43 protein-coding genes and 1 tRNA gene are annotated in these 41510 nt (G+C 63.0%); 28 read left to right on the top strand and 16 right to left on the bottom strand.

The window, feature by feature from the left end:
• The 9 genes from H8711_RS10920 to H8711_RS10880 form a co-directional block, all read right to left on the bottom strand.
• Positions 1-4079: LamG-like jellyroll fold domain-containing protein (locus H8711_RS10920; RefSeq protein ID WP_249283480.1), on the bottom strand; the 4079-nt coding region annotated here is incomplete at its 3' end.
• A 183-nt stretch (positions 4080-4262) separates the two neighbouring features.
• Positions 4263-4409 (bottom strand): hypothetical protein, encoded by a 147-nt coding sequence (locus H8711_RS10915; RefSeq protein WP_249283479.1) that lies wholly within the window; start codon positions 4407-4409, stop codon positions 4263-4265.
• Between the two features lie 24 nt (positions 4410-4433).
• A complete protein-coding gene (locus H8711_RS10910) occupies positions 4434-4622 on the bottom strand; it encodes a hypothetical protein (protein ID WP_249283478.1) in 189 nt (62 codons plus the stop codon).
• Between the two features lie 14 nt (positions 4623-4636).
• Positions 4637-4801 carry a hypothetical protein gene (locus tag H8711_RS10905; protein WP_249283477.1) on the bottom strand — a complete coding sequence of 55 codons (165 nt, stop codon included), beginning with the start codon at positions 4799-4801 and terminating at the stop codon, positions 4637-4639.
• 67 nt (positions 4802-4868) lie between these two features.
• Positions 4869-5096, bottom strand: coding sequence for a helix-turn-helix transcriptional regulator (locus H8711_RS10900; protein ID WP_249283476.1), 228 nt, complete (start codon positions 5094-5096; stop codon positions 4869-4871).
• A 197-nt stretch (positions 5097-5293) separates the two neighbouring features.
• Complete coding sequence (locus tag H8711_RS10895; RefSeq protein ID WP_249283475.1) at positions 5294-5641, bottom strand: DUF3888 domain-containing protein; 348 nt, start codon at positions 5639-5641, stop codon at positions 5294-5296.
• Between the two features lie 40 nt (positions 5642-5681).
• Entirely contained in the window at positions 5682-7178 is a 1497-nt protein-coding gene (locus tag H8711_RS10890; RefSeq protein ID WP_249283474.1) for a M56 family metallopeptidase, read from the bottom strand.
• Positions 7172-7543 carry a BlaI/MecI/CopY family transcriptional regulator gene (locus H8711_RS10885; protein ID WP_249283473.1) on the bottom strand — a complete coding sequence of 124 codons (372 nt, stop codon included), beginning with the start codon at positions 7541-7543 and terminating at the stop codon, positions 7172-7174. The genes H8711_RS10890 and H8711_RS10885 overlap by 7 nt, the downstream gene beginning before the upstream one ends.
• A 189-nt stretch (positions 7544-7732) precedes the next feature.
• The gene (locus H8711_RS10880) at positions 7733-8449 is read right to left on the bottom strand and encodes a hypothetical protein (protein WP_249283472.1); all 717 of its coding nucleotides are present in this window, start codon (positions 8447-8449) and stop codon (positions 7733-7735) included.
• 177 nt (positions 8450-8626) lie between these two features.
• Between H8711_RS10880 and recA the strand changes: the two genes are divergently transcribed.
• The 5 genes from recA to cysS are packed head-to-tail and all read left to right on the top strand — an operon-like array spanning position 8627 to position 13737.
• A complete protein-coding gene (gene recA, locus H8711_RS10875; RefSeq protein WP_249283471.1) occupies positions 8627-9733 on the top strand; it encodes a recombinase RecA in 1107 nt (368 codons plus the stop codon).
• A complete protein-coding gene (locus H8711_RS10870; RefSeq protein WP_249283470.1) occupies positions 9730-10359 on the top strand; it encodes a regulatory protein RecX in 630 nt (209 codons plus the stop codon). The genes recA and H8711_RS10870 overlap by 4 nt, the downstream gene beginning before the upstream one ends.
• 24 nt (positions 10360-10383) lie before the next feature.
• On the top strand, positions 10384-11721 hold the full coding sequence (gene rimO / locus H8711_RS10865) for a 30S ribosomal protein S12 methylthiotransferase RimO (RefSeq protein ID WP_249283469.1): 1338 nt from the start codon (positions 10384-10386) through the stop codon (positions 11719-11721).
• The gene (gene pgsA / locus H8711_RS10860; protein WP_249283468.1) at positions 11718-12293 is read left to right on the top strand and encodes a CDP-diacylglycerol--glycerol-3-phosphate 3-phosphatidyltransferase; all 576 of its coding nucleotides are present in this window, start codon (positions 11718-11720) and stop codon (positions 12291-12293) included. Before rimO ends, pgsA begins: the two co-directional genes overlap by 4 nt.
• A 46-nt stretch (positions 12294-12339) precedes the next feature.
• Positions 12340-13737, top strand: coding sequence for a cysteine--tRNA ligase (gene cysS / locus H8711_RS10855; RefSeq protein WP_249283467.1), 1398 nt, complete (start codon positions 12340-12342; stop codon positions 13735-13737).
• A gap of 53 nt (positions 13738-13790) precedes the next feature.
• Here cysS and H8711_RS10850 read toward each other — a convergent pair whose 3' ends face one another.
• Positions 13791-13979 carry a hypothetical protein gene (locus H8711_RS10850; protein ID WP_249283466.1) on the bottom strand — a complete coding sequence of 63 codons (189 nt, stop codon included), beginning with the start codon at positions 13977-13979 and terminating at the stop codon, positions 13791-13793.
• Positions 13980-14069: 90 nt separating this feature from the next.
• Between H8711_RS10850 and H8711_RS10845 the strand changes: the two genes are divergently transcribed.
• The 5 genes from H8711_RS10845 to H8711_RS10825 all read left to right on the top strand — a co-directional run bounded on the left by H8711_RS10845 (position 14070) and on the right by H8711_RS10825 (position 17964).
• Positions 14070-14312 carry a helix-turn-helix domain-containing protein gene (locus H8711_RS10845; RefSeq protein WP_249283465.1) on the top strand — a complete coding sequence of 81 codons (243 nt, stop codon included), beginning with the start codon at positions 14070-14072 and terminating at the stop codon, positions 14310-14312.
• A 185-nt stretch (positions 14313-14497) separates the two neighbouring features.
• Positions 14498-15733 (top strand): Zn-dependent hydrolase, encoded by a 1236-nt coding sequence (locus H8711_RS10840; protein ID WP_249283464.1) that lies wholly within the window; start codon positions 14498-14500, stop codon positions 15731-15733.
• Positions 15730-16533 (top strand): MBL fold metallo-hydrolase, encoded by an 804-nt coding sequence (locus H8711_RS10835; protein WP_249283463.1) that lies wholly within the window; start codon positions 15730-15732, stop codon positions 16531-16533. The genes H8711_RS10840 and H8711_RS10835 overlap by 4 nt, the downstream gene beginning before the upstream one ends.
• A 37-nt stretch (positions 16534-16570) precedes the next feature.
• The gene (locus tag H8711_RS10830; RefSeq protein WP_249283462.1) at positions 16571-17473 is read left to right on the top strand and encodes a DUF3100 domain-containing protein; all 903 of its coding nucleotides are present in this window, start codon (positions 16571-16573) and stop codon (positions 17471-17473) included.
• 2 nt (positions 17474-17475) lie between these two features.
• Positions 17476-17964, top strand: a complete 489-nt coding sequence (locus H8711_RS10825) for a hypothetical protein (RefSeq protein ID WP_249283461.1) — start codon at positions 17476-17478, stop codon at positions 17962-17964.
• A 69-nt stretch (positions 17965-18033) separates the two neighbouring features.
• On the opposite strand, the gene H8711_RS10820 is transcribed toward H8711_RS10825, so the two are convergent.
• From H8711_RS10820 to asnA, 3 genes are read right to left on the bottom strand one after another with little or no spacing between them, the layout of a single operon-like run.
• Complete coding sequence (locus tag H8711_RS10820) at positions 18034-19680, bottom strand: ABC transporter substrate-binding protein (protein WP_249283460.1); 1647 nt, start codon at positions 19678-19680, stop codon at positions 18034-18036.
• 38 nt (positions 19681-19718) lie between these two features.
• On the bottom strand, positions 19719-21821 hold the full coding sequence (locus tag H8711_RS10815; RefSeq protein WP_249283459.1) for a glutamine synthetase III family protein: 2103 nt from the start codon (positions 21819-21821) through the stop codon (positions 19719-19721).
• Between the two features lie 32 nt (positions 21822-21853).
• Positions 21854-22813, bottom strand: coding sequence for an aspartate--ammonia ligase (asnA, locus tag H8711_RS10810; protein ID WP_249283481.1), 960 nt, complete (start codon positions 22811-22813; stop codon positions 21854-21856).
• A 339-nt stretch (positions 22814-23152) separates the two neighbouring features.
• Between asnA and H8711_RS10805 the strand changes: the two genes are divergently transcribed.
• The gene (locus tag H8711_RS10805; protein ID WP_249283458.1) at positions 23153-23698 is read left to right on the top strand and encodes a Chromate resistance protein ChrB; all 546 of its coding nucleotides are present in this window, start codon (positions 23153-23155) and stop codon (positions 23696-23698) included.
• Positions 23699-23750: 52 nt separating this feature from the next.
• On the opposite strand, the gene H8711_RS10800 is transcribed toward H8711_RS10805, so the two are convergent.
• Complete coding sequence (locus H8711_RS10800) at positions 23751-24206, bottom strand: ribonuclease H family protein (RefSeq protein ID WP_249283457.1); 456 nt, start codon at positions 24204-24206, stop codon at positions 23751-23753.
• Between the two features lie 211 nt (positions 24207-24417).
• Between H8711_RS10800 and murD the strand changes: the two genes are divergently transcribed.
• The 12 genes from murD (at position 24418) to H8711_RS10735 (ending at position 36305) form a co-directional block, all read left to right on the top strand.
• Positions 24418-25809 carry a UDP-N-acetylmuramoyl-L-alanine--D-glutamate ligase gene (gene murD, locus H8711_RS10795; RefSeq protein WP_249283456.1) on the top strand — a complete coding sequence of 464 codons (1392 nt, stop codon included), beginning with the start codon at positions 24418-24420 and terminating at the stop codon, positions 25807-25809.
• Positions 25810-25827: 18 nt separating this feature from the next.
• Positions 25828-26322: a prolyl-tRNA synthetase associated domain-containing protein gene (locus H8711_RS10790; protein WP_249283455.1), complete on the top strand. Its 495-nt coding sequence runs from the start codon at positions 25828-25830 to the stop codon at positions 26320-26322.
• A 25-nt stretch (positions 26323-26347) separates the two neighbouring features.
• Positions 26348-27379 (top strand): M42 family metallopeptidase, encoded by a 1032-nt coding sequence (locus tag H8711_RS10785; protein WP_249283454.1) that lies wholly within the window; start codon positions 26348-26350, stop codon positions 27377-27379.
• Positions 27376-28398 (top strand): M42 family metallopeptidase, encoded by a 1023-nt coding sequence (locus H8711_RS10780; protein ID WP_249283453.1) that lies wholly within the window; start codon positions 27376-27378, stop codon positions 28396-28398. Before H8711_RS10785 ends, H8711_RS10780 begins: the two co-directional genes overlap by 4 nt.
• Entirely contained in the window at positions 28395-29240 is an 846-nt protein-coding gene (locus tag H8711_RS10775) for a GNAT family N-acetyltransferase (RefSeq protein ID WP_249283452.1), read from the top strand. The genes H8711_RS10780 and H8711_RS10775 overlap by 4 nt, the downstream gene beginning before the upstream one ends.
• 16 nt (positions 29241-29256) lie before the next feature.
• On the top strand, positions 29257-30528 hold the full coding sequence (locus H8711_RS10770; protein WP_249283451.1) for a methionine gamma-lyase family protein: 1272 nt from the start codon (positions 29257-29259) through the stop codon (positions 30526-30528).
• A 72-nt stretch (positions 30529-30600) separates the two neighbouring features.
• Positions 30601-30684 (top strand) — tRNA-Leu (locus tag H8711_RS10765).
• Positions 30685-30938: 254 nt separating this feature from the next.
• Entirely contained in the window at positions 30939-32219 is a 1281-nt protein-coding gene (locus H8711_RS10760) for an MATE family efflux transporter (protein ID WP_343274457.1), read from the top strand.
• Positions 32220-33146: 927 nt separating this feature from the next.
• Positions 33147-33617: a hypothetical protein gene (locus H8711_RS10755; protein WP_249283449.1), complete on the top strand. Its 471-nt coding sequence runs from the start codon at positions 33147-33149 to the stop codon at positions 33615-33617.
• A gap of 110 nt (positions 33618-33727) precedes the next feature.
• Complete coding sequence (locus H8711_RS10750) at positions 33728-34801, top strand: tetratricopeptide repeat-containing glycosyltransferase family 2 protein (RefSeq protein WP_249283448.1); 1074 nt, start codon at positions 33728-33730, stop codon at positions 34799-34801.
• 289 nt (positions 34802-35090) lie between these two features.
• Positions 35091-35546, top strand: a complete 456-nt coding sequence (locus H8711_RS10740) for a hypothetical protein (RefSeq protein ID WP_249283446.1) — start codon at positions 35091-35093, stop codon at positions 35544-35546.
• Between the two features lie 60 nt (positions 35547-35606).
• Positions 35607-36305: a putative ABC transporter permease gene (locus tag H8711_RS10735; protein WP_249283445.1), complete on the top strand. Its 699-nt coding sequence runs from the start codon at positions 35607-35609 to the stop codon at positions 36303-36305.
• Between the two features lie 57 nt (positions 36306-36362).
• Here H8711_RS10735 and H8711_RS10730 read toward each other — a convergent pair whose 3' ends face one another.
• A complete protein-coding gene (locus tag H8711_RS10730) occupies positions 36363-36893 on the bottom strand; it encodes a GNAT family N-acetyltransferase (RefSeq protein ID WP_249283444.1) in 531 nt (176 codons plus the stop codon).
• 185 nt (positions 36894-37078) lie between these two features.
• Positions 37079-38656 (bottom strand): ASKHA domain-containing protein, encoded by a 1578-nt coding sequence (locus tag H8711_RS10725; RefSeq protein WP_249283443.1) that lies wholly within the window; start codon positions 38654-38656, stop codon positions 37079-37081.
• 205 nt (positions 38657-38861) lie between these two features.
• Here H8711_RS10725 and H8711_RS10720 point away from each other — a divergent pair, with 205 nt between their 5' ends.
• The 5 genes from H8711_RS10720 (at position 38862) to H8711_RS10700 (ending at position 41400) form a co-directional block, all read left to right on the top strand.
• Positions 38862-39608, top strand: a complete 747-nt coding sequence (locus tag H8711_RS10720) for a DUF1638 domain-containing protein (protein WP_249283442.1) — start codon at positions 38862-38864, stop codon at positions 39606-39608.
• Positions 39609-39781: 173 nt separating this feature from the next.
• Entirely contained in the window at positions 39782-40129 is a 348-nt protein-coding gene (locus H8711_RS10715) for a TIGR04076 family protein (protein ID WP_249283441.1), read from the top strand.
• A gap of 194 nt (positions 40130-40323) precedes the next feature.
• Positions 40324-40521: a helix-turn-helix transcriptional regulator gene (locus H8711_RS10710; protein ID WP_249283440.1), complete on the top strand. Its 198-nt coding sequence runs from the start codon at positions 40324-40326 to the stop codon at positions 40519-40521.
• 3 nt (positions 40522-40524) lie between these two features.
• Positions 40525-40992, top strand: a complete 468-nt coding sequence (locus tag H8711_RS10705) for a hypothetical protein (protein WP_249283439.1) — start codon at positions 40525-40527, stop codon at positions 40990-40992.
• A gap of 168 nt (positions 40993-41160) precedes the next feature.
• Positions 41161-41400: an HPr family phosphocarrier protein gene (locus H8711_RS10700; RefSeq protein ID WP_249283438.1), complete on the top strand. Its 240-nt coding sequence runs from the start codon at positions 41161-41163 to the stop codon at positions 41398-41400.
• Positions 41401-41510: the final 110 nt, after the last annotated feature.

Raw genomic sequence — 41510 nt, 5'->3', positions numbered from 1 at the left:
TCGGTGTTCAGCTCATACCGCAGCCCGTCTATCGCCGCTTGCAGCTCGTCGCTCGCCGTCTGCACTTCCTCTGCGGTCGCGTCTTTGTCCTCCATCACGCGGTTCGCTTCCTCCAGCGCCGCCTCCAGCGCTGCCCAGCTCGCCGCGGTGTACGCGCCTTCCTCGTACTGGCCCGCCGCTTCGATTAGATCTTTCAACGCCGTTTTGTCAACTGCGGGTTCGGTGATCTGCGCGTCGTCCAGCGCCTTGCCTGCGGCTTTGAGGGAATCCAGCGCAGCTTGCATGGCGGGCTCGCTCCCCGCGTCCAGTGCATCCTGCGCCGCTTCAATCGCCTCGCGGTAGGCGGCGACCGCCTCGGCCGGGTATTCGCCCACCTGGTCGCCCACCGGAACCGAATCGGCCTTTTGCACAGCGGCTTCGATCCACGTGGGCAGCGAGAGGTAGCTGCTCAGCCGGTCGGCCTCGACCTGCTGGGCGTCGAGCGCGCGGGCGAACACCTTGAAGTCGTCCACGCTGCCGTTGGTGTAGGGGTCGGGCCAGACGCCCGCGCCGCCCAGGCGGATGAACGAACCGTCCTTCATAATCTCCTGCAGGCGGTAGGTTGCGCGGCTCACCACGGCTGCGCCGTCCTGATAGAGGGTGACGGTGTCCCCGGTTTGAACCAGCGCCAGATGGGTCCAGCGGTGGATGGGTACAGCCTGGCTGGAATCGGCCTTGGCCTCGCCCCTGCCGTCGGCGTTGATGCCGTAGCGCAGCACGTTGGTGACCCACACCGCGAAGTCGTTTTTGTCGCGGCCCACGGTGAGGATGGTCTGGTTGTTCTCATTGGAGCTGAGGTTGACCCACATTGAGAGGGAAACCTCCTCCCCCGTCAGGTCGGCGATCGCGCCGGTGGGCACGTCCAGATACTGGGTGCCGCCGCCGAGGCGGAGCGCGCCGTCCGCGACCGATGCGCCGTTTTTGAGCGAACCGCGGTAGGCGTCGCTCACCTGGTTTTCCACCGCGGAATCGGTGGCCTGGTTGAAATCGTAGTGCAGCACCGCGCCCAACTCATCCTGTGCCACCTCGCGCACATTGACGGCAAAGGTGGCGCGCTGTCCGCCGTAGATCACGGTGACGAGCTGCCCGTCGCCCGCTTGCGTCGGGAAGCCCTCGATACGCACGCCGCTTTCGGTGAGGGGGATGGTCTTGTCTCGGGAGGAATCCTCATAGTGCACGGTGATCGAACCGCCCGCGAGGTCGAGCTTCTGCCCCAGGACATAGTCCAGCTTGGCGGGCGGCGTCAGGGTGATCGAGGCCGGGGCGACCACCGACACGGTGAACGGGGCGGTGAAGCCGCTGTAGCCCGCGGTGACAGTCAGTTCAGAGACAGCGGCCGAGTTGTCGAACCCGGAGATGGATACCGCTTCGTCCGCCAGCGGCAACCTCCCGGAGCGGCCATCGGCGTAATGCACCACCAGATAGCCGCCGTCGAGCGAAAGAGGCTCGCCCAGGTCGTAAACCAGCTTGGCGGGCGGCGCGACCTCCACCGAGGTCACCGACGCCGCGGGGGAGCTGTCCACAACCACAGTCGCGGTCAAATTTTGCGGCGCGCTCGCAGGGTTTACCGTGTCGGGCAGGGAGAGCGCGCCCGCAAAGGTGTAGCTGCCCTGTGCAGCGGGGTCATAATCGCTGCTGCTCCAGGTCACGGGGAAGTCGTACCAGCCGCCGTCGTCCAGTTGGACCGGCAGAGTGGCGGGCAGCAGGGGCATCAGCAGGCCGAGCGGTGTGCCGCTGCCGACAGAGACCACCCCCTCAGGCTCACGCACATCCAACACCTGATATTGCAGGCCGGTCACGCCGTGCGCCGCGACCAGCGCGTCCAACTCGCTTTGGGTCACGGGGAGGACGGTGACATGGTTGATGCGGCTGTTGACCTTGTAGTTGGGGGTGCCGTAGGCCCAGTGGGTCACCCAGTTGGCCTCCGGGCCGGTGAGCGCCGGGGAGACCGCATAGGCGAGGTCGGGCGAGCCCGACAGCGGGTCGAAATACATATACCACAGGTTGTTGTCGTTGAAGTTGCGGAAGGTGGTCGCGCCCTCGATGTCGTTGCCCTGCATGTCGGTGATGAGCGCGCCCGGCTGATAGGTGAAGGAGTTCTCGCCCAACTCGGTGGCGACCGCGCCCTCAAACATCTTTTTAACGCTGCCTTCGCCGGGTGTTGCGCGGTAATCGTTCTTGAAGGTCATAAAATAGGTGCCGTTTTCCTTGACGATATTCGCGTCGATCATCTGGTTGTGTGGGTCGTCCAGCAGGATAAACGGGTCGGACAGGGTCTCGTTGGTGAAATCCTCCGTCCAGTTGGCCATCATCGGGGCGTGCACGCCGCCGTTGGAGTGGGTGTCCGACCAATAGATCAGGTATTTGCCCACCACGGGGTCGTAGATCGCCTCGGGCGCCCAGGCCGAACCGCCCCCCGGAGGGCTGCCGGCCTCGTCGTTGCAGACGCTGAAATTGTATTTTTCGCGGTTGATTGCCCACTGCTCATCGGTGACGCCCTGGATGCGGAGCAGGCGCTCGTTGGTAAAGGTGATGAGGTCGTTGGTATCCCACGCATAGATTTCGGGGTTATCCCACCCTTGTGTGGCCACAATGCCGAAGGTGCCGTCCTTGCGGCGGAAGATGTTGGGGTCGCGCAGGCGGCGGGTGCCGATCTCGGCCTTCACCACCGGTTCGCCGCCCTTGAGGGGAATCCAGTTGACGCCGTCGTAGCTGTAGCCCAGGCGGATGCCGCCGGTATCGTTGCTGGAATCGAAATAGCTCATCAAAAAGCCGGTGAACCTATCCTTGAGGATGAGGTTTTCATACAGGAAGGATTCGCTTTGCCCGTCCAGTTCCACAGTGGCGCGCAGCACGACCGGTTCGTTTTCGGCGGCTCCGTCCGCCTTATGTACCAGGTTGTCCGCGTCGATCTCCGCGCGGCCCGAGGCGACCTCCCACCGGATAACCGCGCCGTTGGGGCCGCTTTGCGGCAGCGTGGTCTGGCCGTTGTTCAGGATGAAGTCAAGCGAGCGGCGGGCGTAACTGAGGTCGGTCCCGAACGGGTCGAGCTCGAGCGCCTTGACTGTGACGATGAACAGCTTGATCTTGCTGTAAGCCCCCTTGGTGAGGGTCGCAGTCAGGGTGACAGTGCGGTCGGACGCCTTGCGGGAAACAACGCCGCCGTCGGTAATCACGTCGGGCGAGTTCGATTTCCAGGAGATGGCGACCCCGTTTTCCCAGGAAAGGGGCAGGGCGAGGTCGGCGGTGACATTCGCCAGGTCGCCCTCGATGGTGAGAGCCGCGGCCGCGGCCTCCACGTCGCGCAGGTCGGGCGGGTTTTTATCGGCGCCGGCCTGCGCTGCGATCTCTTCGGCGCTCAGCGCCCCGGCCCAGATCTGAAAGTCGTCGATCCGGCCGTTGACCGGGGTGTCGTCCCAGACGTCCGCGGTGCCCAGGTGGATGTACGCGCCGCCCTGCGCCAGCAGGCTGGACAGGCGCACCCCCAGGCTGGAGGAGGAGGCGATCTCCGCGCCGTCCTTATAGAGGCGGCCGTTCGCACCGTCCTGCACGAACGCCACGTGCGACCACTTGCCCTCCTCGGGGTAGGGCGCGGCCTCAATGTTGTCCTCCGCGCCGCCGTTTTCCTTCATGGCGAAGCGCAGATGGTTGAAGACGTTCTTCACCACAAAGATGGCGTAGTTGGCCTGGTTTTGGCCCATCGTCATCAGGGTGGTGTCGTGGCCGATGCTGTCCAGCTTGACCCACATCGAAATGGTCATGCTGTCGCCCGATTTGAGCGCGTCGGGGATCTCCACGTCCAGATAGGACCCCTTCGCGCCGTCCAGCACGAGCGCGCCGTCCTCCACTTTGGCCGCGCCGCGCAGGGCCGCCCCCGTCAGCTCGTCCGACTCAAAGTCGAAGGAGACGGCTGGGCCGTCCTCCCTGGGCTGGGTCCCCGCCGGAAGCGCCAGGGCCGGGGTGAACCAGGTGGCAGCGCACACCGCCGCCGCCAGGAGGCAGGAAGACAGCCGTTTCCAATTGTTGGTTGTTCTGTGCATCAAATCAATTTCTCCTTCCTTTGCAATTTTTCATTGCTGGTGCCTTTATTATCTCATATTTTCCATGGAAAATCTATACAATAATCGCACAATCGCTTAGGAGCTTCCAACAAAAAGGCCGCGCCGGAAAAGAAAAGAAATTTCTCTTCCGGCGCGGCCGCAGGCGGCAGGCGTGGGGCCCGGTCACTGCTGTATCAGATGTTCAGCAACCTGTTTGAGTTCCCCCAGGGTACAGATTTCCGCGCCCGAATCGAGGATCTTGTTTTTGACGTCGATCGGGAGCGATTCAAAATAGTCCCGCAGGTCGGGGTTATTTTCGTAAAAGGTCATACGGATTCCTCCGTTCTGGCGGAATTAATCGTCGCCCGCCAGCAGATTTTCGGCGTAGTTTTCCAGCTGCGCGCAGGTCTGGACGTTGTCCGCGCGCTGCTGGATCATCCCCTGCACGTAGTCGGGCAGGGACATAAAATATTCCTTGGCGCTCATGTCGGCGCTCAGCAGCTCGCCGAGGCCGCCGGGATAGCGCTGCTCTTTTTTGGACATCTTAAAAACACCTCTTATTGGTTGTTTTGTGAAAGCAGATGCTCCGCACACTGGCGCAGCTCCTCGAGGTTGTCCACTTCGGGGTTGCACATCATGATATTTTCCTGAACAAAGGGCGGCAGCGATTGAAAGTATTGCTGCATGGCCTCGTCCTGATAGGGATTGATCGGGCAGGACATGGTTATCACCTCCCGCTGTTAGTGTTTGCGCTGCGCGCGCCGAAAATTCATGGGAAAGCGCGGGACACTAGCGAAGCGGCAGGAAAAGCTGGTACGGCTCGAGCCCAAAATGCCCGGCGAGGCGCAGCGCAACCCCGGCGCTCAGGTGTTTGGGCAGCTCGCCCGCCTCGATGCGGCGCAGGGACGCGGGCGAGACGCCCATGATGCGGGCCATCTCGCTTTTGGTGAGCCCGTGCTGTTCGCGCAAAATTTTGACATTACCACAGAAGACGGCAATTTCGTCGCTGATAGCCATAGATGACACCTCCCAGCCGATTATAGCAGGAGTTTAATGGGAAGTTTGGTTTTTAAACCTGATCGGGTGTAAAAAAATTGGGCGCACCGTTGAGAGCGATTTTTCTTGGGGTTTTCCGCTGGGCAAACCGCTGAAAAGATAATGGAAAAGGCCTGCCCCCTGCAAGGGGGCAGGCCTTTTTCACCGCTGGCCGCGCTTCAAAACGGCTGGCAGACCACGTCCCACAGGTGCTCAGGCACTGGGAAGCTGCGCACCTGGCGGAAAGATTCCAATTTGATTTCCCCGTCGTAATCCTTCACGCTGAAGGTCAGGCGGCAGACCGCGATGGTCACCTTCTGCCCGATGTAGGGGTACAGCTCAAAGTCGATCAGGTAGCGCGAGCACTCGCCGGGCGAATGGCGCAGGTTCACCAGCTTCATACACCAGCACATCAGCTGGGGCTTCACCGTCAGGAAGTCGCGGTAATAGCGGCAGACCTCCTCGCGGGCGCGGGGCAGAAAGATGGCGCGCAGGGTATCCTCGCAGAGCCGGTTGGCATGATGCATCGGTTCTCACCTCCGCTACAGCTTATGCGGCTGCGGCCGGTTATGTCCGGGCGAGGCGGATGCTCTGCGCGATCGCCTGGAGCTGCTCCTCGGTGACTGCGCCCTCGGCAAACTGGATGGCTACATACGCACCCAACCCGGTATCATACGAGAGGATGCCCGGCACCTCCAGCGTGGGGCTTTCGGCGGCGGACAGGCCGTCCTCCTGAAGCACCATGTAGACGGTGGCCAGGGCGGTTTCGGCGGTCGGGCTGCTCACAACCGGGGTGTACTCCTGCCAGCTGTAGAGGCTGCCCAGGCGCAGCTCGGGGTAGACGGTCTTGTAGTATTCCTCCTGTGGGATTTCATCCTCGTAGGGTTCAAAGATGTTGTAGCAAATGGCGCCGATGTATGCGTCGCCGTCCACGATGTTGAGCGGCGTGTAGCCGGGCAGGAAGGGAAACGGGGTGGACGGGGCCCCGTCCGCGGGCTGTTGGATCGTCCAGCCGTCGGGCAGCTTGACCGAGAGGTGGAACGGCTCGGTCTCGTAGATCGACGCATTGTATTCGTCTTTGCCGTCCTGATAGGCGGGGAAAGCGACAGTCCAGTACCCCGCCTCACCCCGGCCGGGGTTCACCGCCAGCCCGATGCACACCGCCGCAACCGCAGCCAGCGCGGCCAGGCTCACCCAGAGGGCAGGCCTGCGGTAGTGCAGCACATGCTGGATGCGCCGCCTGGTGTCTCCCTCGCCGAAAGCGAGCGGCGCGGCGGCGACGCGCCTGTGTCCGGTCGCAAGGCGCAGCAGCAGGGCGGAATAGTCCGCGCGTGCGCCGTCCCCCATCCGCCGCATCACGCTTTCATCGCAGGAAAGCTCCATGTCCTTACAGCAGAGCAGGAACGCCGCCCACACCAGGGGGTTGAACCAGTGGACGCAGAGGGTGAGGAAGGCGACCGGTTTGACGATGTGGTCCAGCCGCCGGATGTGGGCCTGCTCATGCAGCAGGATGTACCGCTGTTCCTGCTCGGTAAGGCTGGACGGCAGGTAGATTTTGGGGCGCAACAGCCCCAGGACAAACGGTGTGGGGATGTGATCGGCGAGGTAGATGCGCTCGCCCACCTCCACCGCGCCCACCAGGCGCCGGCGCAGCCGCAGCAGGGACACGGCGCTGTAGAGCAGCAGGCAGGCGATGCCCGTAATCCACACGGCCTCGGCCGCCAAAGACCAGATTTGCAGGGGGTTGACGCTGGTCACAGGGGAGGCCGGTGCGGGCAGGATGGGGTTGATCGCGCTGTCGAGAAGATCCACACCCGTGTCTATCCGCGGCGCGGGCGAATAGAGCAGCTCGGCGCTCACCGGCGCGGGGTTGATGCGCAGCAGGCTCAGCGCGCTCTCGAACGAGAAGGGGCAGACCAGCCGGAACAGCACCACGCTCCACAGCGCGTAGGAGCAGACGGCTGGCGCCCGCTTGAGCAGCAGCCGGGCGAGCAGCACAAACAGGATGACAAAGCTCGCGGTGAAGCTCATATTGAGCACCTGGAAAAAGATGTTGTCTAGCATGACGATCCCCCCCTGTGTTGGTCGATCAGGCGCTGCAGCTCCTCGATCTCCGCGTCCGAGAGCTTTTCGAGCGCGGTGAACGCGGCCAGAAATTGCGGCAGCGAGCCGCCGAAGTGCTCCTCGACGAAGCGCTCGCTCTGCACCGCCTGGAACTCGGCCTTGGACAGCAGCGCGGACACCACACCGCCTTGGTTTTGAAAGATGCCGCGCTCGCACAGCCGCCGCAGCATGGTGTAAGTGGTGGATTTCTTCCACTTAAATTCGGCCGCGCACAGCTTCACCAGCTCGCCCGACGAAACCGGCGCGTGCGCCCAGATCAGGTCGGCGAACCTGGTCTCCATGGCGCCCAGTTGATAATCCTGCATTTTCATCGCTCCTTTTGGTTTAACGGCGTTAGACCACACCGTTAGTTTAACGCTGTTAAACCAAAATGTCAAGCAGAATTTCCCACTCAAATTGGCAAAAGCGATACACATGCGGGCCGTGCCACAAAAGGCGGCACATAGCCAAAAGGGGCGGACAGATTTTTCCTGTCCGCCCCTTGGCGCGCGGGGTCAGCCCGCGCCGCCGCCGCTGATGCACTCGATCTGGCCGTAGTCCGACCCGACCGCCAGATAGCTGCGGGATTCGCCGCTCCAACAGTAGCACCGCCTGTCCGCGAGGTCGATGTAGAGCGCGTTTTCGCTGCCCGCCGCTGGAAAGCTGGCCCGGTCGGGGTAGGGCAGCACGGGGGAGCCGCCGCCCGCGCCGAGGGTGGCCAGCAGCGCGCCGAACTGCGCCTCGGTGCCGGTGTAGCCGTAGGCGCGCGCCGCCTCCCAGGCCGACTGGCCGCGCGGGCCGGTGCCGGTGATCTCCACAGTCACCTCCGCGCCGCCCGCCTCGAGCGCCACCGTCAGCTCGCCGCTCGCGCCGGATGCGGTGTTCTGGCCGCCCTCCAGGGTGATCTCGGCCCTCAGCGTGAAGCTGGAGGACGGCACCAGCGTCAGGACGCGCCCGTCCGCGCGGGTGAGTTGGATGTCGTAGCAGTAGCGCAGGAAATCCAGCCCTGAGGTGTCGCCCGGGGCGAGCTCGATCACCGCCTCGCCGCCGCTGCCGAACGCGCGCACCTCCTTTTGCAGCAGGGGCAGGCTGTCGGCCGGGCTCTCCTTCACGGTGAAATAGACCGCGTCGCCCGCCTCGAAGGGCACCGGCCCGCCGGCGTTTTTCATCCGCACGGTGATGCTCTCGCTGTCCCCGCGGATCATGGATAGGTTGCTGCCTGTGATCTTCATGGTTTCGGTCACTCCTTTCTCCGTAAGGCCCCGCTGGGGCGCAAGCTGCGCGGCATGGCGCAAAAACTACACACCTTGCAATTGCGCCGGGTTTCGTATATAATAAAACCAGTTGGTAAGACGGGGGCAAACATTTGTTCTACACCGCATCCCCCGCGGAAAGGATGGGAAAAGCACATGGCCATCGACAAACAAAAGGCGCTGGAAACCGCGCTCAGTCAGATAGAAAAGCAGTTCGGCAAGGGCGCCGTGATGAAGCTGGGGCAGAACTCCACCCTCAACGTGGAGGCGATCTCCACCGGCTCGATCTCGCTCGACCTGGCGCTGGGCATCGGCGGCGTGCCGCGCGGGCGCATCGTCGAAATCTTCGGGCCGGAATCGTCCGGTAAGACCACCGTGGCGCTGCACATCATCGCCGAGGCGCAGAAGAACGGCGGCGAGGCCGCGTTCATCGATGTGGAGCACGCGCTCGACCCCACCTACGCCCAGGCGCTGGGGGTCAACATCGATTCGCTGCTGGTGTCCCAGCCGGATACCGGCGAGCAGGCGCTGGAGATCGCCGAGGCCCTGGTGCGCTCGGGTGCGATCGACGCGATTGTGATCGACTCGGTGGCGGCCATGGTCACCCGCGCGGAGATCGAGGGCGAGATGGGCGACACCCACGTGGGCTTACAGGCCCGCCTGATGAGCCAGGCGATGCGCAAGCTCACCGGCGTCATCTCCAAGGCCAACTGCGTGGCGGTGTTCATCAACCAGCTGCGCGAAAAGGTCGGCGTGATGTACGGCAACCCCGAGACCACGCCGGGCGGCCGCGCGCTCAAGTTCTATTCGTCCGTGCGTCTCGACGTGCGCCGGGTGGAGCAGCTCAAGAGCGGCACCGAGGTGGTGGGCAACCGCACCCGCGTCAAGGTGGTGAAAAACAAGGTGGCCCCGCCCTTCCGCGAGGCCGAGTTCGATATCATGTACGGCACGGGTATCTCCAAGGTGGGGGAAATCCTCGACCTGGCCACCCGACTGGACATCATTAACAAGAGCGGCGCGTGGTTCAGCTACGGCGAGACCCGCCTGGGCCAGGGCCGCGACAATGTAAAGATTTATTTGCAGGAGCACCCCGAGTTCCTGGCCGACCTGGATCAACAAATCCGTGCGCGGGCCGACGAGCTGGTGATGGTGCGCGGCGGCAAGGCTGCGCCCAAAAAGGCTGCTGCTGCCCCGGCGGCCGCTGCGCCCGCCCCTGCGGCGCCCAAGGTGAACCTCGACGTCGAGGTGGATGACGGCGAATGATGCTGATTACGGCGCTGGAAAAGCAAAAGGGCGGCTGGGCCGTGTTTGTGGAGGGGGAATACGCCCTCATGCTGGATGCGGAGACGTTTGTGCGCGCCAAGCTGCGCGCGGGGGAGGAGATCACCCCGGCGCGGCTGGATGAGCTCAAATACCAAAGCGACCTGCGGCGCACCCGCGAGCGGGCGCTCTACCTGCTGGAAACCCGCGCCCACAGCCGCAAGGAGCTCTTCGACAAGCTGGTGAAAACCGGCGGCGAGGCGGCGGCCGGGGAGGTCACCGCCCGCATGGAGGAGTTAGGGCTTCTCGACGACGCGGACTACGCGGCGCGCCTGGCCCGGCAGCTCACCGAGCGCAAGGGCTACGGCGAGGTGCGGGTACGCCAGGAGCTGGCGCGCCGCGGCATCGACCGGGAGCTTATCGAGGACGCGATGGCCGGGGTGGCTGAGACCGCCGACGTGGACGCGGCGCTGGATGCGCTGATCGCGCGCAGATACGCCCGCTGCTTGGGGGATGAGAAGGGCCGCAGCCGCGCGGTCGGCGGGCTGCTGCGCATGGGCTACCGCCAGGCGGACATCCGCCGGGCGATCGGCCGCGCGCTGGACGCGCTGGAGGCCGAGGGCGAATAAATAGAAATTTTTTGGAGTGGAACTATGTCAATTAAAGTGGGAATGGTGTCGCTGGGCTGCACCAAAAATCAGGTGGACGCCGAGCTGATGCTCGCGCTCATCACCAAACAGGGCTATGAGCTGTGCGCGGATGCGCGCCGCTGCGACGTGGTCATCATCAACACCTGCGGCTTCATCGAGGACGCCAAGCGCGAATCGATCGAGACCATCCTGGAGTTTGCGCAGCTCAAGGGGCGCGGCAGGGTCAAGGCGGTGGTGGTGACCGGGTGCCTCGCCGAGCGCTACCAGATGGAGGTGGCGCGCGAGCTACCCGAGGCGGACGTGGTGCTGGGCATCGGGTCCAACAGCCACATCGCGGCCGCGATCGAGCGCGCGCTGCACGGCGAAAAGGTCTACGAATTCGGGGCCAAAGAGGATGTGCCCCTGAGCGGCGAGCGGGTGCTCACCACCCCGCCCTACACCGCCTACCTCAAGGTGGCGGAGGGGTGCGACAACCGCTGCACCTACTGCGCCATCCCGCTGATCCGCGGCGGGTTCCGCAGCCGCCCGATGGACGAGGTGCTGGAGGAGGCGCAGCGGCTGGCCGCGTCCGGGGTGCGCGAGCTCAACGTGATCGCGCAGGACACCACCCGCTACGGCAAAGACCTGTACGGCCGCCTCGCGCTGCCCGAGCTGCTCGACCGCCTGTGCGAGATCGAGGGCCTGCGCTGGATTCGCATTTTGTACGGCTACCCCGACACCATCACCGACGAGCTGCTGGAGGTGATCGCCCGGCAGCCCAAGATCTGCAAGTATCTGGATATCCCGCTGCAACACGCCAGCGGCAACATCTTAAAGCGGATGAACCGCCGGTTCGACCGGCAGTCGCTCACGGCGCTGATGGCGCACATCCGCGCGCGGGTGCCGGGTATTACCCTGCGCACCACCCTCATCACCGGGTTCCCCGGCGAGAGCGAGGCGGATTTCGCCGAGCTGTGCGAGTTTGTCAAGGAGGTGCGGTTCGACCGGCTGGGGTGCTTCGCCTATTCTGCGGAGGACGGCACCCCCGCGGCCGAGTTCCCCGACCAGATCGACGAGGAGCTCAAGCGCCACCGCGCCGACCTGGTGATGGAGCTGCAAATGGGCATCGCGGCCGGGCTGGCGCACAAAAAGATCGGGCGCTCGCTCGAGACGCTGGTGGAGGGCTTTGACGAGGAGAGCGGCCGCTATGTGGGCCGCACCGCGGCGGACGCGCCGGATATCGACGGCCGGGTGTACTTCGACAGCGAGCGGGAGTGCACGCCGGGCGAATTTGTGACGGTGTTGGTGGAGAACGCGGAGGATTACGACCTGCTGGGCCGCCTGGAGGAGGGAGAACGGTGAACCTACCCAACAAGCTGACGGTGCTGCGCATGGCGCTGGTGCCGGTGTTCCTGATCTTTATACTGTCGCCCGGCATCCCCCATGGCTACCTGTGGGCGTTCATCGTGTTTGTGGCCGCGTCGCTCACCGACCTGCTGGACGGCCGCATCGCCCGCAAGCGCGGGCTGGTGACCGACTTCGGCAAGCTGATGGACCCGCTGGCCGACAAGGTGCTGGTGATGTCCGCCATGTTGTGCTTTGTCGAGAAGGGCTGGGCCCCGGCGGTGGCGGTCATCCTGATTTTGGCGCGCGAATTTCTTGTCACCTCACTGCGGCTGATCGCCGCGGGCGGCGGGGTGGTCATCGCGGCCGATCGATGGGGCAAGTACAAGACCGTCTGCCAGATGGTGTGGGTGATCTACACCATCGGCGCGCAGTGGTACCTCGGCGCGTTTGTCAGCCCCGCCGACCAGGGCGCCTGGGTGACCATCACCCTGGCGGCCGACCTGCTGATGTGGCTGTCGGTGATTCTGACGGTCATCTCCGGCGTAAACTATCTTTGGAAAAACCGCGCCTGCATCCGCACCAAGTGACGCACGGCGTTTGGCTTTTGACTTTGGAATCGGAGGATTTTGATTTATGAAAGTATACAACACCCTGACCCGCCAGAAGGAGGAGCTCGTGCCCATCACGCCCGGCGAAATTAAGATGTACGCCTGTGGCCCCACTGTGTACAACTTCATCCACATCGGCAACGCGCGGCCCATCTGCGTGTTCGATGTGCTGCGCCGCTACCTGGAATACCGCGGCTACAAGGTGACGTTCGTGCAGAACTTCACCGATATCGACGACAAGCTCATCAAAAAGGCCAACGAGGAGGGCGTCACCGTGGCCGAGGTGGCCGCGCGCTACATCAAGGAGTATCAGACCGACGCCGAGGGGCTGGGGGTCCGCCCGGCCACTGTGCACCCCAAGGCCACCGAAAATGTGGATGAGATCATCCGCATTGTGAAGGAGCTGGAGGACAAGGGCTACGCCTACGCAGTGAACGGGGATGTGTACTTCCGCACCCGTAAGGACGAGGGCTACGGCAAGCTGTCCCACCAGCCGCTGGAGGATCTCGAGTCGGGCGCGCGCATCGACGTGAGCGACCAGAAGGAGGACCCGCTGGACTTCGTGCTGTGGAAGGCCGCCAAGCCCGGCGAGCCCGCGTGGCAGTCCCCGTGGGGCATGGGGCGGCCGGGCTGGCACATCGAGTGCACCGCCATGATTCAGAAGTATCTGGGCGAGACCATCGACATCCACTGCGGCGGGCAGGACCTGATCTTCCCCCACCACGAAAACGAGATCGCGCAGGCCGAGTGCTGCACCGGTCACGACTACGTGCACTACTGGATGCACAACGGCTATATCAATGTGGATAACCGCAAGATGAGCAAGAGCCTGGGCAACTTTTTCACCACCCGCGAGGTGGCCGAAAAGTTTGGCTACGAGCCCATCAAGTTTATGATGCTGCAGGCGCACTACCGCAGCCCGATCAACTACAGCCTCGAGGTGATCGAACAGTGCAAGGCGGCGCTCGCGCGGCTGCACACCTGCCGCAACAACCTCGACTTTGCGCTGAAGAGCGCGGCTGACGCACCCGCCGAAGGGGACGACGCGCTGACTGCGGCGCTGGAAGGCCGCCGCAAGCAGTTCATCGCCGCCATGGACGACGACCTGAACACCGCGGACGGCATTGCCGCGCTGTTCGACCTGGCGCGGGATATCAACACCGCGCTGGCCGCCCCGCGCGGCAAGGGGTATCTCACGGCGGCGGCCGCGCTGTTCGACGAGCTGACCGGCGTGCTGGGCCTGCTGTACAACCGCGGCGGGCAGAGCATCGACGCGGAGATCGAGGCGCTCATCGAGCAGCGCCAGGCGGCCCGGGCCGCCAAGAATTGGGCCGAGGCCGACCGCATCCGCGACGAGCTCAAGGCGCGCGGCGTGGTGCTTGAGGACACCCCGCAGGGCGTCAAGTGGTCGATTCAGAAGTAAGCGATAAATAAGGAAAAGCGCCCGGAAGGCACAGCCTTCCGGGCGCTTTTCCGCTATTTTCTTGCGCGCCAGTGCTCGCAGGTCTGGTAAGGTTCGCGGACTTTCATACGCGGATAGATGCAATGCCCATAGGACAGCGCGCTGAAGCGATTCGGCCCGCCCCACTGGATATAGTGCTGCACATAATAGTGGCAGGTGCCGCAGCAAAGCCCCTCGACGATTTCATATTTTCGTTTGCGCATTAAGATCACCTCAGAAATATTTTAACGGATATTACGTTAAAAATCAATACCGGTATATCCGTTATGAGATAATAACTTTGGGTGATAGTGATGTATGAACGAATCAAAAATCTCAGAGTGGATTTTGACTATACTCAGAAAAAGATTGCCGACAAACTTTGTGTTGCGCAGACGACTTATTCTGATTATGAGCATGGCAAACTGAATATCCCTATTCCGGTTTTAATTAGGCTGGCGCTCATTTATGATACCAGCATCGATTATTTGCTGGAATTGACGGATGATCCGCAGCCCTACACGCGGGGAAAGAGATACCATAAGCAAAAGATTTGACGAAAAAAGAAAATATTTGCAGAAACACCTTGAAAAAATGGCCTTTACCGTCTATAATAGAGACAGTTGTGCGTCAGGGGCGGATTGTCAGGCCGGCTGGCGCATAACAGAAAAAGCGACGCAACGGCGCGTACGCACAGGGAAATTGTGCGGGCGCGCCGCTTTTTATGGGAGTGTGATTCAACATGACAATCGAACCAATCGCGCAGCGCATCCGAGCCCAGCTCGCCGAGCTGCGCGCCTTCACCGCCACGCCGGGCAGCGGCGTCACCCGCTTCCCCTTCACACCCGAGGCCCGCGCGGCCAGCGAATACATCGAAGCCCGCATGGAGGAAATCGGCCTCGCCGTGCGCATGGACAACTCCGGCTCGGTCATCGGCCGGCTGGAGGGCCAGGTGCCCGACACCGTCATGATCGGCTCGCACCTCGATTCGGTGCGGTTCGGCGGCGCATACGACGGCATCGCGGGCGTGGTGTGCGGCATCGAGGCGGTGCGCCAGCTCATCGAAGGCGGCGGGCAGCCGTACTACTCCATCGAGGTGATCGCCACCAACGACGAGGAGGGCTCGCGCTTCAAATCCGGCCTGTTCACCGGCAAGGTGCTGGACGCGCAGCTCACGGTGGACGACATCCGCCGCTACAAGGACGAGGATGGCGTGAGCGTCTACGACGCGATGAAGGCATACGGCCTCGACCCGGATGCGATCGCCGCCAACAAGCGCACCGACATCAAGGCGTTCTTGGAGGTCCACATCGAGCAGGGCCCGATTTTGGAGGCCGAACAGAAGGACATCGGCATCGTGGATATCATCGTGGGCATCAAGCGCGCGCTGGTCACGGTGCACGGCCGCGCCGACCACGTGGGCACCATGCCCATGAACATGCGCATGGACGCGGTGGAGGCGGCCTCCAAGGTGATCGCCGGGATCGGCGACCGCGCGCGGCAGTTCCCGCAGGCGGTTGCCACGGTGGGCAGCCTCAATGTGGAGCCCAACATCGTCAACATCGTGCCCAGCCAGGTCTCCTACACGGTGGATTTCCGGGGCGCGACCCGCGATGTGATCGAGGCGCAGTACCAGGGAATGCTGGATGACCTGCGCGCCGTCACCGGGCGGTTCCACATGACCTTCGATGTGGAGGAGACCCTCTGGGTCGATCCGGTGGAGCTGAGCGGCGACTTCCGGCGCTACATCGAAGAGAGCTGCACAAAACACGGATATTCCAACATGCATATCCTCAGCGGGGCGGGGCACGACGCGCAGGTGTTTGGCGCGCGGATGCCCGCCGCGATGATCTTTGTCCCCAGCATCGGCGGGCGCAGCCACTGCCCGGAGGAGAACACCGACGAGCGCACGCTCGCCCAGGCGTCCGTGGCGGCGTGCGACACCCTGCGCCAAATCTGCGAGGAGAAAAAGCTGTGAAGCTGACGGTGCTGGCCGATAACAACACCTATATCGACCGTTATTATCTGGGCGAGCCGGCGGTGTCCTATTTCATCGAGGACGAGGGCGCCCTGCTGCTGTTCGACCTCGGCTATTCCGACGTGTACGTCAAAAACGCCTGCAAGCTGGGCATCGACCTCACCGGGGTGGACGCGGTGGTGCTCTCCCACGGGCACGACGACCACACCGGCGGGCTCGCGGCGTTTCCCCCGGTCGGGCGCCCGGTGAAGCTCTATGCGCACCCGCGCGTGTTCGAGGAGAAGCGGTCGGGCCAGCTCGCCATCTGCTCCCCCCTGCGGGAGGAGGCCGCGTCCGAGCGGTTCGACCTGTGCCTTTCGCGCGCGCCGGTGGCGGTGAGCCCCAACCTCACCTTTCTGGGGGAGATCGAGCGCACCAACGGCTTTGAAAACCAGGCCCCCATCGGGGAGTGCCGGTGCGGCTGCGGTTGGCGGCCGGACTACCTGCTGGACGATTCCGCGCTGGTGTATCGGGGGGCCGAGGGCATCTCGATCATCACCGGCTGTTCCCACGCGGGCATCTGCAACATCATCGAATACGCCAAAAGGGTGACGGGCGAGCGGCGGGTGCGCGGGGTGATCGGTGGGTTCCACCTGTTCGACGAACACTCCGAGCAGCTCGAGCGCACCGTAGAATACCTAAAGCGCGAGCGCATCCCCATGCTCTACCCCTGCCACTGCACATCCTTCGCCGCGCGTGCGGCCATCCACCGGGAAATTCCGGTGCAGGAAGTCGGCGTTGGGCTCACCCTGACGTGGTGACCCCGAAAGATAAACTTTTTGAGGAGGAATTAAGACAATGAGTACCCAAGCAACCGCACCCGCCAAGGACAAGGTCTGCTGGAAGGAGTACAAGCTCCACATCGCGGTCCTGGTCATCATCCTGTTGGCCGAGCTGGTCATCCGCAAACAGACCCTCACCTTTAGCAACGATCTGTACGGCAGCCTGTCGATCGGCTTCCAGCCGTTCGTCTTTGCCATGCTGCTGGGCCTGATCGCCTATCTCGCCAAGCCCATCAAATGGGTGAAAGAGGAGGAGTCGGAAGCGGCGTCCGGCACCATGCTCATCTTCATCGGCCCATTGCTGGCCAAGCTCGCCGTCGCCAGCGGCTATTCGATCAATGAGATTCTGGCGGTTGGCCCGGCCATGCTGCTGCAGGAGTTCGGCAACATCGGCACCATGATCATCGCCCTGCCCGTCGCCCTGCTGCTCGGCTTCAAGCGCGAGGCGGTCGGCATGACCCACTCGATCGGCCGCGAGCAGAACATGGGCCTCATCATCGACCGCTACGGCTTCGATTCCAACGAGACCCGCGGCGTGCTCATGATCTACATCATCGGCACCGTCATCGGTTCGGTCGTCATCGGCCCGCTCACCGGCATCCTGGCGAATGTGCTGCCCATCAGCCCCCTCGCCTACGCGATGGCCACCGGCGTTGGCAGCGCGGGCATGACCGCCGCGTCGCTGAGCACCCTCATCGATATGTTCCCGCAGTTTGAAACCCAGATGTCCGCCTATTCCAGCATGAGCAACCTGCTCACCCAGGTGGACGGCATCTACATGTCCATCCTGATCGGCCTGCCGCTGTGCAACCTGCTGTATAAGGTGCTGGAGCCCACGCTGGGCCGCATCACCAAGACCGGACGGAGAAACGCGGAGCTTGCCAAGGCGGAAGCGGAAAAAGCGAAGGAGGCGGAGTAATCATGGCGAAACTCGCGGTAAAAAAGGAACATCTGAAGATGAGCTCAGTGTTGGATTGGCTGCTCATGCTGTTGATCTTCGGCGTGCTCACCCTCATCATCAACACCTTCAGCTATAAAAATTCGATCGTGGAATCGATTCCGGGGATGCTCATCCTCATCGGCATCACCTTTGTCGGGCTGCTGCTGGCCAAGCTGATCCCCCTGAAGATCCCCGCGATCATCTACATCAGCGTGATCGCCCTGGTGATCTCGCTGCCCGTGTTCGGGCCGGTGTCCGAATTTGTGTACACCAGCACCAACAAGATCAGCACCCTCGGTCTGTGCACCGTCATCCTCGCTTATTCGGGCGTGGCGATCGGCAAGAGCTGGGCTGAGTTCAAAAAGATGGGCTGGCGCGGCATCGTGGTGACCCTGTGCGTCATCCTCGGCACCTTCCTGGGTTCGGCCTTGGTGGCGCAGCTCGTGCTCAAGATGCAGGGCATCATCTAACGGCGTCCTCGCTGAAGCGACAAATAAAACCCCCGCAGGCCATCGCCTGCGGGGGATTTTTGCGCTTATTTATTCCGCCGGAGCGGCGTATTTAAAGTACACCTGATAGGAAAACGGGGAGAACACCAGCCCCTGCACGTCGGTCGAACAGGCGTAGTGCGAGGTCTCGTAGGCCAGCGGCAGGTAGACGCCCGCCTCCAGCAGGGCCTGCTCCGCACGCTCATACAGCTCGGCCGCCTCCACGATGTCCCCGGCCACCAGCGCAGCGCTCAAGGTGTTGTCGAACGCGCTGCTGGCGTAGCCGGTCTCGTTGCGGGTGGAATAGCCCGCGAACCGGCTGAGAATCGAGTCGGGGTTGCTGCGTTCGGCGGTGTAGGGGACCAGGGCCAACAGGTAATCGCCGCTTCTGACCCGTGCGCTCAGCTCATCCTGGGGCAGGGCCTCCAGGTTGATGAACACCCCCAGACCCTGTTGGAGCTGGCGCTGCAGGATGCTCAACATGGGGGCGAAATCGTATCCGTCGGGGTAGAGGATGGTGGTTTTAGAGAGTTTTTCCACCCCAAGCTCGGCCAACCCCTCGGCCAGCAGCGCCTTGGCCTGGGCCGAATCGCGCGCCGGCCAGACATTGTTTCCGGCGATGTCGCGGTAGGAGCGGTCGAGCAGTTTGACGGCGGGCGGCACGATGCCGCGCGCGGGCGACAGGTTGCCGGTGAGATAGCCCGAGAGCTCCTGCGGGTCGATCGAGAGCAGCAGCGCGCGCCGGATTTTGTCGTTGCCGTAGGTGTTGGTGCGGCAGTTGAACGCCAGCCCCCACACGGTGTTTTCAAAGCTGTAGACGGTCGCGGACCCCTTTTCCTGCAGGGCCTCCGCCTCCTCAAAAGAGATCGGCGCGGCGTCGGTCTTGCCGCTGTAAAACCGCGACAGCACCTTTTGCGCAGCGGTTTTCAGGGTCGCGTCCGGTTTGTCCTCGTCGAAGCGGTCGTCGTACTGAAAGGCGAGATCCACCCCGGCCGCCAGAACCGGCTTGGCGGAGTGGTAGTGCCCGTTGGGCCGCAGCGAGACCTTGCTTTTGGCGTCGTAACTGCGAATAAAGAAGGGGCCATTGAACATCAGATATTCCGGTTCCAGCCCATAGCGCCCCTTGGTGGAGGTGAAAAACGCCTCGTTGCAGGGCATTGCGGCGGCCGAGGCCGTCACCTCAGCGAAGAACGGGTTGGGGGTGTGCAGCCGCACGATCAGGGTGTAGTCGTCCGGCGCGGAGACCCCCAGCCGGGAGGCGGGGACAGCGCCGGACAGGATTTCGGGCGCATTTTGTACGCACAGAAAGTTGGCCGCGCCCGCCGATCCAGTCACCGGATCGACCACCCGGCGGAAGGCGAACACAAAGTCCCGCGCGGTGACGGGGGTCTCGCCGTCGCTCCACATCGCGTCCCGCCGCAGGGTGAAGGTGTAGGTTAGCCCGTCGTCGGACACCTCGTAGTCGGTGGCCACCCCGGGCTCCAGCCCGCCGTTTTCACTCTGGCGCAGGAGGCCCTCAAAGGTGTTCTCCACGATCATCAGCGCCTCCCCGGTGGAGGCGAGCTGGGGGTCGAGCGAACGCGGCGCGGCGGTGAGGTCGTACCGCACCACAATCTGGTCGCCCGAACGCCGGCAGGAAATGAGCGGCAGCGCCACACAGACCGCCAGCAGCAGGGCCAGCCATTTTCGTTGTTTCACCGTTGCGCTCCTTTCCTGTTGTGGTGAGGCCGCGCCGCTCAAACGCGGTGCAGCAGGTCGGTGTAGGTGGGAATCGGCCACTCGTCGCAGCCGACAATCGCCTCGAGCGCGTCGCAGCTCGCGCGCAGGCTGTCCATGGCGGGCAGTACGCGGTCGCGCATGGCAGCCGCGCGGTCGCGGTGGTCTGCGATCGCGTCCGCCGCGCGGTGTTCGGCCTCGAGCGCGTCAAGGTTGGCGCTCAGATGGGCGATCAGGCCGTCCAGCTCGTTCAGATGGCACTTCACCGCGGCTGCATTGAGGCCCGCGCCGGTCATGGCGTTGTAGTCGGTAGCAATCCGTCCCGCATAGCGCACGCAGGCGGGGAACACCTGACGCCGCACCATCTCGGTGAGGGTGGCCGCCTCGATCGACAGCACCTTGGCATAGTTTTCCAGGATGATATCGTAGCGGCTGCGGCACTCAGCCTCGGAAAACACGCCGGTGCGCTCGAACAGGTTGATGTTTTTGGCGTCGATCATCGATTCGGCCGCGTCCACCGTGTTGGTGAGGTTGGGCAGGCCGCGCCGTTCGGCCTCGGCCACCCAGTCCGCGGTGTAGTTGTTGCCGTTGAAGATGATCGCGCTGTGGTCGCGCACCGTGTCCGAGATGATCGCCTTGAGCTCGGTGTCGAAGTCGTCGGACTGGGCCAGCCGGTCCGCGTAATCGCGCAGCACGTCGGCCACCGCGGTGTTGAGCATCACGTTGGCCAGCGCGATCGACTGGGAGGAGCCCACCATGCGGAACTCAAACTTGTTGCCGGTGAACGCAAAGGGGGAGGTGCGGTTGCGGTCGCTGTCGTCCCGCTTGAGGTTGGGCAGCGCCTCCACCCCCATCTGTAGGGAGACGGCGGCCGGCACGTCGATGTCGCGGCCGGTGGCGATATCGTTGAGGATGTGGGTGAGCTGCTCGCCCAGAAAGATCGAGATGATCGCTGGGGGCGCTTCAAAGCCGCCCAGCCGGTGGTCGTTGCCCGCGGTGGCCGCGGACAGGCGCAGCAGGTCGCTGTAGTCGTGCACCGCGGAGATGACCGCGCACAAAAAGGTGAGGAACTGCACGTTTTCCCAGGGGGTCTTGCCCGGGTCGAGCAGGTTGATGCCGTCGTCGGTGGAGAGCGACCAGTTGTTGTGCTTGCCGCTGCCGTTCACCCCGGCGAACGGCTTTTCATGCAGCAGGCAGGCCAGCCCGTGCTTTTTGGCGGTGATGCGCATCATCTCCATGGTGAGATGGTTGTGATCGCAGGCGATGTTCGCGCTGGCGAACACCGGCGCGAGCTCGTGCTGGGCCGGGGCGGCCTCGTTGTGCTTGGTCTTGCTGGTCACCCCCAGGCTCCACAGCTCGCGGTCGAGGTCCTCCATAAACTCGGCCACCCGCAGGCGGATGCGCCCGCAGTAGTGGTCGTCCAGCTCCTGCCCCTTGGGGGGCTTCGCGCCCAGCAGGGTGCGGCCGCAGAGCTTGAGGTCCAAACGCTTCTCATAGAGTTCGCGGTCCACCAGGAAATATTCCTGCTCCGCGCCCACCGTGGAGATCACTCGGCGGGTGGTGTTGTTGCCGAACAGGCGCAGCAGGCGCAGCGCCTCGGAGGAGAGCACCTGCATCGAGCGCATCAACGGGGTTTTCATATCCAGCGCTTCGCCCGTATAGGAGCAGAACGCGGTAGGGATGTAGAGGGTGTGGTCGCGGATAAAGGCGGGGGAGGTCGGGTCCCAGGCGGTGTAGCCGCGCGCCTCAAAGGTGTTGCGCAGCCCCCCATTGGGGAAGCTGGATGCGTCCGGCTCGCCCGCCAGCAGGCTCTTGCCCGAAAACTCCAGGATCACCGAGCCGTCCAGCGTGGGGGTGAGAAAGCTGTCGTGCTTGCCCGCGGTCACGTTGGTCATCGGCTGAAACCAGTGGGTGTAGTGGGTGGCGCCGTTGGCGATCGCCCAATCCTTCATCGCGCCCGCCACCACGTCGGCGATGGCCGGGTCGAGCGGGGCGCCCTCGCGGTTGGTGTGCTTGAGACTGTCGTACACCCGTTTGGGCAGACGCTGACGCATCACCGCGTCGTTGAACACCTTGCTGCCGAAAATCGAAAGTATATCCAAGCGGATTCTCCTCCTGTTCATGGGCGGTTAGACCCGGGTCTATCATCTTTGGTTTACAGCAGATGGATGCCGTTGGCTTCGCACGCCGCCAGCATGTCGTCCGGCCAGACCGAGGCCTGCACCTCGCCGATGTGGGCTTTTTGCAGCAGCAGCATGCACAGACGCGACTGTCCGATGCCGCCGCCCATGGTGAGCGGCAGCTCGTTGTTTAACAGCATCTTATGAAACGGCAGCGCGCTGCGCTCCTCGCAGCCCGCCAGGCGGAGCTGGCGGTCCAGTGCGGCGGCATCCACGCGGATGCCCATGGACGAAATTTCGATGGCGCGCTGCAACACCGGGTACCACACCAGCAGGTCGCCGTTGAGCTCCCAGTCGTCGTAGTCGGGCGCGCGGCCGTCGTGGGGCTTGCCGCTGTGCAGCTTGCCGCCGATCTGGGTGATGAACACCACCCCGTGCCGCTTGCAGATGGCGTTTTCGCGCTCCTTCGGGTCCAGCTCGGGGTAGAGGTCCTCGAGCTCCTGCGAGGAGACAAAGTGCACCTCCTGCGGCAGGTAGCAGTCGAGCTGCTCAAAGCGCGCGCACAGCTTCTTCTGGGTGGCCACCAGCGCGGAGAGGATGTCCCGCACGGTCGATTTTAAAAAGTGCAGGTTGCGATCCTCGGGGAGGATCACCTTTTCCCAATCCCACTGGTCCACATACACCGAATGCAGGTTATCCAGCTCCTCGTCCCGGCGGATGGCGTTCATGTCGGTGTAAAGGCCGGTCTCGGGCTTGAAGCCGTAGCGCTTGAGCGCGAGGCGCTTCCATTTGGCCAGGCTGTGCACCACCTCCACCTCGGCGCCGATGTCGCGGATGTCGAAATCGACGGGGCGTTCGACGCCGTTGAGGTCGTCGTTGAGGCCGGTCTCGGGCCGAACAAACAGCGGCGCAGAGACGCGGGTGAGCTCCAGCATGGCCGCGAGCTCGCTTTCAAAGGTGTCCTTCACCAGCTTGATCGCTTTTTCGGTCTGCATGATGTCCAATTTGGCCGGATAGACCGGCGGGATAATCAGGTGTTCGGTTGACAAGGTGATTCCTCCGTCCTGCGCGGGATAGTCCCGCCAAAAATGATGGCCCGCACCCCACAAAAGGGTGCGGGGCCGCGAAAAGACACTGGTTTTATACTATCATTTTTCGCCTGCAAATGCAACGCCGCAGCCCGCCCCACAGCGTGATTTGTGACACTCCACCACAACAAATGGGCGGGGCGCGGCCGATTTAGATAATTTACCCGCATGCGCCGGGGAGGTTGACAAAATTGTATCACCTGTTACAATGTGGATAGAAGCATTTTTCCGAAAGGGGGCCTTGTCATGGCCGCTGCAAGAATCCGCTGGATTGCGCTCAACTATTCGCTGCCCATCAATCCATCCAAAAACCGGGTGTATGTCTGGCGCAAGCTCAAGGAGATCGGCGCAATGAATATCAACCACGGCGTGGCGGTGCTGCCCAAGACCAGCGCCAAGGTGAGCAGCCTGGTGCTGCTGTGCGAAAAGATCAAGGAGCTGGAGGGCGAGGCGGCCATCATCGAGATGAACTTTGTCAACCAGAAGGACGAGGCGGCGATGGTGCGTCGGTTTGTGCAGCAGAGCGAGCAGGAGTACAACGAGCTGCTGGAGGGGTGCGACCACCTGCTCACCCGCGTGCAGATGAAGCATGGCAAGATGGACGCGGACACCTCCGAGGAGATCAAGCGGATTGTGCGGCAGTACCGCCGGGTGAAGAGCCGCAGCCACTTCGGCGGGCAGGCCGAGACCGAGCTGGAAAAGCGGATCGACCGCATCTTCGACCGCTGCGTGTCCGACGCGAGCGAGTTCGCAGACCAGCTCAAAAAGCTGATTGACAAGGCGAAGTTTTAAACAGCAGGGGGCGGCCGGTGTGGAAAACCGGCCGCCCCGTTTTGCATGTGCGTCATAGCTCCTCGGCCCCGTCCGGGGCGTCCTCGTCCTCTTCCTCCGCCCAGCGCTGCTCGCGCAGGCGGGTGAGCGCCGCAAAGGCGTGCTTGTGGGCGGGGTTATTTTTGCCCGTCACCTTGCGGATGTGCACCTCGTGCGCCCGCAGATAGACGGCCACCTGCTCGATCAGCTCGTAGTCGCGCGAATCGGTGAACTTGTTTTTGCCCACCCTGCGGGAGAGCTCGTGCAGTACCGCGTAATCCGTGAAGATGGTGGGGCACTTGTCGCCCGCGTCCTTGGCGAGGTGGATCGCCTTGAGGCAGACCATAATTTCGCCCTGCATACTGTCGCAGCCGGGGAATTCGCCGGTGTACACCTCGGGCGACCGGTGCTCCCGGCTGTGGTCCACCACGATGGCCCACGTGCAGATTTGGTCCTCCGCGGAGTAGCTCGCGTCGCAATAGAGAAGCATATCGGGGAGGCACCTCCCTTCTCAGTTTTACAGTTATATTTTACCACATCCGGGCAATCCGCTCAAGGTGAATGGGGACCGAAAAATTTTTTGCCGGCTCAGGCGTGTTTCTTGCTATTTCTGGGCCCCGAACGTATAATAATAGGATGTGAGACTGTGCATATTTGGAAGTTTTGCAGCGGCCGTGGGCCGCGCTGAAAGAGGTTTTGCTATGGACAATCGGGTATCGCGCTTTTTTGACGGACTAAAGGGCAAACAAATCGCTTTCATCGGCGTAGGGGTGAGCAACACCGGGCTCATCCGCTTGATGTGCAAAAAGGGGCTCAGCTGCACCCTCTGCGACAAAAAGAGCTGGGAGCAGCTCGGCGAGGTCGGGCAGGAGCTGCGCGAGCTGGGGGTCGCGTTCGACCTGGGCGAGGGGTATCTCGACCACCTCACCCGCTACGACGTGGTGTTCCGCTCGCCGGGGATGTATTTCAACAACGGGAAGCTCGCGGCGGCGCGCGCGGCCGGGGTGGCGGTCACCTCCGAGATGGAGGTGTTTTTCGACCTGTGCCCCTGCAAAAAGTACGCGGTGACAGGGTCGGACGGCAAGACCACCACCACCACCCTGATCGCGGAGATGCTGGCGGCCGAGGGTCGCACGGTGCACATCGGCGGCAACATCGGCAAGCCGCTGCTCTGCCACATCGAGGAGATCGGGCCGGACGACGCGGCGGTGGTGGAGCTTTCGAGCTTCCAGCTCGTGTCGATGCGACAGGCGGCGGACGTGGCGGTGGTCACCAACGTCACCCCCAACCACCTGGACGTGCACGGCACGATGGAGGAATACATCGGCGCCAAGCAGCAGCTTTTGCTGCATCAAAACGCCTTTTCGCGCACCATATTGGGTTGGGACAACGCGGTGACCCGCTCGTTCGCGCCTATCGTCCGCGGCGACCTGCGGTGGTTTTCCCGCCGCGAGCCGGTGGAGCGCGGCGCGTTCTTGGACAGCGAGGGCTACCTGTGCGCGGCGGATGAAAAGGGCGTGACCCGCCTGTTCCACCGGGGGGATATCCGCATCCCGGGGGTGCACAACATCGAAAACTACCTCGCGGCAATCGCAGCGGTGTGGGGCGAGGCGTCGCCCAGGACGATGCACACCGTGGCGCGGGTGTTCGGCGGGGTGGAGCACCGCATCGAGCTGGTGCGCGAGCTGGACGGGGTGAAGTGGTACAACGATTCGATCGCCAGCAGCCCCACCCGCACCATCGCCGGGCTCGATTCCTTTGTAGGGCGGGTCATCCTGATCGCGGGCGGGTACGACAAGAAAATCCCCTACGAGCCGCTGGCCCCCAAGATCATCGAAAAGGTCAAGTACCTCATCCTGATGGGCGCCACGGCGGATAAGATCGAACATGCGGTCACGGCCTGCCCCGATTACGACCGGGAGAAGCTCCCGATCTACCGGGTGGACGACATGCAGCAGGCGGTCGCCAAGGCGCGCGAGCTCGCACACGAGGGGGATGTGGTCACCATGTCCCCGGCGAGCGCCAGCTTTGATAAATACCACAACTTTGAGGAGCGCGGGCGGCACTTTAAATCGATCGTGAACGCGCTGTGACGGAGGAAGTAAACTCACATGAAGGACAAAAAACAGGCGGTGTACGACCGGCTGTGGGCGTTGGGGGTGGCCTTTGCGGTCACCGAGCACCCCGCGGTGTACACCATCGACGAAATGGACAGTCTCGGCATCACGCTGGATGGGGATGTGCTCAAGAACCTGTTCCTGCGCGACGCCAAGGGCAAGCGCCACTTTCTGGTGGCGCTGGATAAGGAGAAGCACGCCAACCTGGACGCGCTGCGCGGGCAGCTCGAAAGCAGCAAGCTCAGCTTTGCGTCCGAGGAGCGGCTCGAGCGGTATTTGGGCTTGAAAAAGGGCGCGGTCACGCCGCTGGGGGTGTTCCAGGACACGGCCGGCGCGGTGGAGGTGGCGTTCGACCGCTCGCTGATCGGGCGGGCCAAGGTGGGGGTGCATCCCAACGACAACACCGCCACCGTCTGGCTCTCGTTTGAGGACCTGGTGGGCGTGATCGAGGCGAGCGGCCACCCCGTGCGGTATGTCGAGGTGGAATGACCGCCGGAACGAAAGGAGAAACACAATGGAAGCAACCAAACAGATGCTGCTGGCGCTCGCCGGGGCGCGCGGCGTTTCGGGCGACGAGCATCCGGCGGCACAGGTGGCCGTGGAGCTGCTCGCCCCCTGCGGCCCGGTGGAGACCGGACGCCTGGGCAATGTGGTCTGCCGGGTGAGCGAGGCGCGGGCGGGCCGCCCCCACTACCTGCTGGACGCGCATCTCGACGAGATCGGGCTGATCGTCACCCGCGTGGATGACAGCGGTTTTTTGAAGGTGAGCAACGTGGGCGGCCTCGACCGCCGCCTGCTGGCGGCCTCACAGGTCGCGGTGCACGCGCCGGGCGGCGCGCTCGTTGGCGTGATCTGCGCCACCCCGCCGCATCTCCAGGGGGACGGCGACAAGACGCCGCCCAAGATCGAGGAGCTGTATGTGGATATCGGCATGAGCGGCGAGCGGGCGCGCGCCCTGGTTCCGCTGGGGTGCCGCGTCACATTTGCGGGCAACCACCGCGCGCTGTTGGACGGCAGCGTGTGCGGCCGGGCGCTCGACAACCGCGCGGGCTGTGCGGCGGTCATCCGGGCCGCGCGACTGATTGCCGAGCACAAGCCCGACTGTGGGGTGACGGTGGCGCTCACCGCGCAGGAGGAGACCGGCGCGGCGGGTGCGAAAACCGCTGCGTTCGCGGTGGCGCCCACCCACTGCATTGTGGTGGACGTGAGCTTTGCCGCCGCGCCGGGCGTCCCGCGCCACAAATGCGGCGAGATGGGCAAGGGCCCGATGGTCGGCTTCGCGCCGATCCTCAGCGGGCGCATGAGCGAACGGCTGGTGGAGCTGGCGCAGCGGGAGGGCATCCCCTGCCAGGTCGAGGTGATGGGCGGCGCCACCGGCACCAACGCGGACGGCATCGCGGTGAGCGGAGCCGGGGTGGCCACGGCGATCCTGTCGGTGCCGATCCGGTCGATGCACACCCCGGTGGAGCGGGTGTGCGTGGAGGACATCGAATCCACCGCCCGGCTGATCGCGGCATATCTCCATGCAGAGGAGGCGACGGCATGATCGAATTGTTGGAGCAGCTCGCCCTGATCCCCGGCGTATCTGGGGACGAGGGAGCGGTGGCGGCGCGCATCGCCGAGGAGATCAAGGGGCATTGCGACGAGTGCGTCACCGACCCGCTGGGCAACCTGCTGGTGTATAAAAAGGGCAAAAAGCGCGCGAAAAACCGGGTGATGCTGGCCGCGCACATGGATGAGGTGGGCTTTATCGTCACCGCCATCGGGGAGGACGGCCTGCTGCGGTTCGATACGGTGGGCGGCATCGACGCGCGCGTGATCGCGGGCAAGCCGGTGCTGGTGGGCAAGAACCGCCTGCCCGGGGTGGTCGGCCTCAAGCCGGTGCACCTGCTCGAAAGCGAGGAGAGGGACAAAATCCCCAAGGTGGATGAGCTCTACCTCGACATCGGCGCGAACAGCCGCGAGCAGGCGGCGGCCACAGTGCGGCTGGGCGACCGCGCCATATTTGATTCGGATTTTGTGCGGTTCGGCGAGGGCCTCATCAAGGGCCGGGCGCTGGACGACCGCGCGGGCTGCGCGGCGCTGGTGGAGATGATCCGCGGCGAGCTGGAATACGACGCCTGGTTCGCCTTCACCGTGCAGGAGGAGACCGGCACGAGCGGGGCCAAGACCGCCGCGTTCACCCAGGACCCCGATTACGCGATTGTGGTGGAGACCACCACGGCCGGGGATGTGGGCGGCGCGCCCGAGGAGAGGCAGGTCTGCCGCCTGGGGAGCGGCCCGGTGGTGAGCTTTATGGATAAGGGAACCATCTACGACCCGGAGCTGTTCGGCCTGGCGCTCGCGGTGGCCGCGCGCGAAGGCGTCCCCGCGCAGGTCAAGGAGGGGGTCTTTGGCGGCAACGATTCGCGCTCGATCCAGTGCGCACGCGGCGGGGTGCGCACCATCGCGCTCTCGATCCCCTGCCGCTACCTGCATTCCCCCTCGTGCGTGCTGCACGGCGGGGACGCGGAGGATACCCTGCGGCTGACCCGCGCGCTGGCAGCCGCGCTGGCGGCGCGATGATCCGGCTGCTGGAGGACGCGCCGGGCTGGGTTTTCCCGGCGCGCGACAACGTCTACAACGCCCGCATCGCCACCCAGTTTGCGGCTTACCGGGGCAGGCCGGACGGGCCGCTGCTCTACGAGGCGCAGGGTGGCGCGCTGCTCTCACTGTTCGACGGGGTAGTCACCCTCGACGGCCTGCGGTTCGACCCCGAGGAGCTGAGGGAGTTCCTGCAGCGGTGCGGCTGCCGCACGCTGGTCTGCTCCGGGCGGGCCGCGGGCGCGCTGGGCCTGGATGCACAGGCCGGCCCGCGTTACACCGTGATGCGCTTTGACGGCCCGCCGCCGGACGAACCCGCCCCGCCCGGCGTGTGCAGGGCCCCCAGGCTGGAAGAAGTATACAGTCTGCTGCTCGCGGTATTCGACAACATGCGCGGCACGGCCTTTGAACCCTGGTACTGCGACCTCGCGCTGAAAATTCGGCGCGGCCTGGCCGAGGTGTGGATGATCGCGGGGGATTTGGGCGGCGGCCGGGCGGAAGCGCCCAGCACAACGCCTGCGCCGCTGTGCGGAGGATACACCCCGGAAAGCGGGCTGGACCTGCCCGGGAATCCTCCGGCCGTTGGCCGGGCGACGGCGGGTATCTACTATCAAAATGCCCGCACGGCGGTGATCGGGTCGGTGGCGACCCGGCCGGACTGCCGGGGCAGGGGGTACGCGGGCGCGCTGGTGACAGGGCTGACCGCCCGGGTGGCGCGCGCGGGCAAGGCGCCGCGCATCGTTTGCCAGAACGACAACGCCCGGCGGCTGTACGAGCGGCTGGGATACCGCGCCGAGGCGGAATACCGCGAAATCAACTTTTAGAAAAGGGAACGACGGAATGGAACAGAACTTTTTTACAATCGACCCGTACTTAAACCGGGCGGCGGACCGGGCCGAGGCGGCCTGCCGCGCCCACTTCGATGAGATTGACGAGATCGCGCAGTACAACCAGCTCAAGGTGATGGCGGCGTTCAACCGGCAGGGGGTGAGCGAAAGCCACTTTGCGGGCAGCACCGGCTACGGCTACGGCGACCGCGGGCGCGAAGTTCTCGACGCGGTGATGGCCCAGGTGATGGGCTGCGAGGACGCGCTGGTGCGGCACAACTTTGTGTCCGGCACCCATGCGCTCACCACGGCGCTGTTCGGGGTGCTGCGCCCGGGCGACACGCTGCTTTCGCTCACCGGCTCGCCCTACGACACTATGGAGGAGGTCATCGGCATCCGGGGCGAGGGGGACGGCTCGCTGCGCGACTTCGGCGTGCAGTACCGCCAGCTCGATCTGCTGCCTGACGGCACGCCCGACTACGGCGCGGTTCCGGATGCGGTCAAAGGGGCCAAGGTGGCGTATATCCAGCGCTCGCGCGGGTATGCGCTGCGCCCGTCGCTCGATATCGCGGCCATCGAACGGCTGTGCAGCGCGGTGCGCGCGGGGAACCCCGGCTGCATCGTCATGGTGGATAACTGCTACGGCGAGTTCGTCGAGACCCGCGAGCCCACCGAGGCGGGCGCGGACCTGATCGTCGGGTCGCTCATCAAAAACCCGGGCGGCGGCCTCGCGCAGACCGGCGGCTACATTGCGGGCCGGCACGACCTGGTGGAGCTGTGCGCCTACCGGCTGACCTCGCCTGGCAGCGGCCGCGAGGTGGGCTGCACCCTGGGCCAGACCCGCAACATGCTCATGGGGCTGTTTTTCGCCCCGGATGTGGTGGCGAGCGCGGTGAAGACCGCGGTGTTCGCCGCCGCGCTGTTCGAGGAGCTCGGCTTTGCGGTCTATCCGGCGCATTCTGAGCGCCGCACCGACATCATCCAGGCGGTCACGCTGGGCACCCCGCAGGGGCTGGAGGCGTTTTGCCAGGGCATCCAGAAGGGTTCGCCGGTGGATGCGTTCGTGCAGCCCGAGGCGTGGGATATGCCCGGTTACGAGGATCAGGTGATTATGGCGGCGGGCGCGTTCACCATGGGCGCGTCGATCGAGCTCTCAGCCGACGGCCCGATGCGCGAGCCCTACGCGGTGTGGCTGCAAGGGGGGCTCACCTACCACAGCGGGCGCATGGGGGTTCTGCTGGCCGCGCAGTCGATGCTGGAACGGGGTGCGATCACCCGCAAATAGTCCGCTTGACGGGCGCGCGGGCGATGTGCTAGAATAAAACACAGCGGCCGCAGCGCGGATGCGGCCGGCGATGCGGGTATGGCGGAATTGGCAGACGCGCTGGATTTAGGATCCAGTGGGCTTCCCGTGCAGGTTCGACCCCTGTTACCCGCACCAAAAATCCCGAAGGTTTTCCTTCGGGATTTTTTCATGGGCTATCCGGCAGAACAGGTTTTTCTGCCGCCGGTTGAAAGGGCCCAAAATCATCTGGGTGTGCCGCTAGAGGAAGGAGCCGGTTCAAAAGGATGCGGCTCGCACCCCTTGGGGATTTTTTCGTTTTCAGCGATTTCTTATGGATAGGAGAAGTAGCGTTGAACTTTGACTTAACCACGGACAGGATAGGGAAATCCCTGGTGGCCTTCAGCCTGCCCATGATCTTTGGGAATCTGGTGCAGCAACTGTACAATGTGGCGGACACGCTGATCGTGGGCAAAACGATTGGGGCGACGGCGCTTGCGGCGGTGGGGTCCTCCTATACGCTGATGGTGCTGCTGACCTCCATCATATTGGGGCTGTGCATGGGCAGCGGGGTCGTTTTTGCACAGCTTTATGGGGCGAAGCGGGAGGAGGACATGAAAACCAGCATTTTTAATTCCTTTGTTTTTGTTCTGCTCCTTTCGGCAATCATAAACATTCTCGCCTATCTGCTGCTCGACCGGTTCATCCTTTGGCTCAATATCCCCGTGGAGGCCGTCGATTTTACACGGGAATATCTTGAGATTATTTTTGCCGGGATGATTTTTGTCACCATTTATAATTTTATTGCGGCGGTGCTCAGAAGTGTTGGAAATACGGTGATGCCGCTGGTATTTCTGGCTGTTTCCGTGGTGACCAATATCGTCCTCGATATCGTGCTGATTGTCTGCTTTGATATGGCGGTGACGGGTGCAGCGCTTGCAACGGTCATTGCGCAGGCGCTGTCCGCGCTTTGCATCACCGTTTATTTCGGCGTCAAGGCGAAATCTCTCCATCCGCGCAGGCGCCACATGCGCTATAGCGGGCGCCTTTTGCACTTGATTATTCAAAATTCCCTATTAACAGCGGTTCAGCAGTCCATTATGAATTTTGGGATACTGATGGTGCAGAGCCTTGTCAACAGCTTTGGCTTTGCTGCAAGCGCGGCCTTTGCGGTCGGGGTCAAAATAGATGCGTTCGCCTATATGCCCGCGCAGGATTTTGGAAATGCCTTTGCGACCTATATCGCCCAAAATTACGGGGCGAAAAAGCCCGACCGGATCCGGGCTGGCCTGCTGATCGCGGCGAAGCTCTCAGCAGCATTTTGTTTGACAGCGTCGGTGCTCGTATGGTTTTTGGCAAAACCCCTGATGCTGCTGTTTGTGAATGCGCAGGAGACCGAGACAATCCGCATCGGCGTGCAATACCTACATATTGTGGGGGCCTGTTACGTCGGAATCGGCATCCTATTTTTGTGGTACGGTTTTTACAGGGGGCTCGGAAAGGCGCCGGTTTCCATCGTGCTGACAATTATCTCCCTGGGACTCCGCGTCCTCCTCGCTTATGCGCTTTCAGCCATCCCTGCGGTGGGCATGTTGGGAATTTGGTGGGCGGTACCCATCGGCTGGGCATTGGCCGATCTCTATGGGATATGGTATTTTTACAGGGAAAAAACACAGTTGCTGTCGGGGGATTAAGGATCGTTTTCGTCTGACGGCACATCGGGCTGGCCCCGGAGCATAAAAAGCTCCGGGGCTTTTTTCGCCTGCCTGTGGCGCCTGTGGGGATGGGACACTTCCTTTCAGCGGTACATATCATAAAGAGGGAGAATTCCCAATAGCACAGTAAGTGAATGATAAAGGAGCGTTATTCCATTCATGACTATTTATCATCTAAATCAAGATAAGGATTGCGATTCCCCGTGCTGCTGCGTGCGGTGCTGTCGTGTGACGGGCCCCACTGGACGTACCGGCCCCACCGGCCCCAGCGGTCCTACCGGTCCCAGCGGCCCTACCGGCCCGACCGGACCTAGCGGCCCAACCGGACCTAGCGGCCCAACCGGACCTAGCGGCCCAACCGGACCTAGCGGCCCAACCGGACCTAGCGGCCCAACCGGACCTAGCGGCCCAACCGGACCTAGCGGCCCCAGCGGCCCTACCGGTCCCAGCGGCCCTACCGGCCCCAGCGGTCCTACCGGTCCCAGCGGCCCAACCGGACCTAGCGGCCCAACCGGACCTAGCGGCCCAACCGGACCTAGCGGCCCAACCGGACCTAGCGGCCCAACCGGACCTAGCGGCCCAACCGGACCCAGCGGCCCAACCGGACCCAGCGGCCCAACCGGTCCCAGTGGTCCTACCGGCCCTAGCGGCCCAACCGGACCCAGCGGCCCAACCGGACCCAGCGGCCCAACCGGACCCAGCGGCCCAACCGGACCCAGCGGCCCAACCGGACCTAGCGGCCCAACCGGACCCAGCGGCCCTACCGGTCCCAGTGGTCCTACCGGCCCTAGCGGCCCTACCGGTCCCAGCGGCCCTACCGGACCTAGCGGCCCTACCGGACCCACCGGTCCTACTGGGCCGACCGGCCCGTCTGGTAGCGATACGGAGTGCGCCTGCGTAGCGCAGATGAGGAACATTCTCAGGCAGATCATCGCGCTTTATCCCACCAGTAACGTGATCGTGGCGATGGAGAGCGGGGACAATGCTTCGGGTCGTCCGGGTAGCCTGCTGCCCGCGCCGAACACAAACCCCAACGCCGGGCTGTTTCAGTTGGTCAACTCCCAGGGGGTGCCCCAGGAGGCGGTTTCCATCTGCCGTATTGCCTCGGTTAAGATCACAAGCGCGACTTATAACAACCAGATCACCTATCTCCCTGCGCCCACGCCCGCGCCGACCGGTTGCGGAGCGGATTGCGAAGCGGCCATCCGGGCCTACCTGCCGGTGGGCACCAAGGATGTCAACATCAAGGCCGGCGGGCAATCCACCGGACAGGGAACTGTCATCAAGAGCGAATTTGGCATGATCGTCCTCGTGGGCCCCAACAACAGCAGCCCCACATTTGTATCGACCTGCAAAGCGGAGATCATCACCAAGTAGAAGGCCGATTTTTCACCCAGCGATTTCACCGGCATCGCGCCGGAGAAAGGGCGGTCCGGGTTTTTCCCAGGCCGCCCTTTGACAATTGATATGGAAAAGGGAGTGCAGCTATGGTCACGATCAGCCTGTGTATGATCGTCAAGGACGAGGAACAGAACCTGCCCGGCTGTCTGGATTCGGTCAAAGACCTGGTGGACGAAATTGTGATTGTGGACACCGGCAGCAGCGACCGCACCGAGGAGATCGCCCGGCGCTACACCGACCGGGTGTACCGCTACGCCTGGCGGGACGACTTTGCCGCCGCCCGCAACTTCGCGTTCGATCACGGCGCCATGCAGTACTGCATGTGGCTGGATGCGGACGACCGGATGGAGGGGGAGAACCGCGAGGCCTTCTGGCAGCTCAAGCAGACCCTGCCGCCGGACACCGACGTGGTGATGATGCGCTATCACACGTCGTTCGACCAGGGCGGGCAGCCCGCGTTCACCTACTACCGGGAGCGCCTCATCCGCCGCGCGGCGGGGCTCCGGTGGGCGGGGGCAATCCACGAGGCGATCACACCCTCGGGCAAGGTGTTTTACAGCGAGGCGGCGGTCTCCCACCGCAAAACCGGCCCGGGCGACCCGGACCGGAACCTGCGCATCTTTGAGGGGATGCTGGCCCGCGGGCAGCGGTTGTCGCCCCGCGAACAGTTTTATTACGCCCGCGAGCTCACCTACCACGCGCGGGATGGAGAGGCCGCGGAGGTCTTGGAGCGCTTTTTAGATTCGGGCGAGGGATGGGTGGAAAACGAGATCGAGGCCTGCCGGAACCTGGCCGCCTGCTATGAGCGGATGGGGCGCCCGGAGGAGGCGTTCCGGGCGCTGGTGCGGAGCCTGCGTTTCGGCCCGCCGCGGGCCGAGACCTGCTGCGAGCTGGGGCGCTTCTTTTTGGAGCGGGAGGACTACCGCACGGCCGTGTTCTGGTACGAACAGGCGCTCGGCTGCAAGCGGGAGGATGCCTCGGGTGGCTTTGTCCAGCCGGATGACTACGGCTACGTCCCCTGTCTCCAGCTCTGCGTCTGCTGGTACCGCCTGGGGGACGAGGAGAAGGCGCGGGAGTATAACGAAAGGGCCGGGCGGGAGAAGCCCGAGTCCGAGGCGTACCGGTTTAACCGCGCATTTTTCGAGGGCAGAGCCCGATGAGCGTGCGGCTCGGCCAAAACAAAAAAGGAGGCGGAAGCCTCCTTTTTCTGTTGATTTTGGGCTGCTTAAATATATGATTTATTATGGGCCACAAAAGTGAGGTGAATATTTTGCCCGACAAGAAGAAGAGGGGCCGCCCCACGGATAACCCCAAGGAAACCTCTATTCATGTCCGGTTGGATACCGAATGCGTGGATACATTGAAAAAGTATTGTGCGCAAGAGGAGATCGGGCGGGCGGAGGCTGTCCGGCGGGGGATTATCGGTTTAAAGGACAGGCTCGTCAAAAAATGAAGGAAGCGGCCGCCCAACTAAGCACCGCTTCCCTCGCAAACCCACCGGCAGCGCGCGAAACGCGCCTGCGGCGTAAATTCATTATACCATGCGCTGCATCCCCGTTTCAAGCGCTGTCGGGCGATATCAAAGAGGAGAATGCAAAAATGTTTGTGCGGCAGTTGAAGCCAAAGCAATACGAACGGTTTTGCGCCATGCTGGCGCAGCAGGCCCACGCCGACCCGATGGAAGCGAGCCGGACCGTCGGACTCAGGGTGGGCGGCGTGGAATACGCGATGCGGGTGCAGACCGGGAGCAGGCGCAGGGTCCTGGTGCTCCAGGCGCTGCGCATCCAGCGCGGCGCGGACGGCCCCCGCTGTGCGCTCGTCACACGGGGCGACCTGCTGGACTCGCTGCTGGAGGTGCTGCTCGACCAGGCCGAGCCTGCCGGCTGGCAAATCGATCGACAGTAAACGCTTTTTGTGTTATACTGCGGGTAGCGATGCCCTCAAATTGTTGCTGCGAGGTGTTGGATGTTGAACGGAATCACCATCAGAAAGAGGTCGGTTTCGGCGAGCTGCTTCGACCGGGGCCTCAACTTTTACCGGCTGTTCTGGATTTTCTTTTACGGATGCTTTCTCGGCGTTGTGGTGGAAACCCTGTGGTGCCTGATTACGCGCGGGCATTACGAAAGCCGCGTGGGCCTGGTGTACGGCCCGTTCAACCTGGTGTACGGCTTTGGCGCCCTGGTGATGACGTTGGGCCTGCACTGGGCGGAAAAAAAGCGGGACGGCTGGATCTTCTTCGGCGGAATGTTGCTGGGCAGCGCGTTTGAATATGCGTGCAGCTGGTTTCAAGAGGCGGTGTTCGGTACCGTGTCCTGGCAGTACGACCAGCTCCCGCTCAACCTCAACGGGCGCATCAACCTGCTCTATTCGGTGTTCTGGGGGGTGCTCGCGGTGGTGTGGGTGAAGGACCTCTATCCCCGCATGTGCCGCTGGATGAAGCGGATTCCCAACCGGGTGGCCAAGCCGCTCACCTGGGTGCTGCTGGTGTTTATGATCGTCAATACGCTGGTTTCGGGCGCGGCCGCAGCGCGCATGTCCGCGCGCTACCGCAATATCCCCGCGCAAAACGCGGTGGAGGAGTATTTCGACCGGCACTACGGCGACGAGCGGATGCACAAGCTCTTTCCCAACCTGGTGTTTGTCGAGCAGACCCCCGCTGCGTAACCGCAGAACAACAACGGGCGCTGTACCGCAATTGGTACAGCGCCCGTTTCGGTTTTATCAGCCGCGCCAATCGCACCGGCGCAGCGAGTAGCAGTCGTCGGACAGCACCCGCCCGTCGTACAGCTCCTCGCACAGGCGCAGGGTGCCCTCAAATTGAAACCCCAGCTTTTCCAGTACGTGGCGGGAGCGGTAATTGTGCGGGTAACAGTAGGCCGAAATCAGGTCCAGCGCCATCGGCCCGAACCCGCACGCCACCACCGCCCGCGCGGCCTCGGTCATGTAGCCCCTGCCCCAGTGCTCCTGCCCCAGCGCATAGCCGAGCATCCGGACGCGGCCGTTTTCGCGCTTGGGGTCCGGGATCAGCCCGATCGAGCCCACCACCCGGCCGGTCTCCCGCAGCACGATGCCGAACACCGCCTCCCGGTCTAAAAACACCTGCCGGAGGATCTCTTGGGTCTCCTCCAGGCTTTCGTGCGGCTTCCAGCCCGCGTTGGGCCCCACCTGCTCCCCGCGGGAATAAGCGAACACGTCCTCCGCATCCGCCTCCGTGAGCGACCGGAGCAGCAGCCGTTTGGTCATCAGCTTCATTAAAAATCCTCCCGTTCTATGGGCAGCGGCCTTCGCGGGCCCTCCCGGATGCAGCTTTTTGCCGTACCTACCGGCATCCGCCATCTTTTCAAGCGACTGGATGTCACTATTATAAAATATAAAATAGTGGCGAGGCAACTGTTTTTTTCGCGCATCCGGCCGGGGAGGCTGCAAAAATAAGCGGCCTACTGCTCGGGAAACAACATCTGCTCCACATAGCGCTCCTCAAAGAACTTGTCGCCCGAAAGCTCGATATACTCCGCCCGTGCGGCCAGCGCGCGCAGGCGGTCGCACCCATCCGCGGTGAGCAGGGCGCGGCGCGCGCCCATGCCAGCCGCGTTGCCGATAAACTCCATACGGTCGATCAGCTCGATGGGCAGCAGGCCGATGGCGCAGGCGCTCGCCTTGTTGATGTGCGCGCCGAAGCCGCCCGCGATGTACAGCTTGCCGATCTGGCCGAGGGTGAGGCCCTGGCTGTGCAGCAGGGTGTCGATGCCCGCGGCGATGGCCGCCTTGGCGAGCTGCACCACGCGCACGTCCTCCTGGGTCAGGGTGATGCCGCTGGCGCGGTCCAGCAGGATTTCGTCCCCGTCCTCCGAGAGCAGCCCGGCGGCGAAGCCCTCGATCTCGTCCTCGTCGAGGATGCGGCCGGTCTCGTCGATCGCGCCCGCCTCGAGCACGGCGGCCACCGCGTCGATGATGCCCGACCCGCAGATGCCGATGGGCGGCTGATCCCCGATGGTGGCGATCGAGAAGCCGTCCGGCGTGCAGTTTACCTGGGAAATAGCGCCCGCCACACCGCCGACTCCGTAGCGGATGTGCGCGCCCTCGAAAGCGGGCCCCGCCGCCGTGGAGCAGCAGACCAGCCGGTGTTTGTCCGCCAGCGCCATCTCGCCATTGGTGCCCACGTCGATGAGCAGCGCCGGGGCGTCGCACTCAGCCGCGCCGCTCGCCAGCAGGCCCGCGGTGATGTCTGCGCCCACATAGGCCGAGATGCCCGGCCCGTGGTAGACCTCGCCGTCGAACGCGAGGCCCAGCTCCCGCGCGGGCTGGGGGATGCCGAACAGCGACTTGGGCACAAAGGGCGCCACGGCGATGCCCGCGGGGTCGAGCCCGCACAGCAGGTGCTGCATGGTGGTGTTACCCACAATCACCGCGCGCCCGATGCGCGCCCGGCCGACGCCGGTGGCGCGCTCAAAGTCGCCGAGGTAGCCGTTCAGTTGGGCCACGATCACCCGCTGCTGCGCCGCGAGCGCGTTCGGGTCGTCCATACAGGCCGCGATGCGGGAGATCACGTCCGCGCCGTAGGCGCGCTGCCCGTTGATGCCGCTCGCCGTGTAGAGCAGCCGGCCGTCGGCCAGGCTGTGAAAGTAGGCGACCACCGTGGTGGTGCCGATGTCCACCGCCATGCCCACGTCGCGGCCCTCGCTCCAGGGGGCGTCCACCGGATACTCCGCGGCGCTGCCCGACACCTCCACCCCGATATCGGTGCGGGACAGGGTGCGCACCTGCACATCGCCCAGCGGCTTCGCCTCGCATGCCAGCCGGATTCCGTCCGCCAGCTCCGCGGGGGAGAGCAGCCGGCGCTCCGCCTCGGTGGGGGGCGAGAGCTCGCCGGACGCGGCCACCCGGCATTTGCCGCAGCGGCCCTTTCCCCCGCAGGGCGCGTCCACAAACGCGCCCGCCTCCAACATCAGTTCCAACAAACTGCCCTGCCGTCCGGTCTCAACGACCGCCCCGTCGATCTCCAGTTTCATCCCCATACAGCTCCTTCCACCGGCGGCTCTGCGCCGGAATTCAAAGCCATTGTAACACAGATATTTCCGCCGGCACAGTAATATTTTAGGATATTATGTACTATTTTATGGACCGCTCGCGGGGCAACATTTCCCTGTTGAACTGGGCGATAAAAAGCGTTATAGTTTTATTAAGGAGCTCTTCAAAATTTATTCATAAGTTGGTGATTCCATGCGGTTAAAGGTACTGGCGTGCAAGGTGCTCACAAGGGAGCTGGGCTTCCTGTCCGCATCCTGTCCAAACTATCTCGACATCACATGGCTGCGGCAGGGCTATCACGATGAGCCCGACCGTTTGCGCTCGATTTTACAGGAGTGCATCGACAAAATCGACAGCGGCGACGACCCGTTTTCCTGCGGGGAACATGTGGGCGATTTTGACGCAATTGTGCTCGGTTACGGCCTTTGCAGCAACGGGATCTGTGGCGTGAGCAGCAAGCGGTATCCCATTGTGGTGCCCCGCGCGCACGACTGCGTCACCCTGTTCCTGGGCAGCAAGGAGCGTTACCGCGAGATTTTTGACAAAACCGGAGGCGGGGTCTTTTGGTACACCCCGGGCTGGATCGAAAACAGCCTGGTTCCCTCCGAGGAGACATACCGCAAAAAGCTGGCCGCCTATACCCAAAAATACGGCGAAGAGAACGCCGAATATCTGATGGAGATGGAACAGAAATGGATGGAGGATTACAGCGCCGTCGCTTACGTGGAAATGCCCGGCATCCATTACCCCGATTATCGCGGATACTCCCGGGAATGTGCCAAATTCCTCGGTTGGGATCACCGCGAGTTCAGCGGAGACGATACCTTGCTGCACGACCTCATCGCCGGCAATTGGGACGAAGAGCGTTTTCTCATCATCCCGCCCGGCAAGACCTGCGAGCAGAGTTTTAAAAATGACATCATCAAGGTTGCCGATTGATACATATTAAAAGAAGCGCCCCGGACGGGGCGGTCGCTCATAAACGGTTTTCGGCGGCGGGCTTTTTGCCTGCCGCCGGTTTTTTGCCTGCATCGCGGCTGCGCCGTTGTACCCGAGGAATTCGTATGTTACAATAACAGATAAAGGGCGAAAACAAGATTTGGAGGGGTATTATGAAAAAATGGTACGCCGAGGAGTACGAATGGGAGATCGAGGTGGTCGGGTTTCTCCGCGGCGACCACACGGAGCGGTACTGTAGGAACGGCGAGGAAATCGGGGATAAGTACACCTGCACCTATGGCTGCCCTGTGAATGCGGATGGACAGGGGATCTGCTCCAAAGTCATGATGCTGATGTTCCCCATCATGGAGGCTGTCAGGAGCGGCGGGGATTTGGAAAACATCGGCGGCGGCAGCAAATACAGCAAGGACATCGTCTGCCCGGACGGCAACGTGATCTTCAGGATGACGGCGAGGAAGCTCGGGAATGAGAATTTCTACAAGGGGAAATTTTTCGATTAAGGCCTGCTTAAAAACGAAAGCATCCGATCCGGTGGGAGGCCGGGCAGGGTGCTTTTTGTTGTTTTTGGTTTACGAGCCACCCGGCCCAAGCATGGAGTATTTTTTAGTGCGAAATGTAAAATTAGCTTGACATTTCATGTAAAGCAAACTATACTTTTATGAGCAACAACTGACCGAAAGAAGGGGGGAGCCAGATGCAGAATTGCATCCAGGAGCTGCGCCGCGCGCACCGCATCACCCAGGAGGAGCTGGCCGACGCGGTGGATGTCACCCGCCAGACCATTATTTCGCTGGAAAACGGGCGGTACAACGCATCGCTGCTGCTGGCCCACAAGATCGCACGATACTTCGGCCTGACCATCGAGCAGGTATTTTACTTTGAGGAGGACTGAACCATGTCAGCCAATCTTTTTTGTTTTTCTCGGCTTCCCTTCCGCACCAAGGCCAAAATCCGCCTGTGGCTGGGCGTCGGTATCGCCATGGTGGGGCTGTGTGTGGCGCTTCTTTCCTTCCGGCTGGGCGAATGGCCGGAGCCCAGCTTTATGACCGGTTTTTATGTGGGCACCGGCGGCGGGCTGTTGGGCTCGGGTATCGTCACGGCGGTTCGGATGGGAATCTATCTGCGCGACGCTGAACGGGCCCGCAAGGCCGAGCTGGAGGAGATGGACGAGCGCAACCGGTTTATTCAGATGCGCAGCGCCCAGGCGGCCATCTGGGTGCTGGTCGGCGCGGTTTATCTGGCGATTGTGGTCACGAGCTTATCCCCCGCCCTGTTTTTGGCCACCGTCACCCTCATCTGGGTGCTGATAGGGGCCCTGATTCTGCTTTTAGCGAGCTACTGTATCTGCCGTTACCTGTATTGATTGTTATTATGCATAAATATTTTGTATATAATTTGTGCAATACAACCATTTAACTGGACGAAATACCGCGAGATTCTGCTATTTTACCGCTAGCTTTTCGCCCAAAAATTGACTATAATGATGATGGTAAATAAGAGTAAGGGCAAATTGATCAGGAGGTTATGACTTATGGTAAAGATGATTAAACTGGAAACTGCGGAACAGCTTCGTGAATTTATGAACCTCGCATGGGAGTGCCCCGACGATGTCGGCGTCCACACGGTGGACAACAAGATTGCCGACGCAAAATCGGTGCTGGGCCTGATGAGCCTGGATTACACCAAGCCGGTCAAGGTGGTCACCGAGAGCGACGACTTTATGCGCAAGCTGGACAAATGGGCCGCGAAGCACGACGTGGCCGAAGGCTGATATCTGCAAGTGGAAACGCCAAGTGGCGGAAGCATCGGATGCTTCCGCCACTTTTTGGCGAAGCGAGCCCCTATCAGGCGAGCGCGGACGGCACGGTGGACGATGTGATC

Origin of the sequence: Ligaoa zhengdingensis, assembly GCF_014384885.1 — a bacterium.
Taxonomy (GTDB): domain Bacteria; phylum Bacillota; class Clostridia; order Oscillospirales; family Ruminococcaceae; genus Ligaoa; species Ligaoa zhengdingensis.
The sequence above is the reverse complement of the archived record's forward strand: the minus strand, read 5'-3'. Positions and strand labels throughout refer to the sequence as shown.

Coding starts and splice junctions, on each gene's coding strand:
- H8711_RS10710 (WP_249283440.1), top strand. CDS start 40,324: ATGCAGAATTGCATCCAGGAGCTGCGCCGCGCGCACCGCATCACCCAG.
- H8711_RS10915 (WP_249283479.1), bottom strand. CDS start 4,409: ATGACCTTTTACGAAAATAACCCCGACCTGCGGGACTATTTTGAATCG.
- H8711_RS10845 (WP_249283465.1), top strand. CDS start 14,070: ATGTATGAACGAATCAAAAATCTCAGAGTGGATTTTGACTATACTCAG.
- H8711_RS10840 (WP_249283464.1), top strand. CDS start 14,498: ATGACAATCGAACCAATCGCGCAGCGCATCCGAGCCCAGCTCGCCGAG.
- H8711_RS10740 (WP_249283446.1), top strand. CDS start 35,091: ATGAAGGAAGCGGCCGCCCAACTAAGCACCGCTTCCCTCGCAAACCCA.
- H8711_RS10735 (WP_249283445.1), top strand. CDS start 35,607: ATGTTGAACGGAATCACCATCAGAAAGAGGTCGGTTTCGGCGAGCTGC.
- H8711_RS10755 (WP_249283449.1), top strand. CDS start 33,147: ATGAGGAACATTCTCAGGCAGATCATCGCGCTTTATCCCACCAGTAAC.
- H8711_RS10775 (WP_249283452.1), top strand. CDS start 28,395: ATGATCCGGCTGCTGGAGGACGCGCCGGGCTGGGTTTTCCCGGCGCGC.
- H8711_RS10910 (WP_249283478.1), bottom strand. CDS start 4,622: ATGTCCAAAAAAGAGCAGCGCTATCCCGGCGGCCTCGGCGAGCTGCTG.
- rimO (WP_249283469.1), top strand. CDS start 10,384: ATGTCAATTAAAGTGGGAATGGTGTCGCTGGGCTGCACCAAAAATCAG.
- H8711_RS10895 (WP_249283475.1), bottom strand. CDS start 5,641: ATGCATCATGCCAACCGGCTCTGCGAGGATACCCTGCGCGCCATCTTT.
- H8711_RS10900 (WP_249283476.1), bottom strand. CDS start 5,096: ATGGCTATCAGCGACGAAATTGCCGTCTTCTGTGGTAATGTCAAAATT.
- H8711_RS10705 (WP_249283439.1), top strand. CDS start 40,525: ATGTCAGCCAATCTTTTTTGTTTTTCTCGGCTTCCCTTCCGCACCAAG.
- H8711_RS10870 (WP_249283470.1), top strand. CDS start 9,730: ATGATGCTGATTACGGCGCTGGAAAAGCAAAAGGGCGGCTGGGCCGTG.
- H8711_RS10890 (WP_249283474.1), bottom strand. CDS start 7,178: ATGCTAGACAACATCTTTTTCCAGGTGCTCAATATGAGCTTCACCGCG.
- H8711_RS10825 (WP_249283461.1), top strand. CDS start 17,476: ATGGCGAAACTCGCGGTAAAAAAGGAACATCTGAAGATGAGCTCAGTG.
- H8711_RS10750 (WP_249283448.1), top strand. CDS start 33,728: ATGGTCACGATCAGCCTGTGTATGATCGTCAAGGACGAGGAACAGAAC.
- H8711_RS10760 (WP_343274457.1), top strand. CDS start 30,939: ATGATCTTTGGGAATCTGGTGCAGCAACTGTACAATGTGGCGGACACG.
- H8711_RS10785 (WP_249283454.1), top strand. CDS start 26,348: ATGGAAGCAACCAAACAGATGCTGCTGGCGCTCGCCGGGGCGCGCGGC.
- H8711_RS10730 (WP_249283444.1), bottom strand. CDS start 36,893: ATGAAGCTGATGACCAAACGGCTGCTGCTCCGGTCGCTCACGGAGGCG.
- H8711_RS10700 (WP_249283438.1), top strand. CDS start 41,161: ATGGTAAAGATGATTAAACTGGAAACTGCGGAACAGCTTCGTGAATTT.
- H8711_RS10725 (WP_249283443.1), bottom strand. CDS start 38,656: ATGGGGATGAAACTGGAGATCGACGGGGCGGTCGTTGAGACCGGACGG.
- H8711_RS10770 (WP_249283451.1), top strand. CDS start 29,257: ATGGAACAGAACTTTTTTACAATCGACCCGTACTTAAACCGGGCGGCG.
- H8711_RS10800 (WP_249283457.1), bottom strand. CDS start 24,206: ATGCTTCTCTATTGCGACGCGAGCTACTCCGCGGAGGACCAAATCTGC.
- H8711_RS10905 (WP_249283477.1), bottom strand. CDS start 4,801: ATGTCCTGCCCGATCAATCCCTATCAGGACGAGGCCATGCAGCAATAC.
- H8711_RS10720 (WP_249283442.1), top strand. CDS start 38,862: ATGCGGTTAAAGGTACTGGCGTGCAAGGTGCTCACAAGGGAGCTGGGC.
- H8711_RS10715 (WP_249283441.1), top strand. CDS start 39,782: ATGAAAAAATGGTACGCCGAGGAGTACGAATGGGAGATCGAGGTGGTC.
- H8711_RS10880 (WP_249283472.1), bottom strand. CDS start 8,449: ATGAAGATCACAGGCAGCAACCTATCCATGATCCGCGGGGACAGCGAG.
- H8711_RS10790 (WP_249283455.1), top strand. CDS start 25,828: ATGAAGGACAAAAAACAGGCGGTGTACGACCGGCTGTGGGCGTTGGGG.
- asnA (WP_249283481.1), bottom strand. CDS start 22,813: ATGCAGACCGAAAAAGCGATCAAGCTGGTGAAGGACACCTTTGAAAGC.
- cysS (WP_249283467.1), top strand. CDS start 12,340: ATGAAAGTATACAACACCCTGACCCGCCAGAAGGAGGAGCTCGTGCCC.
- H8711_RS10805 (WP_249283458.1), top strand. CDS start 23,153: ATGGCCGCTGCAAGAATCCGCTGGATTGCGCTCAACTATTCGCTGCCC.
- H8711_RS10885 (WP_249283473.1), bottom strand. CDS start 7,543: ATGCAGGATTATCAACTGGGCGCCATGGAGACCAGGTTCGCCGACCTG.
- murD (WP_249283456.1), top strand. CDS start 24,418: ATGGACAATCGGGTATCGCGCTTTTTTGACGGACTAAAGGGCAAACAA.
- recA (WP_249283471.1), top strand. CDS start 8,627: ATGGCCATCGACAAACAAAAGGCGCTGGAAACCGCGCTCAGTCAGATA.
- H8711_RS10815 (WP_249283459.1), bottom strand. CDS start 21,821: ATGAACAGGAGGAGAATCCGCTTGGATATACTTTCGATTTTCGGCAGC.
- H8711_RS10850 (WP_249283466.1), bottom strand. CDS start 13,979: ATGCGCAAACGAAAATATGAAATCGTCGAGGGGCTTTGCTGCGGCACC.
- H8711_RS10830 (WP_249283462.1), top strand. CDS start 16,571: ATGAGTACCCAAGCAACCGCACCCGCCAAGGACAAGGTCTGCTGGAAG.
- H8711_RS10780 (WP_249283453.1), top strand. CDS start 27,376: ATGATCGAATTGTTGGAGCAGCTCGCCCTGATCCCCGGCGTATCTGGG.